This is a genomic window from Nocardia violaceofusca NBRC 14427 (assembly GCF_963869435.1).
Taxonomy (GTDB): domain Bacteria; phylum Actinomycetota; class Actinomycetes; order Mycobacteriales; family Mycobacteriaceae; genus Nocardia; species Nocardia aobensis.
Map to the genome: position 1 here is coordinate 57,672 of NZ_CAWMPM010000007.1, position 57,671 is coordinate 115,342.

General features: G+C 68.1%; 42 protein-coding genes (2 of these 42 cut by a window edge). 38 read left to right on the top strand and 4 right to left on the bottom strand.

Annotated elements, in window-relative coordinates; translation table 11 throughout:
* Window positions 1–157, bottom strand: partial view of an MTB12 C-terminal domain-containing protein gene (locus AC5592_RS07715; protein WP_063063807.1) — the 5' end (the start) only. It extends 308 nt beyond the left edge of the window; 157 of the gene's 465 nt are visible here — the first part of the coding sequence; the start codon lies at window positions 155–157; its stop codon lies beyond the left edge, outside the window.
* Between the two features lie 216 nt (window positions 158–373).
* On the opposite strand from AC5592_RS07715, the gene AC5592_RS07720 reads away from it, so the two are divergent.
* From AC5592_RS07720 to AC5592_RS07755, 8 genes are all read left to right on the top strand, one after another.
* Window positions 374–1,663 (top strand): SidA/IucD/PvdA family monooxygenase, encoded by a 1,290-nt coding sequence (locus AC5592_RS07720; protein ID WP_063063808.1) that lies wholly within the window; start codon window positions 374–376, stop codon window positions 1,661–1,663.
* 56 nt (window positions 1,664–1,719) lie between these two features.
* A complete protein-coding gene (locus AC5592_RS07725; protein WP_063063809.1) occupies window positions 1,720–2,661 on the top strand; it encodes a methionyl-tRNA formyltransferase in 942 nt (313 codons plus the stop codon).
* Entirely contained in the window at window positions 2,658–5,789 is a 3,132-nt protein-coding gene (locus AC5592_RS07730; protein WP_063063810.1) for a non-ribosomal peptide synthetase, read from the top strand. The genes AC5592_RS07725 and AC5592_RS07730 overlap by 4 nt, the downstream gene beginning before the upstream one ends.
* 66 nt (window positions 5,790–5,855) lie before the next feature.
* The gene (locus AC5592_RS07735; protein WP_063063811.1) at window positions 5,856–6,857 is read left to right on the top strand and encodes an ABC transporter substrate-binding protein; all 1,002 of its coding nucleotides are present in this window, start codon (window positions 5,856–5,858) and stop codon (window positions 6,855–6,857) included.
* 13 nt (window positions 6,858–6,870) lie between these two features.
* Window positions 6,871–8,568, top strand: coding sequence for a condensation domain-containing protein (locus tag AC5592_RS07740; RefSeq protein WP_063920268.1), 1,698 nt, complete (start codon window positions 6,871–6,873; stop codon window positions 8,566–8,568).
* Window positions 8,565–12,959 carry an AMP-binding protein gene (locus tag AC5592_RS07745; protein WP_232329251.1) on the top strand — a complete coding sequence of 1,465 codons (4,395 nt, stop codon included), beginning with the start codon at window positions 8,565–8,567 and terminating at the stop codon, window positions 12,957–12,959. Before AC5592_RS07740 ends, AC5592_RS07745 begins: the two co-directional genes overlap by 4 nt.
* A 22-nt stretch (window positions 12,960–12,981) precedes the next feature.
* Entirely contained in the window at window positions 12,982–14,889 is a 1,908-nt protein-coding gene (locus tag AC5592_RS07750) for an ABC transporter ATP-binding protein (RefSeq protein WP_084506458.1), read from the top strand.
* Entirely contained in the window at window positions 14,886–16,616 is a 1,731-nt protein-coding gene (locus AC5592_RS07755; protein ID WP_063063812.1) for an ABC transporter ATP-binding protein, read from the top strand. The genes AC5592_RS07750 and AC5592_RS07755 overlap by 4 nt, the downstream gene beginning before the upstream one ends.
* A gap of 19 nt (window positions 16,617–16,635) precedes the next feature.
* Here AC5592_RS07755 and AC5592_RS07760 read toward each other — a convergent pair whose 3' ends face one another.
* Entirely contained in the window at window positions 16,636–17,334 is a 699-nt protein-coding gene (locus AC5592_RS07760) for a siderophore-interacting protein (protein WP_036498189.1), read from the bottom strand.
* 146 nt (window positions 17,335–17,480) lie between these two features.
* Here AC5592_RS07760 and AC5592_RS07765 point away from each other — a divergent pair, with 146 nt between their 5' ends.
* The 12 genes from AC5592_RS07765 to AC5592_RS07820 all read left to right on the top strand — a co-directional run bounded on the left by AC5592_RS07765 (window position 17,481) and on the right by AC5592_RS07820 (window position 41,547).
* On the top strand, window positions 17,481–20,936 hold the full coding sequence (locus tag AC5592_RS07765; protein ID WP_063063813.1) for a non-ribosomal peptide synthetase: 3,456 nt from the start codon (window positions 17,481–17,483) through the stop codon (window positions 20,934–20,936).
* A gap of 49 nt (window positions 20,937–20,985) precedes the next feature.
* Window positions 20,986–27,159, top strand: a complete 6,174-nt coding sequence (locus AC5592_RS07770; protein WP_063063814.1) for a non-ribosomal peptide synthetase — start codon at window positions 20,986–20,988, stop codon at window positions 27,157–27,159.
* Between the two features lie 23 nt (window positions 27,160–27,182).
* Entirely contained in the window at window positions 27,183–27,935 is a 753-nt protein-coding gene (locus tag AC5592_RS07775; protein ID WP_036498193.1) for a thioesterase II family protein, read from the top strand.
* Window positions 27,932–29,230 carry a beta-ketoacyl [acyl carrier protein] synthase domain-containing protein gene (locus AC5592_RS07780; protein WP_063063815.1) on the top strand — a complete coding sequence of 433 codons (1,299 nt, stop codon included), beginning with the start codon at window positions 27,932–27,934 and terminating at the stop codon, window positions 29,228–29,230. The genes AC5592_RS07775 and AC5592_RS07780 overlap by 4 nt, the downstream gene beginning before the upstream one ends.
* Window positions 29,223–32,267 carry a nocobactin polyketide synthase NbtC gene (gene nbtC / locus AC5592_RS07785; protein WP_063920269.1) on the top strand — a complete coding sequence of 1,015 codons (3,045 nt, stop codon included), beginning with the start codon at window positions 29,223–29,225 and terminating at the stop codon, window positions 32,265–32,267. The genes AC5592_RS07780 and nbtC overlap by 8 nt, the downstream gene beginning before the upstream one ends.
* A 76-nt stretch (window positions 32,268–32,343) precedes the next feature.
* A complete protein-coding gene (locus tag AC5592_RS07790) occupies window positions 32,344–33,321 on the top strand; it encodes an ATP-binding cassette domain-containing protein (RefSeq protein ID WP_232329252.1) in 978 nt (325 codons plus the stop codon).
* Window positions 33,318–34,103: an ABC transporter permease gene (locus AC5592_RS07795; RefSeq protein WP_063063817.1), complete on the top strand. Its 786-nt coding sequence runs from the start codon at window positions 33,318–33,320 to the stop codon at window positions 34,101–34,103. Before AC5592_RS07790 ends, AC5592_RS07795 begins: the two co-directional genes overlap by 4 nt.
* Window positions 34,100–34,909, top strand: coding sequence for an ABC transporter permease (locus tag AC5592_RS07800; RefSeq protein ID WP_232329253.1), 810 nt, complete (start codon window positions 34,100–34,102; stop codon window positions 34,907–34,909). Before AC5592_RS07795 ends, AC5592_RS07800 begins: the two co-directional genes overlap by 4 nt.
* A gap of 326 nt (window positions 34,910–35,235) precedes the next feature.
* The gene (locus tag AC5592_RS07805) at window positions 35,236–36,384 is read left to right on the top strand and encodes a lipase family protein (protein WP_198163784.1); all 1,149 of its coding nucleotides are present in this window, start codon (window positions 35,236–35,238) and stop codon (window positions 36,382–36,384) included.
* Window positions 36,385–36,434: 50 nt separating this feature from the next.
* Window positions 36,435–37,751 (top strand): lipase family protein, encoded by a 1,317-nt coding sequence (locus AC5592_RS07810; RefSeq protein ID WP_157121661.1) that lies wholly within the window; start codon window positions 36,435–36,437, stop codon window positions 37,749–37,751.
* Window positions 37,752–38,014: 263 nt separating this feature from the next.
* A complete protein-coding gene (locus tag AC5592_RS07815; protein ID WP_442789559.1) occupies window positions 38,015–39,169 on the top strand; it encodes an alkane 1-monooxygenase in 1,155 nt (384 codons plus the stop codon).
* A 269-nt stretch (window positions 39,170–39,438) separates the two neighbouring features.
* Complete coding sequence (locus AC5592_RS07820; protein ID WP_036498201.1) at window positions 39,439–41,547, top strand: amylo-alpha-1,6-glucosidase; 2,109 nt, start codon at window positions 39,439–39,441, stop codon at window positions 41,545–41,547.
* A 15-nt stretch (window positions 41,548–41,562) separates the two neighbouring features.
* Here the strand turns inward: AC5592_RS07820 and AC5592_RS07825 are convergent, their stop codons facing one another.
* Window positions 41,563–43,605, bottom strand: a complete 2,043-nt coding sequence (locus tag AC5592_RS07825) for a M13 family metallopeptidase (protein ID WP_371507143.1) — start codon at window positions 43,603–43,605, stop codon at window positions 41,563–41,565.
* A 403-nt stretch (window positions 43,606–44,008) separates the two neighbouring features.
* Here AC5592_RS07825 and rplN point away from each other — a divergent pair, with 403 nt between their 5' ends.
* From rplN to map, 13 genes are all read left to right on the top strand, one after another.
* On the top strand, window positions 44,009–44,377 hold the full coding sequence (gene rplN / locus AC5592_RS07830; RefSeq protein WP_030513395.1) for a 50S ribosomal protein L14: 369 nt from the start codon (window positions 44,009–44,011) through the stop codon (window positions 44,375–44,377).
* A 1-nt stretch (window position 44,378) separates the two neighbouring features.
* The gene (gene rplX, locus AC5592_RS07835; protein WP_036498213.1) at window positions 44,379–44,693 is read left to right on the top strand and encodes a 50S ribosomal protein L24; all 315 of its coding nucleotides are present in this window, start codon (window positions 44,379–44,381) and stop codon (window positions 44,691–44,693) included.
* Between the two features lie 2 nt (window positions 44,694–44,695).
* Window positions 44,696–45,259: a 50S ribosomal protein L5 gene (gene rplE, locus AC5592_RS07840; RefSeq protein ID WP_036498214.1), complete on the top strand. Its 564-nt coding sequence runs from the start codon at window positions 44,696–44,698 to the stop codon at window positions 45,257–45,259.
* A gap of 4 nt (window positions 45,260–45,263) precedes the next feature.
* On the top strand, window positions 45,264–45,449 hold the full coding sequence (locus AC5592_RS07845) for a type Z 30S ribosomal protein S14 (protein ID WP_025347225.1): 186 nt from the start codon (window positions 45,264–45,266) through the stop codon (window positions 45,447–45,449).
* A gap of 529 nt (window positions 45,450–45,978) precedes the next feature.
* Window positions 45,979–46,377 carry a 30S ribosomal protein S8 gene (rpsH, locus tag AC5592_RS07850; protein WP_030513400.1) on the top strand — a complete coding sequence of 133 codons (399 nt, stop codon included), beginning with the start codon at window positions 45,979–45,981 and terminating at the stop codon, window positions 46,375–46,377.
* Window positions 46,378–46,391: 14 nt separating this feature from the next.
* Window positions 46,392–46,931 (top strand): 50S ribosomal protein L6, encoded by a 540-nt coding sequence (rplF, locus tag AC5592_RS07855; RefSeq protein WP_036498215.1) that lies wholly within the window; start codon window positions 46,392–46,394, stop codon window positions 46,929–46,931.
* 3 nt (window positions 46,932–46,934) lie between these two features.
* Window positions 46,935–47,342: a 50S ribosomal protein L18 gene (rplR, locus tag AC5592_RS07860; protein ID WP_036498216.1), complete on the top strand. Its 408-nt coding sequence runs from the start codon at window positions 46,935–46,937 to the stop codon at window positions 47,340–47,342.
* Window positions 47,343–47,391: 49 nt separating this feature from the next.
* Entirely contained in the window at window positions 47,392–48,030 is a 639-nt protein-coding gene (rpsE, locus tag AC5592_RS07865) for a 30S ribosomal protein S5 (protein WP_030513403.1), read from the top strand.
* Between the two features lies 1 nt (window position 48,031).
* On the top strand, window positions 48,032–48,217 hold the full coding sequence (gene rpmD / locus AC5592_RS07870; RefSeq protein WP_030513404.1) for a 50S ribosomal protein L30: 186 nt from the start codon (window positions 48,032–48,034) through the stop codon (window positions 48,215–48,217).
* A complete protein-coding gene (rplO, locus tag AC5592_RS07875) occupies window positions 48,214–48,660 on the top strand; it encodes a 50S ribosomal protein L15 (protein WP_063063820.1) in 447 nt (148 codons plus the stop codon). Before rpmD ends, rplO begins: the two co-directional genes overlap by 4 nt.
* 194 nt (window positions 48,661–48,854) lie before the next feature.
* Entirely contained in the window at window positions 48,855–50,174 is a 1,320-nt protein-coding gene (secY, locus tag AC5592_RS07880) for a preprotein translocase subunit SecY (protein WP_036498217.1), read from the top strand.
* A complete protein-coding gene (locus tag AC5592_RS07885; RefSeq protein WP_036498218.1) occupies window positions 50,171–50,728 on the top strand; it encodes an adenylate kinase in 558 nt (185 codons plus the stop codon). The genes secY and AC5592_RS07885 overlap by 4 nt, the downstream gene beginning before the upstream one ends.
* Before the next feature lie 5 nt (window positions 50,729–50,733).
* Window positions 50,734–51,534: a type I methionyl aminopeptidase gene (map, locus tag AC5592_RS07890; protein ID WP_036498219.1), complete on the top strand. Its 801-nt coding sequence runs from the start codon at window positions 50,734–50,736 to the stop codon at window positions 51,532–51,534.
* Window positions 51,535–51,595: 61 nt separating this feature from the next.
* On the opposite strand, the gene AC5592_RS07895 is transcribed toward map, so the two are convergent.
* Entirely contained in the window at window positions 51,596–51,793 is a 198-nt protein-coding gene (locus AC5592_RS07895; protein ID WP_063063821.1) for a hypothetical protein, read from the bottom strand.
* 201 nt (window positions 51,794–51,994) lie between these two features.
* Here AC5592_RS07895 and AC5592_RS07900 point away from each other — a divergent pair, with 201 nt between their 5' ends.
* The 5 genes in view from AC5592_RS07900 to AC5592_RS07920 are tightly spaced (at most 34 nt apart) and all read left to right on the top strand, a layout consistent with a single transcriptional unit that may run on beyond the window.
* Window positions 51,995–52,405, top strand: coding sequence for a DUF6585 family protein (locus AC5592_RS07900; protein WP_063063822.1), 411 nt, complete (start codon window positions 51,995–51,997; stop codon window positions 52,403–52,405).
* 34 nt (window positions 52,406–52,439) lie between these two features.
* Window positions 52,440–52,955 carry a YbaB/EbfC family nucleoid-associated protein gene (locus AC5592_RS07905; RefSeq protein ID WP_063063823.1) on the top strand — a complete coding sequence of 172 codons (516 nt, stop codon included), beginning with the start codon at window positions 52,440–52,442 and terminating at the stop codon, window positions 52,953–52,955.
* 6 nt (window positions 52,956–52,961) lie between these two features.
* The gene (locus AC5592_RS07910) at window positions 52,962–55,688 is read left to right on the top strand and encodes a WXG100-like domain-containing protein (RefSeq protein WP_063063824.1); all 2,727 of its coding nucleotides are present in this window, start codon (window positions 52,962–52,964) and stop codon (window positions 55,686–55,688) included.
* Between the two features lie 21 nt (window positions 55,689–55,709).
* On the top strand, window positions 55,710–56,042 hold the full coding sequence (locus AC5592_RS07915) for a hypothetical protein (protein WP_036498223.1): 333 nt from the start codon (window positions 55,710–55,712) through the stop codon (window positions 56,040–56,042).
* A gap of 2 nt (window positions 56,043–56,044) precedes the next feature.
* Window positions 56,045–57,671 carry the 5' portion of a PPE domain-containing protein gene (locus tag AC5592_RS07920; protein WP_063063825.1) on the top strand. The gene runs 1,232 nt beyond the window's last position, so only the first 1,627 of its 2,859 coding nucleotides appear in the window; the start codon lies at window positions 56,045–56,047; its stop codon lies beyond the right edge, outside the window.

Here is a 57,671-nt window from a genome sequence, read left to right on the forward strand (position 1 = left end):
GCAGCTTGCTCTGCAGCTCGCCGACGCCCGGAGCGGCGGCGTGCACAGGGGCGGCGATCGGCGCGGCGACGGCCGGGGTCACGGAGGCGACGCCGCCGGCGAAGACCACGGCGGCCAGCGAAAACGCCGCAACGGCACGGGATTTGATCTTGATCATGGTCGTATCCGATCAGTTGGGGGACAGGAGTGCCGTGCCTCGCAATCGTTCCGCGAGGGCTGGCACCACCTAGCAATATAAGGTAAGCCTATGCAAAGGTAGGTAATACTCAGTCGACTTCGGGTGGATCCGCTCTTCCCGATATGTCGGATCTGCGCAGCTGAACGCCCCGGCGACCGGCTGGGTGGTGGCTGGAATCACAGAACGGGAGTACCAGTGAAGACGCTTCTCGTGGTCGGAGCCGGGCCGAAAGCGATGGCAGTGGCGGCGAAGGCTCGGGTGCTGCGGGACCTGGGGTTACCCGCTCCGCGCGTGGTCGTGGTGGAACCGCATGCGGTGGGCGGCAATTGGCTGCCCAGCGGCGGATGGACCGACGGCCAGCACCGGCTCGGCACCAGCCCCGAAAAGGACATCGGCTTCCCGTATCACTCCACCTGGGCGCGCGGCCACAACCGCGCGATCGACCGGGCGATGATCGCCTACAGCTGGACGTCGTTCCTGGTCGAGAACGGCACCTATGCCGAATGGGTCGACCGGGGCCGGCCCAGTCCGCACCACCACGTCTGGGCCAACTATCTGCAGTGGGTCGCCCGCAAGGCCGAGGTCGAGATGGTGCTGGGCGCGGTGCGCCGGATTCGACCGGCCGCCGACGGCTGGCTGGTCGCGGTAGCCGACAGCTCCGGCGTGGAGACCGAAATCGACTGCGACGGGCTGATGATCACCGGCCCCGGCGACAGCCGGCGCGCGCTGGCCGAACATCCGAAGGTGCTGAGCATCGCGGACTTCTGGGATCTCGCCGGTAAGCGCCGGCTGCCGGTCTCCTCGCGGGCGGCGGTGATCGGCGGCGGCGAGACCGCGGGGTCGGCGGTGGACGAACTGGTCCGCCACGACGTTCTCACCGTATCGGTGATCTCGCCCGCGGCCACCATCTACACCCGCGGCGAAAGCTATTTCGAGAATGCGCTGTTCAGCGATCCGGCGAAGTGGCGGGCGCTGAGCCTGCAGGAGCGCCGCGACGTCATCCGCCGCACCGATCGCGGGGTGTTCTCGGTGCGGGTGCAGGAGAACGTGCTGGGGGACAATCGCGTTCATCATCTCCAGGGACGCGTGGTGCGGGTGGCCGAACGCGGCGAGGGGGTGGCGCTCACCTTGCGCAACGAATTGCGCCCCGATCAGATGCACGCCTTCGATCTGGTGGTCGACGCGACCGGTGGCCAGCCGCTGTGGTTCCTGGATCTGTTCGATGCCGATGCCTCGGATCTGGTGGAGCTCGCCGTGGGCGGTCCGATCACCCATGCCCGGCTGGAGGCGGCCATCGGCCACGATCTGGCGGTGTCCGGCCTCGACGCCAAGCTCTACCTGCCGAATCTCGCGGGGATGGCGCAGGGGCCAGGCTTCCCCAATCTCAGCTGCCTGGGCGAACTTTCGGATCGGGTGCTGGGTGAGGTGCCGGTTCGCCGGGCCACCGCGGTGGCCCGGATCGGAGCCGGGCAGCGCCCGGAATGATCACCCGGCAAACTGTAGGCTAGGCTACCCTTAGTTCGAGGGAAGAGGTTCGGTTCATGCGTATCGTGTCGTTCGGTTATCAGACCTGGGGTCGTAAAACGCTGCAGGCCCTGATCGATTCGGAACACGAGGTGGTACTCGCGGTCACTCACCCCGCGAGTGAACACGCCTACAAGGGCATCTGGTCCGATTCGGTCGAGGAACTGGCGCGCGAACACCGCATTCCGGTCCACCTGACCGAGCGCGCCGATGCGGAGACCATCGATCTGGTCAAACGCGCCGAACCCGACATCATCGTGGTCAACAGCTGGTACACCTGGATGCCGCCGGAGCTGTATCTGATGCCGCCGCACGGCACGCTGAATCTGCACGATTCGCTGCTGCCGAAGTTCACCGGATTCTCGCCCGTGCTGTGGGCGCTGATCAGCGGCGAATCCGAATTCGGCCTGACCGTGCACCGGATGGACGAACAGCTCGACACCGGCGACATCCTCGTGCAGCGCTCGCTGCCGATCGGCCCGACCGCCACCGGAACCGAACTCGTCCTCGCCGGAATGGAATTGATTCCGGGCGCGCTCCAGGAGGCACTGAGCGCGATCGAATCCGGCACCGCGGTCTGGCGGCCGCAGGACAAGACCGAGCGCACCTATTTCCACAAGCGGTCCGAGCGCGACAGCCGCATCGACTGGCATTGGGACGCGGTGGATCTCGAGCGTTTCGTGCGCGCGCTGTCCGAGCCGTATCCGCGGTCGTTCTCCTACTATCGCGGCGAGAAGGTGGAGATCACCGCCGCCACCCTGTCGCAGGCCCGCTACGGCGGAACCCCCGGCCGCGTCGTCGTGCAGGAGGGTGGTGGCGTGGTGATCTGCGGGCCGGACGCACATCGCGGCGGCAATCTCGGCCTGGTCGTCACCCGGGTACGCACCGCCGACGGCGCCGAGCACGACGGTGCCGAATTCTTCGCTCGCGGTGGTTATCTCACCGACGCCCCGCGATGACCGCGCTGTCGGCGCAGCAGCCGGCGGGGCAGCTGTCGGCGGGGCAGCGCCGGATCTGGTTCCTGCAGAACCGCGATCCGGAGGACACCACACTCAACTGCTGTGCGGTCCACCGGCTCGAGGGGGCGGTGGACGCCTCCCGGCTGCGGGACGCGATCACCGAAACCGTTGCGCGGCACCAGGTTCTGCGCACGCTGTACACCCTCGACGAGGACGACGAGCCGCGGGCGGTGGTGCGTACGGACGCGACGCCGTCCTGGCAGGAGGTCGATCTGCGCGATCTCGCCGCCGCCAGTCGGGAGCGCCGAGCCGAGGTGCTGATCCGCCGCGAGGCGGGGCGCCCCTTCGATCCGTCGTCCGAGACACCCTTGCGCTGCCTGCTGATTCGCACGGGCGAGCGGCGGTATGTCCTCACCCTCGTGGTGCACACGATCGCGTGGGACGACGACTCCTGGCAGATCTTCCTCGACGAGGTCGGTCAGCGCTACGACGCGGTGGCGACCGCGCAGGCGTCCCGCGAAGACCGCGGAATGCGCAGCCGACGCGACCGCGCACCCGTCCCGGTGCCCGAGGCCGATCGCACGTATTGGCGAAACGCGTTGTCACCCTTGCCACAACCGCTGGAACTGCCCGGCCGCGTCGTCGCGACCGTGCCCTCGCTGCGCACCGGCCACGTCCGCGCCGGGCTCCCGGCCGACGTGGCCGCGCGGATAGCGGAGTTCGCGCACCGGCAGGGCACCACACCGTTCGTCGTACTTCTCACCGCCTTCGACGCGCTGATCCACCGCTACACCGCCGCAACCGATTTCCTCGTCTGCGTACCGGCCACCGTGCGGCACGCCGAGGACACCGGTATCGGCTACTTCGGCAATACGCTGCTCCTGCGTACGACGGTCGACCCGGCGGACAGCTTCCTCGACTGCCTGCGCGCGGTGAACGACCGCGCCGCAGCGGCTTTCGAGCACCGCGGCACGCCGATCGACCAGGTCGTGGCCGACCTCAACCCCGAGCGAGGCAGTGGTCGCGACGGCCTGGAGCAGCTGGCCCGCATCGAATTCGGCGTCCGCCGTACCGTGACGCTCTCTCTCGCCGGCATCGCGACCGCGGCCATCGATGTCGGCAGCCCGACGACGCGGATGCCGCTGTCGCTCACCGTGTTCACCGCCGGCGACGTACCCGAGCGCATCGACATCGCCTATCAGGCAGACGAATTCGACGCCCGCATCGTCGAACAGTTCCTCACCCACTATGTGCGGGTGCTCGCGGTGGCGATCGCCGAACCCGAGCGTCGCGTCGGCGAGCTGGATATCTTCGGAGCCCGCGACCGCGAGGGAATTCTGGAGCAGTCGCACGGCGAACTCGTCGCCGTCGCTCCCACCACGCTGGTCGATCTGTTCGAGCGGCAGGTGGCGGCGAATCCCGAGGCGGTCGCACTCGTCGACGCCCGCGACGGAGATCGCGAACTGAGCTACGACCACCTCGACCGGCGCGCGAATCGCCTGGCGCATCACCTGATTCGGCAGGGAATCGGCACCGACGACGTGGTGGCGCTGCGGCTGAATACCTCGGTGGAGTTCGTGGTCGCCGTCGTCGCGGTGTTGAAGGCCGGCGCGGCCTATCTGCCGATCGATCCGGCCTATCCGGCGGATCGGGTGGAATTCCTGCTCGCCGATGCGCGGCCGGCGCTGGTTCTGGATGCCGGTGATCTGGGCGCCGCCGAAGCGGCCGCCCGCACATCGCCGCAGCACGATCCGCGCGACAGCGACCGAGTACGCCCGCTGCGGCCCGGCAATCTCGCCTACGTCATCTACACCTCCGGCTCCACCGGAACGCCGAAGGGGGTCGCCGTCTCCCACGCCGCGATCGCCGAACACGTCGTGGGATTCTGTGCGCAGTGGGGTGTGGGTGCGCAGGATCGGCTGCTGCAATCCTCGTCGATCGGTTTCGACGCCTCGCTGCTCGACATCTTCGTGACGCTCACCCTCGGCGCCGGCCTGGTGATTCCTGAGGTGGACGCCTTCGACGACATACCCCATGTGGCGGAACTGATTTCGCGCTGCGGCGTGACCGTGCTGCATATGGTGCCGTCCATGCTCAGCACCCTGCTGATGCTGCCGGAGGTGAGCCAGTGGCGCGCGCTGCGCCATGTGCCGGTCGGCGGTGAGGCGCTCTACGGTGAGGTGGCCGACCGGTTCGCCGGCATCTTCGAGGCCGAACTCCGCAACCATTACGGGCCCACCGAGGCGGTCGTCTCGGCCACCCACCTCACCGTGGAGGGCCCGCAGGGAACCGGGATCGTGCCCATCGGCCGCCCCAACCGCAATGTCCATCTCTATCTGCTGGACGAGCGGCTGCAACTGGTGCCGACCGGCGTGGTGGGCGAAATCTACCTCGGGGGAGCGCAATTGGCGCGCGGCTATCTCGGGCGGGCCGCCGCCACGGCCGAACGTTTCGTGGCCGACCCGTTCGCGCCCGGGCAGCGGCTCTATCGCACCGGAGATCTGGCGCGCCGCAACGGCCACGGTGAGCTCGAATTCCTGGGCCGCGCCGACGAACAGGTCAAGGTGCGCGGCTACCGCATCGAACTCGCCGAGGTGCAGGCCGCCGTCGCCGCTCATCCGGACGTCGCGCACTGCGTGGCCGCCGCGGTGGCCGACGAGACGCTCGGCACGGTACTCGCCGCCTACCTCGTGCCCGTGCGCCGCGAGAACGCCGGCGCCGCAGTGGATGTGGAGGCGGTGCGCGCACACGCCGCGGCGGTCCTGCCGCCGTACATGGTTCCGGGCGCCTTCGCGATCATCGACGAGATTCCGCTGACCGAACACGGAAAACTCGACCGCCGCGCCCTGCCGCCGCCACAGCGGTCGCCGGTGGAGTTGTATCGGGAGCCCAATACCGCGGTGGAGACGCGGATCGCGGAGTTGTTCGGGCGGATGTTCGGCCGTGAGCGGATCGGCGCCGAGGATTCGTTCTTCGAACTCGGTGGTCATTCCCTGCTGGCGGTGCGGCTGCTGGCCTGGATCCGAGCCGAATTCGGCGTGCGGATCGGTGTGCGCGCACTGTTCGACACTCCGACCGTGGCCGGATTGGCGGCCCGGGTCGAGGCATCGACGACAGTGTTAGCTTAGCCTAAGCTACGATTTCGAGAGGCCGGGATCGCGAGTCGCCCGGAGCGAAGTACAAGGAGCTGTGCAATGAACCCAGGTCGAACATCCGCGCGCCGCGGCATGCGCGCACGCGGCGCGGTGCTGCGAACCACGATGCTGGCGCTGATCCTGGGTCTGGTGACGGCCGTGGCCGCCTGTGGATCCGGTTCAAACGACGCCGATTCCGGTGGGGCCGTGACGATCGAGCACAGCATGGGCACCACCACCGTCGACGGCACGCCCAAGCGTGTGGTGACCCTCGGCCCGGCCTGGCTGGACGCGGCCGTCTCGCTCGGAGTCACCCCGGTCGGCTATCTGGTGCCCGGCGCCGGGGCCGGGATGACCGTGCCATGGCTGCCGCCGTCGCTGCCGCAACAGTCCAAGGCCCTGAACATGGGCGGCGATGTCGTCGAGCAGATCGCGGCGCTCGAGCCCGATCTCATCGTGGCGCCGGGTTACATGATGGACAAGGCCATGTACGACAAGCTGTCCAAGCTGGCCCCGACCATCGGGCCGCTGTCCTCGGCGCAGATCGACCCGTGGGAGGACCAGGTTCAGGCCCTCGGCAAGGCATTGCACAAGCAGGACCAGGCCGAGAAGGTGGTCGCCGATGTGCACGGCAGGATCGACGCGGTCGCCGCGAAACATCCGGGCCTGAAGGGCAAGACCTTCCTCACCTGCATGCTCACCACCCCCACCCAGCTGATGGTGCTGGCGGATCCGAAAGACGGTTCCGCGCAGGTGTTCACGCGGCTGGGGATGACGATGCCGGCGAAGCTGGTCGCCGAGGCCCCCTCGGGCGGACGGCTGGCGCTCTCGCCGGAACGGCTCGGCGATCTCACCTCCGATCTGCTGGTGTGCGGCGCGGCGCCGGGCCTGCAGGAGAAGTTCACCCAGCTGCCCGGCTACGCGGATCTGCCGTCGGTGCGCCAGGGCGGCATCTCGTTCGTCGACATGATCACGATCAACGCCATCAACCAGCCGACCGCACTGTCGGTGCCGTATCTGCTCGACAAGCTCGAACCGACATTCGCGACCGTCGGCAAGTAAGGACTGATTACCTATGTCTGATTCGCCCGTGCCGATTACGACCGCGCCGGCCACGTCTGCTCCGAAAACCGCTGCGGCCGGGGCGGAGTCGCGAACGGGCGGGCGGGGCATCCCGTTGTCCCCGGCCCAGCAGGCCGCCCTGCTGCCGGAACGACTACGCGGCGTCGCGGCGACGAATCTCTTTCTCGCCCTGGAGATCACCGGTGACCTCGGTCCGGCCGATCTGGACCGGGCCGCGGTCGCTGCGGTGAGCCGGCACGACATCCTGCGCACGGTCTTTCCCGATGATCGCCGGATTCCCTACCAGCGTGTCATCGACGCGCCCGACACGGTGGTCGAGACGGTCGAGACCGCCTCCGCGGACCTCGACGCCGCGCTGCGCTCCGACGCCGCGCACCGCATCGATCCGGTGCGCGAGCTGCCGATCCGGATCAGACTGCACCGCACGCCCGATCGAGACATCCTGTCCCTCACCGCTCATCCGGTGGCCGCCGACGATCGCAGTCTCGAACTGCTGGTCGCGGAACTGGTCGAGGGGACGGTCGCCGAGCCCGTGACGCAGTACCGGGGCTACGCGATGGCACAGATGAAGTCGCTGGTCGGCGATGCCGCCGCCGATCCCCACCTCGGATACTGGCTGGATCGGCTGGCCGATCTGCCGGAGCGGGCGACCGTGGCGGTGGCCGCTGACTCCGGTGCGAAATCGGGACCGGCCGCCGCGACGCGCACCCTGCGGATCCCGGCGGCTGCCTTCGGCGACCACGACGTCGAACTGGCGGTGGTCGCCGCGCTGGCCGCGGTGCTGGGCGCGGCGGGTCTCGGGGATGACGTGCCGATCGGCATCGCCGACGCGGGACGCACCGGCGCACAGCAGGATTCGGCGCTCGGCGCCTACGCCAACCATCTGGTGCTGCGCGTCGACACCGCCGCGGCGGCCACCCCACGAGCACTGCTGGCGCAGGTCGCGGAGCTCGCGGTGCCCGCCCGCGCCCATGCCGCGGCCCGGATCGAGCGGATCACGCATCAGCTGCGCGGCGCCGCCGCCGTCGCCGCCGGTGCGCCCTTCCAGGCCCTGGTCATCAACCGAACCGAGGTGACCGGCGCGAATGCGCGCGAGATCGCCCGGCGGGTGGCGCGGCCGCACGGCGTGGATGTCGTCGCCGATGTCGTCACCGGAGCCGAGGAGGTGGTGGTGACCCTCGAATTCCCGGCGGCATTCGCCGGGAGTGCCGAATTCGACGCGATCGCAGGCGGAATCGAGCGATGGCTGCTGAATTGTGCTGCGGCCTCGGAGAATCCGCTGCACGATGTGGAGCTTCCGGTGGTGTTCGAACGGAACGCGGCGTATTCCGGTGGCACCGGCCTCGGTGGAGAGCCCGGTACCGATGCCGAACGGTTGATCGCCGACACCATTCGCGAGGTGCTCGAACTGGACGCGGACGACGAGGTCGGCCGCGCCGACACCTTCTTCTCCCTGGGCGGTGACAGCATCGCCGCGCTGCGCATGGTCACCCTGCTCGGTGAGCGAGGCTATGCGCTGGACGTGCAGAAGGTGTTCGAATTCCCGGCTGTGCACGAAATGGCCGCACAGCTGACCGAGGCCGAGGCGGCCCCGGCCGCCGAACAGACCGCCCCCGTCGCGCCGATGAGCGCTTCCGGTCTGGATCCGGCCGCCCTGGCCGCACTCGGCAAGAAGTTCGCCGCACGGTGAGCGAGGTGGAGATTCTCGACGTCGTCGCGCTGTCGCCACTGCAACGCGGGCTGTATTCGGTCAGTTCGATGGCGCAGGGCATCGACCCCTATCTCGTCACCTTCGCGGTGCGCGTGGAGAATCTGGCCGATCCGGCGGCACTGCGCGCGGCCTTCGACGGCGTCCTGCGGCGCTATCCGCATCTGGGCGCGGCGGTACTGGCCGAGGATGTGCCGCATCCGGTGCTGGTCATCACCTCGGAAGGCCGGATCGGCTGGCGCGAGGTGGATCTGCGCTCGGCCCCCGACCCCGAGGCGGCGGCGCGGGAGCTCTACTGGCAGGAAGCGCGCCGGCGGCTCGACCTGGACCGCGGCCCGCTGTTCCGGGTCGTCGCGGCGCGGGTCGGCGAGCGCGAGTACGAAGTGGTGTGCACCGCGCACCATATCGTCGTCGACGGCTGGTCGATTCCGCTGCTGTTCTCCGATCTGATCGCCCTGCACCGTGGGGAGGGCGCGGCGCTGCCCCCCGCTCCGCCGTTGCGGGGACACGCGGCCTGGCTGGCGAGCCGCGACACCGAGGCCTCGGCGCGGGCGTGGGCCGCGGCACTGGCGGATCTGGCGCCGATGCCGATGCTCGGGCCGCCGGCTCCGGCGGATCTCGACCTGCCCGTCGTGGGCGAGGCGCGCGTGGACGCGGCGGGCACCGACCTGCTCCTCACCTGGGCACGGAGCAACGGCCTCACGCTGAACACCGTGCTCCAAATGGCCTGGGCGCGTATTCTTTCCGGGCTGACCGGCCGCGACGACGTGGTCTTCGGCCAGACCACCTCGGGTCGCGACGCCTCGCTGCCGAATGCGGAGCGCCTGGTCGGCGCGCTGGTCACCACCATTCCGGTGCGGGTGCGGATGGACGAACGCGCGCCCGCCCAGGTCGGCGCCGAACTGCAGCGCTCGGTGGCGCAGTTGCGGGCGCACGAATATCTGGGCATCGCGGAGATCACCCGCCACGCCGGCGCCGGGCAGTTGTTCGACAGCCTGCTCGTCTTCGAGAACTCACCGGTCGGCGCGGTCGCACCGCGAATGCCGATGGGCGGCGGCGCCACCATGACCGCCCGCCGCGTCGATTCACCGAGCCACTATCCGATCGCCGTCGTGCCGGTACTGGAACACGGCGAGCTGATCTGCCGCGTCGAAACCCGCCCCGACCTGCTCACCACCTTCGACCCCGACCGAATGGCCCGCCGGTTGCTCGCCGTCGCCACCCGGATCGTCAGCGCGCGGCAGTGTAGTGCGGTCGACGTGCTGCTCGACGACGAGCCCGCCGCGTTGACAGCCGGTTGTGCGAGTGGCGCAACGGTTTCCGAGGTTTCCACCGCACCTGCCAGGACGGTTCCGGAGGTGTTGCTCGACGCCGCCGCTGCGGCCGCCGATCGGATCGCGGTCGTCGACGCGGCGGGCGAGCACAGCTTCACCGAATTCGGTTCGGCGGTACGCACATTGGCCGCCGAGCTGGGTGCGGCGGGGATCGGTTCCGGTGACGCGGTGGCGGTCATGCTGCCCCGCGACCGCCGGGTCCTGCACGCCCCCTTCGCCGTCGGTCTGGCCGGTGCCACCTGCGTGCACGTCGATCCGGCCACACCGGCGGACCGCGTGGCCTATCTGCTGAGCACCAGCGGTGCACGCATCGTGCTCGCCGACGCGGACCGCGCCGACGTCCTGGCCGAGGTCCGCGGCCAGGGCGTGGACTGCCGCCACGGCATCACCGACGGCGACGGCCGCCTCCGGTTCCCGGTCGCCGATGTGGTCGATCCCGCGGCAAACGCTGTGGCGCAACGGTATTCGGACGCACCGTGCTACGTGGTGTTCACCTCGGGCACGACCGGCAGGCCCAAGGGCGTCGCGGTATCGCATCGCGCGCTGCTCAACCACTGGGGCAATCACGAGCGGCGGATCTTCGCGCCGATCGCCGCCGCCACCGGGCGCACGCTGCGCATCGGGCACGGCTGGTCCACCGGATTCGATGCCGCGTGGCAGCCCACGGTCGCCCTGCTGAGCGGCCATACCGTGGTCCTGCTGGGTGACGAGGTGCGCACCGATGCCGAGCGCATCGTCGGCGCCATCGGCGAATTCGGGATCGACATCTTCGACACGTCGCCCTCCATGCTGAACCGGCTGATCGCCGCCGGACTGTTCCGCACCGATCCCGCGTCCGGCGCCGAGCGCTGTCCGCTGGCCGTGCTCGCGCTCGGCGGCGAGGCGATCAGCCCGGACACCTGGCGGCGCCTGCAGGGCTTGGCGACCACCCGGGTCATCAACTTCTACGGCCCGACCGAGGCGACCGTCGAGGCGCTGATGGCCGATGTGCACGACCATGCCGCGCCCACCATCGGCCGTCCGTTCGACGCGATGACCGCCGAAGTGCTCGATCACCGGTTGCGACCGGTGCCGGCTGGCGGGCAGGGCGAGCTCTACCTTTCCGGGCCGCAACTCGCGCTCGGCTATCTGGGGCGGCCCGCCACCACCGCGGCCGCCTTCGTCGCGGGCGAGGACGGCGAAAGGCGGTATCGCACCGGTGATCTCGTGCGCCGAGCCGACGACGGGACCGTCGTCTACGAGGGGCGCGTCGACCGGCAGGTGAAGATCAACGGGTACCGCGTCGAACCTGACGAGGTCAGTGTGGTGTTGCGGGAACTCGACGGCGTCCGCCACGCGGCGGCACTGGCCTTCACCGAGAACGGACGGACCCGGCTGGGCGCGCTGGTGGTCGGTGACGGCACCGTCGCACGGCTGCGTTCCGATCTGGCCCGGCGGCTGCCGCAGTTCCTGGTCCCCACCCGCATCGTGTTCGTCGACGAGATTCCGTTGAACCGCAACGACAAACTCGATGTGCACGTCGCGACCGAACTGCTGGCCCGCCCGGACGGCACCGGCGCCCGCGCCGAACCGCGCACCGAGACCGAACGCACCCTGCTGGCGCTGATCGAGGCGATGGGCGCAGGGGCGCGGATCGGCATCCTGGACAGCCTGGTGGACCTGGGGATCGACAGTATCGGCGTGATCGATCTGGTGTCGCGGCTGCGCGGCGCCGGCTATCGCGTCTCGGCGCGAGAAGTGCTGGCGGCGGCCGATCTTCGCGATCTCGCCGAGCGTCTGGACGAACCATCCGAAGACGCCCAGGCCGATGCCGAGGTGACACCGGCGGGAACCGTACTACCGCTCACCGCCCTTGCGCACGAGATCCTCGGCTACGGCGACTATCGCTTCCTCGCCCAAACCCAGGTGATCTCGCTCGATCCGGAGATCACGCCCGAGGCGATCGTGCGACGGCTCGAGGACTTGGCCACCGCCCATCCCACCCTCCGGTCTCGCCTGGAGTTCGGTGACGACGGGCGGCCGGTCCTGATCGCGCAGGACCGCTCGAGCGCGGCCGCATCGTTCGCCGTCGCGGCGCCGGACGAAAGCCGGAGTGCGGCAGATCATCTGGCGGCGACCGTGCAACGGCTGGATCCGGACGCCGGCCGGATGGTGGCCGCGACCTTGTTGCCCGGCGACCGGCCGCGACTGGTGCTGTCGATCCACCATCTGGCGGTGGACGTGGTGTCCTGGCTGATTCTCGTGGACGATCTGCGCCGACTCGAACAGGGCGATGGCGCGGTGAACGAGACCGGGGCCGAACGGGTTTCGGATTCCGGCCCCGACGGCGCCCGGTCCGGCATTTCGCCGACGCTGGGCACACCGCTCGGCGGCCGCTACACCGATCCGCGCAGCGATCGGGCCGGTAAGGCCATCCGGCGAATCGTCGAACTGGGCCCCGACGACACCGAGGCGCTGCTCACCCGGTGCGCGGACACCGATGTGCCCCTGGACGATCTGTTGCTGGCCGCGTGCGCGCGACTGGTCGCCGACACCGCCGACGCCACCGGTCGCATCGCGGTGACCCGCGAATCGCACGGCCGCGACCCCGGAGACGAGACCCGCCGCGTCGGCTGGTTCACCGTCGAGGAGACGGCATTGGTGCCGGCGGCCGAACTCGAGACCTGGACGCCGGCGACCGGCCGGGCACCGGTCCACGATCGAACCCCGCACGCGCGCGGGCAGATTCGCCTCAACCACCTGGGCCGCTTCGACGTGCTGCAGTTCGGCAGCGGCCCGTGGACGCCGGTGCCGTTGCCGGAACTCACCACCGAATTCGGTGCGGCCGGACATCCGGATCTGCCGCTGCGCTTCACCATCGACCTCAACACCGCGGTGGTGTCGAAGGAGGCGCGTCCGGTTCTGGTCGCGCACATCGACGTGAACTCGGCGGTCCTGGACGAGGCCGAGGCCGATGCGCGAGCCGAGCGCTGGCGCACCATACTGTGTGATTTCGCCGCCGGAATGTCCGAATTCGGTGCACAGCGACAGGCAGGGTGACAGCTATGGGAGGGAAGGACTGATGACGGTTCAGACCGTGGATCCGGCCGAGCCGGAGGCGGCGCGGCAGGTGCCGCCGAGCACGCCCGACGCACCGCTGGAACCCGACCGGGTCGCGCTGAAACAGCAGCGCCGCGCCGACGGCCTGGCCCGCAAACAGGTGCTCGCGCCGGTGAACGGCGCGCTCTCGCTGGCGAGTCTGGTCGTCGTGGTCTCCTCGATCTGCGCGGTGGTGCCGTTCATCCTGATCGTCGAGGCCTGCCGGGAACTGCTGTCCGCGCCGATCGACAAGGATCGGGTGTGGACGCTGGTGATCGCCGCGGTCGTGGTGCTGGTGCTGCGCGGACTGCTGCAGGCCGCGGCGCTGGTCTGGACCCACATGGTCGACGCGAAATTCCAGCTCACCCTGCGACAACTGCTGGCGGCCAAGCTGGCCCGGGTGCCGCTGGGGTGGTTCACCGACCGCAGCTCCGGCGAGGTGAAGAAGTTCCTGCAGGACGATGTCGAGGCCCTGCACTATCTGGTCGCACACGCGCGGTTGGAATTCGTCGGTGCGGTGACGGTGCAACTGGTGGCGCTGATCTACCTGTTCACCGTCGACTGGCGGCTGACGCTGATCCTGCTGGTGCCGCTGGTGCTCTACACCCGCGGCCTGGCGGCCATGATGGGTAAGGCGCATCAGGAGCGCTTCGCCGTCTTCGACGCCAACGAACGCGCCATCGAACAGTCCATCATCGAATTCGTCGACGGCATCCAGGTGGTGCGGGCGTTCGGCCGGGCCCGCAAGGCGCACAGCACCTTCCAGCGCGCGGTCGACAACACCGCCGAGAGCCTGCTGGCGTGGAAGACGCCGATGACCAAACTGCAGTCGGCCGCAGAGATCCTGCTGACCCCGGCGCTGCTCATGCTGGTCGTGGTGGTGGCCGGCGTGGGCTTCGCCGACCTGGGCTGGACCGATCCGGTCGACATCCTGCCGTTCCTGCTGCTCGGCATCGGCCTGGGCAGTGCGCTGCTGGGCATCGGCTTCGGCGGACAGGCGCTGCGCGAGGGCGGTGCCGCGGCGTTGCGCCTGCACCAGTTGCAGCAGACACCCGAACTCGAGGTGCGGGCCGACGGCGACGAGGCCGCCGATGCGGACGCGGACGGTGACGCTGCCGCCACGGGACTCGCGGTCCGGTTCGAACAGGTGAGTTTCGGCTATCGCGCCGACCGCACCGTCCTGCGCGAGCTCGACTTCGAACTCGCGCCCGGGACCATCACCGCCCTGGTCGGCCCGAGCGGTTCCGGCAAGTCGACCCTGGCCCGGCTGCTGCCGCGCTTCTACGACGTGACCGCGGGCCGGATCACGATCGGCGGCAAGGATGTTCGGCAGTACTCGACCGCCGAGCTCTACCGCACCGTGGGCTTCGTCCTGCAGGACGTGCGGATGATTCGCGGCACGATCCGCGACAACATCGCGCTCGCCCGGCCCGACGCGGATGCGGCCGCTGTCGAGCGAGCCGCACGCGCGGCCCAGATCCACGATCGGATTCTGGAACTGCCGCGCGGCTACGACTCCGAAATCGGTGCCGACGCGGTGCTGTCCGGTGGTGAGGCGCAACGCCTGTCGATCGCCCGCACCCTGCTGGCCGATACCCCGGTGCTGGTGCTGGACGAGGCCACGGCCTTCGCCGACCCGGAATCCGAGGCCGCGGTGCAGGACGCGCTCGCCGTCCTGGTCGCCGGGCGCACGGTACTGGTGATCGCGCATCGGCTGCACACCATCACGGGCGTCGACCGAATTCTGGTGCTGGACAACGGCGAACTCGCCGAAACGGGTGACCACGCGACGCTGTCGGTGGCCGGCGGGCTCTATCAGCGTCTCTGGGAACAGAATCAAGCGTCGGTGGTCGTGCTGGGCGTTTCCGACTCCGAAGGAGAACTGCGGTGATCAGGAAGATCTTCGCCCTCATTCCGCCGGAACTGCGCCGCTACGTGCCGCGCCATCTGGCCCTCATCGGCGCGGGCGCGCTGGGCCAGATCGCGGCCTATCTGCTGCTGATTCCGGTGCTGCAGGCGCTGTTCGACGGTGATTTCGGACGCGCCTGGCGCTGGACCGCCTGGCTGGCGCTCGCGGTGGTCGTCGCCTCGGTCTGTTCGTATCAGCAGTTGCTGGTGGGTCTGCGGATCGGCGTGGGCATGCTGCGCGGCGTGCAGACGCGGCTGGGCGACCACCTGAGCACGCTGCCGCTGGGCTGGTTCGCCACCGCCGACGCCGGATCCCTCTCCCGCATGGTGGTCGGCGGCGTGCGCGAAATCCTCAGCGTCGTCAACTATCTGCTCGCACCGGTACTGACCGCGGTCCTGGTTCCGGTGGGCGTCGCGATCGGGGTCGCCTTCATCGACTGGCGGATCGCGCTGGTCATGCTGGTCAGCCTGCCGGTGCTGCTGCTGGTCAGCAGCTGGGCCAACAACAGTTACACCCGGGCCGACCGCAGGCTCGATGCCGCTGCGGCAGAAGCCAATTCGCGGGTCGTGGAGTTCGCGCAGGCGCAGCCGGTACTGCGGGCCTTCGGTGCGGTGGGCGCGGGCAACCGGGCACTCACCCGGGCACTGCGCGACCAGGAGGCAGCGTCCAAGCGCATGATCGTGGCCAGTGTGCCGGGGCTGATGGTGTTCGCACTGTGCGTGCAGATCGTCTTCCTGATCGTGGTGTCGGTGGTGGTGGCCCGCGGGACCGGCGGCGACCTCTCCATTCCGGCCACGATCGCGTTGATCGCGGTGACCTCCCGGTTCATCGAACCGATCAACCGCGCCGCGCAGCTGAGCACCGCGATCCGCAGCGCCGGCGACGCCGCCGACCGGATCACGGCCTTCCTCGCCGAGCACGATCTGGCCGAGGCCACCGAACCGGTGACCCCCGGTGCGCCCGAGATCGTCTTCGACAATGTCGAATTCGGCTACCGTCCGGGTGAAAAGGTCGTCGACGGTGTGTCTTTCACCGTGCCGAGCGGCACCACCACGGCGATCGTGGGCCCCTCCGGCGGCGGTAAGACCACGCTGCTCAAACTGGCCTCCCGGTTCTACGACGTCGAATCCGGCAGCATCACCGTCGGCGGCCACGATGTGCGCCGGCAGCCCTCGGAAACCCTGTTGCGCCAGGTGTCGCTGGTCTTCCAGGACGTCTACCTGTTCGACGAGACCATCTCCGACAACATCCGCATCGGAAATCCGGACGCCACTGCCGAGCAGGTGCGCCGGGCCGCGGAGATCGCCCGGGTGGACGAGATCGTCGGCCAACTGCCCGACGGCTGGGATTCGGCGGTGGGCGAGGGCGGCGCGGCGCTGTCCGGTGGTGAGCGCCAACGGGTCTCGATCGCCCGCGCGCTGCTCAAGGACGCACCGATCGTGCTGCTCGACGAGGCGACCAGCGCGCTCGACCCGCACAGCGAGGCGGCGGTGGTGCGCGGCATCCACGAACTGACGCGGGACAAAACCGTCGTCGTGGTGGCGCATCGCCTCGACACCATCGCCCATGCCGATCAGATTCTGTTCGTGGAGGCGGGCCGGATCGTCGAACGGGGCACGCACGCCGAACTTCTCGAACTCGGCGGCCGCTATGCCGGGTTCTGGTCGGAGCGGTCCCGCGCGACCGGCTGGCATCTGGTGTCGGCCTGAGGTTTTCGCACCGGACGGGTCACCGCCAGTAGCCGCGGGTGGCGATATTGTGTTTCGGCAGTTTGGCTTTCAGCGATTTGGTGATCGCGCGCGTGGTGGCGGCATCGCAGGCGGCCCAGCCGAACGCGTCAGGGGAGCAGGTCACCGAGTCGGCCGCCTGCCGCAGCAACTGGCCGTAGTTCACCCGCTGCACCCACGTCACCTCGGTTTTCGGTCCGGTGCGCACCGGCAGCGACTGTTCGGACTCTTCCTGCCATTCCAGCCACACCCGGGCCGGCGTCTCACCGATCGCATCCAGCAGCGAATTGATCGCCGGCAGCGAGGCGCTGTCGCCGAAGATCAGGAATTCCGACGGAACCGGTTCGGGCACCGCGAATTTCGAGCCCATGACGGTGGCGTCGATCTCGTCGCCGACCGCGGCGCGCGCGGCCCACTGCGAGGCCGGACCGCCGTGCAGTGCGAATTCGATATCGAATGCGTCGTTGCCGGGATCGGGGTCGACGAGGGTGTATCCGCGCTGTTGCAGAGTGCCGCTCTCATCGGGGAACCAGATGCGGATCCACTGCGTGGGGTGCACGGGATGGTCGGCCAGCAGGCCGCCACCGGTGAAGCCGAGCCGCAGGTACTTGTCGCCGATCTGCCGCACCGAGGTGACGGTCAGCCGGTAGTCGTCCGCGCGCAGCGCCTTGAGGATGACGCCGTTGATGCCTTTGCCCATGAGGCTAGGGTAGCTGGGTTAGGTTAGCCAAACCACATCCCTACGGCAGTCGGGGTCGGGTGGGCTACTATGCTTGGAGGTTAGGCAAGCCTAGCCTTTGAAGTAGGTGGTGAGGCCCGATTTCCGGCCGGTGAGGAGTTTGTCTGATGCTCGGCAAGGCTGACGTTCGTGACATCGTGGCGGCGGAGCTGGGGATCCGACCCGAGGCGATCGGATACGACGACGATCTGGTCGGTCTGGGCATGCATTCGATGAAGCTGATGCGCCTCGCCGGTCGCTGGCGCAAACAGGGCCACGAGGTCCGCAGTTCCGAACTCGCGCTCGCGCCCACGATCTCCGCCTGGGCCGAATTGCTCGGCGCCACTCCCGAACCCGCGCCCGCCGCCACCCCTGCCTCGCCCGAAGCCGGTGCCACATTCGCCGACGGCGAGGAATTTCCGCTCGCCACCATGCAGCACGCCTACTGGGTGGGCCGCCGCCAGGATCAGCGGCTCGGCGGCGTCGCCGCCCATCTCTACGTCGAATTCGACGGCCGCGGCCTGGATGCCGAGCGCATGGGCCGGGCGGTCGAACGCCTGGTCCGGCGCCATCCCCAGTTGCGCGTGCAGTTCACCGATGCCGGCACGCAGCGCGTGCTGCCCGAGCCGCTGCTCCCGGTGTTCCGGGTGGAGGATCTGCGCGCGGCCGCCGATCCGGACACGGAACTGGAACGCCTGCGCCAGGCCAAGAGTCATCAGCGGATGGATGTCGAGGCCGGCCAGGTCGTCGACATCACCCTCACCCTGCTGCCCGACGACGCCCACCGCGTGCACGTCGACGTGGACATGCTCGCCGGAGATGCGTTGAGCTACCGGAGAATTCTCGACGATCTGGCCTCGCTCTACGACAGCGACGCCGATCCGGCCGATACCGTCGGCTACACCTTCCGCGAATATCTCGACGCCAGAGCGCGCCAGATGCCGGACAATTCGGCGGCCCAGGCCTGGTGGGAGCAGCGACTCGCCGACCTGCCCGATATCCCGTCGTTGCCGGTCCTGGCCGAGGACGAGCGCGCCGACCCGAGCCGCAGCATCCGGCTGCACCACTGGTTCGAACCCGAGGCCAAGGCCGGATTCGACAAGCTCGCCCACAGCCACGGTGTCACTCCGGCGGTGGCGTTGGCCACGGTGTTCGCCGAGGCCATCGCGCGCTGGTCCGCGCGGCAGCACTTCCTGCTGAACGTCCCGCTGTTCGACCGGGAGCCGTTGCACGACGACATCGATCGTGTGGTCGGCGACTTCACCAATTCGGTCCTGGTCGACGTCGACGCCCGCGCGCCGGAATCGATGGTCGCCCGCGCCAAGCGCCTGCAACGCGAATTGCACACCTGCGCTGTGCATTCGGTGTACGAGGGCCTGGATGTGCTGCGTGATCTCGGCCGCCTGCGCGGCGCTCCGGTGACGCCGTCGGTGGTCTTCACCTCGGGCCTGGACCTGGGTGAGCTCTTCTCCGACCGGGTCACCGCGCTGTTCGGCGAGCCGGTGTGGATTCTGTCGCAGGGCCCGCAGGTCGATCTCGACGCGCAGGTCGCCGAACTGGGCGGCGGTCTGCTGGTCAACTGGGATGTGCGCCGCGACGCCATGCCCGCGGGTGTGGTCGCGGCGATGTTCGCCGAATTCCGCCGCCTGCTGCTGGCTCTCGCCGAGCCGGGTGCGGACTGGAACGCACCGCTGTCGATCGAGCTGCCGGCACAGCAGCGTGCGGTGCGCGAGCGGGTGAACGACACCTTCACCGACTGGCAGGCCCGCACGCTGCACGGTGAGTTTTTCTGCCGGGCCCGGCGCAAGCCGGAGGCCGAGGCCCTGCGCTGGCGCGGCGGTGCCTGCGACTACGGTGATCTGGCCGATCAGGCGCTCGCGGTGGCCGCCGCGCTCACCGATGCCGGCGTGCGGCCGGGCGATACCGTCGCGGTGGTGATTTCCAAGGGCCACCGGCAGATTCCGGCCGTCCTCGGTGTGCTGGCCGCGGGTGCGGCCTATGTGCCGATCGGCACCGGTCAGCCGCCGGCGCGACGCGACCGCATTCTGGCACGCGCGGGCGCCCGGGTCGCGCTCACCGATGCGGCCCTCGAGCTCCCGGCCGGCGTCACCGCCGTCGAATTGACCACCGCGCTGGCCGGCCGTCGCCTCGAGCGCGCCTACGCCAGTGATCCGGACGCCGTCGCCTACGTGCTGTTCACGTCCGGCTCCACCGGTGAGCCCAAGGGGGTGGAGGTCAGCCATCGCGCCGCCGCCAACACCATCGACGCCCTCGCCGCCTCCTTCGGCCTGGATGCGAGCGCTCGGCTGCTGGGCCTGTCGTCGCTGGAATTCGATCTGTCGGTCTTCGACATCTTCGCTCCGCTCGCTCTGGGCGGTGTGCTGGTGTGCGTGGACGCCGAGATCGAGCGGGACGCCCAGGCGTGGGCCCGGCTGATCGCCGAAGACGAAGTGAGCGTGCTCAATTGCGCGCCGGGCTTGATCGGGATGCTGCTGGACGCCGCCGACGCGGCGGCATTGCGCACACTCCGGGTGGTCGTCACCGGCGGCGACCGGGTCGACGCCGAACTCGCGCATCGCCTGCGCGCCTCGGTGCCCGGCCTGCGTTTCGCCGGACTCGGCGGAGCCACCGAGGCCGCGATCCACTCGACCGTCTGCGAAGTGACCGACGACTTCCCGGCCGACCGTGCCACCGTGCCCTACGGCACGCCGCTGGCGAATGTGGCGATGCGGGTGGTGAACGAGCGCGGCGAGGACTGCCCCGATTGGGTCGTCGGCGAATTGTGGATCGGCGGAACCAGTGTGGCCGACGGCTACCGCGGCGACCCGGAACGCACCGCGCAGCGCTTCGTCGAATACGGCGGCCTGCGCTGGTACCGCACCGGCGACCTGGCCCGCTATCTGCCCGACGGCACCGTCGACTTCCTCGGTCGCGCCGACCATCAGGTCAAGATCCGCGGCTACCGCGTGGAACTCGGCGAGGTCGAAACCGCGCTGACCACACTGCCGTCCGTCCAGCAGGCCGTCGCCCTGGTGACCGATTCCGGCCGGTTGGCCGCCGCGGTGCGGGCCGGCGGTGTCACCACCGACGAGTTGCGGGCAGCGCTGCGGGATCTGCTTCCCGCCCACATGATCCCGGACCTGATCGAGATCGTGACCGAGATCCCGCTGACTCCCAACGGGAAACTGGACCGGGCCGCGATCCGGCGGCTGGTCGAGGCGGGCGCCCCCGATGCCGGCGCGTCCGCGGTGCCGCCCGCGAACGAGATCGAGGCGGCGCTGGCCTATATCGCGGCGCAGATCCTCGGTGTCGAGACGGTCGGTGTGGAAACCGATTTCTTCGAGATCGGCGGCAACTCGATCCTGGCCACCACGCTCACCGCCAAGGTGCGCGGACTGCTGGCGGTCGAGAAATTCGGAGTCACCGCGGTGTTCGGCGGACGGACCGTGCGCCGCATCGCCGCGCAGCTGCAGGCAGACGAGACCACCCCGGGGCGGTTGGCGCAGGTGTCGCGAATTCTGCTGGAACTGGCCGAAGTGCCTGTGCCCCACACTGATTCGGCTCTGGCCCCATCGGGGAACTGACCGCAGCGCCGGGCCCCGAGTTTTCGTTGTAGACAGATTGGTTCGTCAGATGCGTTCGCTGGAAGACCTGCAGGTAGCGATGGCGGCTCGGCTCGCCGAGGAAGGTTTGGCCACCGCCGCGGCCGTGCCGGTACGCCGGAATCCGCAGCGGGCGCCGTTGTCGTTCGGTCAGCGTTACGTGTGGGCGCATCAGCAGATTTCGCCCGGCAGCTCCGCCTACAACCTGTGCCTGGCGCTGACCTTCGAGGGCGCGGTGGACGCCGAGCCGATCGATGTGGCGGCGCTGCGCACGGCCTTCGCCGCGCTCGTCGAGCGGCACGAGGTGCTGCGCACCACCTATCACACCGATGAGGACGGTGAGCCCTATCAGCGGATCCACGCCGACCTGCCGCCCCGGCTGCTGGAGGAGGATCTGTCCGGTCTCGCCGAGGAGCAGGCCCGGCGGCGGTTGCGCGAGCTGACCGAGTCCGCGGCCCGCGAAACCTTCGATCTGACAGCGGAATCCTCGCTGCGGGTGACCTTCGTCCGGATATCCGCCGCCGAACTGGTCGCGGTGGTCGTGATTCAACACATCGCATGGGACGGGATGACGCTGCCCGCGCTCTCCCGGGATGTGGAGAACTTCTACCGGCAGGCACTGACCGGCCCGGTCACGGTGGAGCCGCTGCGGTTGCAGGTCGCCGATTTCGCCGAATGGGAGGCCGACCGGTTCGCCGCCGAGGACCATGCCGAGGATATTCGCTTCTGGCAGAACCGCTTCGACGGTGAGCTGCCGGAACTGCAACTGCCCTACGATCGCCGTCCGGTGGCGGCCACCGAACGTGGTGCCCGCTGCGATCGCCCGCTGAGCGCGGCCGCCGACACCGCGCTGCGCCGCCTCACCGCCGAACTGCGCACCACCCCGTTCTCGGTATTCCTCGCCGCCTACTACGTCGCGCTGCGCGAGATGACCGGGCGCGGCGACATGGTCATCGGCACCACCGTGGCCAACCGCGAAGAGTCCGGGATGGAGCTGCTGATCGGCAATCTCAGCAATATGCTCCCGCTGCACATCGCCGGCCGTGACGATCAGCGCTTCGCCGAACTGGTCGAACAGGTGCGCGGCGTGATCACCGACGCGTTCGGGCACAAGCATTTCCCGCAGGAAGGCATCGTCCGCGCGGTGAACGCCGCGACCGGCAACGTCGGCTCGAATCTGTTCGACACGATGGTGCTGTTCCTGCACCAGAAGATCGACGGCCCCCAGTTGCCGGGGGTCACCACCAGCTGGGAGCTGATGGACAACGGCGCCGCCCTGCTGCCGCTGGTGGTGGAGACGTTCATGCACGGTGATCGGACCGACGTCCAGATCACGTATCGCACCGACCTTTTCGACGCCGTGACGATCGATCGCCTGCACGAGTACATCGATCTGGTGCTCGCCACCGCGACCGCCGATCGGCGGGTATCGGAGCTGGCCACCCTGTCAGCGACCGATCGCGCGGCGCTGGCGCAGTGGTCGCACGGCGCCTCGGTGCCGATCGAGGCGGAGACCGCCGACGCGATGATCCGTGCCTCCGCGCGCACCCACCCGGACCGCACGGCCGTGGTGTTCGGCGATATCGAACTGACCTACCGCGAATTCGATACCCGGGTGAACCGGCTCGCGCGACTGCTGCTGGAAGACGGGGTGCGGCCCGGTGATCGCGTCGGTGTCTACGCCGAGCGCAGTGAACGGCTGCCGATCGCGTTCGCGGCGGTGCTGCGCGTCGGCGCGGTGTACTTCCCGATCGACCCCAGCTACCCGATCGACCGCATCGAGTACATGCTCGGCGATGCCGAACCGGCGCTGCTGCTGACATCGGCCGACAAGGCGTTGAGCGTCGAAACCGTTGTCCCCGCAATCGATCTCACCGACACGAAGGTGATCGAACGCCTGTCCGCCCTCGACGGCTCGGAGCTGCCGCAGGCCGCGCTGCCGCGGCCTCTGCATCCGCTCGACCCCGCCTATCTGCTCTACACCTCCGGCACCACCGGCCGCCCCAAAGGCGTCGTGATCCACCACCGCGGCATCGCCAACCACGTGCAGTGGATGCGCGACTATCTCGGCTTCGGCGAGGAGCGCATCCTGCAGAAGGCGCCGATCGGCTTCGACGTCTCGGTCTTCGAACTGGTGAACGCGCTGTGCACCGGATCGGCGACGGTGCTGCCGCCGCCGCAGTGGTGGCAGGCCGACGTGGAGGCACTCGCCGAGATCATCCACCGGCATCGCATCACACAGATCTCGTTGGTACCCAGCGTGGTTCGCGCCTTCATCGACGCCGGGCCGGATCCGGCGCGGCTGCAGTCCATGCGCTATGTGTACCTGGGCGGCGAGGCGGTACCGCCGGCGCTGGTCGAGGAATCGAGCCGTTTCTTCGGCGGCACGGTGCTCGGCCTCTACGGCCCGACCGAGGGCTCGATGGACCTCATGCACGAGGACTTCGCCGGCCGCACGACCACGCAAGCCACGGCCGGCGCTGCGCTCGAACCGGCGCTCATCGGCCTGCCCGAATGGAATTCGTCGGTCTACGTGCTGGACGAGCGGTTGCGGCAGGTCCCGCCCGGCGTGATCGGTGAGCTCTACCTCGGCGGCGTGCAACTCGCGCAGGGCTACCATCGCCGCCCCGATCTGACCGCCGGAGCCTTCGTGGCGTGCCCGTTCGCCGGTGAGCTCGGGGCCCGGATGTATCGCACCGGCGATATCGTGCGCTGGAATTCGCAGGGCCGCATGGAATATCTGGGCCGGGTCGACGATCAGGTGAAGGTGCGCGGGCATCGCATCGAACTCGGTGAGATCGGCACCGTGCTGCGTCGCGTACCCGGGATCGCCTCGGCCGTGGCGATCACCGTGCCGCAGAATGCGCAGAGCCATGACCTGGCGCTGGTGGCCTACTATGTGCCCGAAGCGAATTCGCAATTCGCCACCGGCGGTGACGCCGAGAACACCGAGCGCATCAAAGCCGCACTGGCACAACGCCTGCCGGAATACATGATCCCCACGGCACTGGTGAAACTGGCGGCACTGCCGCTGACCGCCAACGGCAAACTCGACCGCCGGGCACTGCCGCAGCCGGATCTCGGTGGCAGCACCGGCCACGGCCGGGAACTGCGCGCGGGCGCCGAAGCCGCGGTCGCGGAGGTGGTGCGCGCGGTGCTGCACCTCGGCGATACCACCGCGCTGGCGGCCGACGACGACTTCCTGGCGCTGGGCGGCGATTCCATCAGCGCGATCCGGATGGCGTCGGCGTTGAAGAAGTACGGATTGCTGATCACCACCAGCGCCCTGTTCGACGCGCGCACGATCGCCCGCATCGCCGCGGCGTGCGAGCCGATCGTCGAGAGCAGCGGCCCGGCACTGGTCGAGGCGGACAGCCCGGCCGGCTGGATCCCGCTCAACCCCATCGCGGCCCTGCTCACCGAACAATCCGGCGACTACCACGCCTACACCCAGGCCACCGCGGTCGTAGCCCCCGCACACAGCACACGTGAGCAGATCGCCGAGGTGGTCTCGGCGCTGGCCGCACGTCATCCGATGCTGCGTGCCCGGCTCGGCACCGATCCACAGGGCGCCACGGCCTATTACGTCCCGGAACCGGACGAGCCGGCCGCCGCGCCCACCGTCGCGGAGATCGTGATCGGCGACGAGAACTGGGATCGCACCGCGGGTGCGCGCCTGAACGAGCAGCTGGCCGAATTGAGCGCGCAGCTGGACCCCGCCGCGGGCCGCATGCTCGCCGCCGCCTGGGTGCACTCCGCCGACGGAACGCAGGGGCGGCTGCTGCTGGTCGTCCACCACCTGGTGGTCGACGGTGTGTCCTGGCGGGTTCTGCACGACGATCTGCGCGGCCTGTGGGGTGTCGCGGCCGCGACGGTCGAACCGCAGCCGGGAACCTCGGTCAAGACCTGGAACACCAGCCTGGTGCACGTGGCGAACAGCGACGCCGTACTCGCGACGCTGCCGTACTGGCGCGCGGCCGCCGAGGCGGTGGATCCGCTGCTCGGCAGCCGCGCCCTGGACCCCGCCGTCGACACCGTCGCGACCGTCCGCGAGGTCACCGCCACCCTCGACGCGGACGACACCGCGTTCCTGATGAGCACGGCCACCACGGCTTTCGGCTGCGACTTCCTCGACATCCAGGTCGCCTCGCTGGCCGTGGCGATTCATCGCTTCCGCCGCCGCCGCGACCGGGACGCGCAGGCGGTGGCGGTGACGATGGAACGGCACGGCCGGGTCGAAACCCTGTTCAGCGGAGTCGATCTGGCCAACACCGTCGGCTGGTTCACCACGACCTATCCGGTGTCGCTGTGTATCCCGGATGCGGGCGAGCAGGTGGAATCCGCGGTGAAAGCGGTCAAGGAGCAACTGCTCGCGGTGCCCGAATCGGGAATCGGCTGGGGACTGCTGAGCCGGCTCAACCCCGGCACCCGCGCCGAGCTGGCGGGTTCGCCCTCGCCGCAGGTGAGTTTCAACTACATGGGCCGCTTCGCCGCCTCCGGCGCCGCCGACCGCGAATCGGTCCGAACCTGGGATGCCGCACCGGAATTCGGCTATATGGGCGGTCACGCGGATCCGGCGATGCCGGCCCCCGCCCTGCTGGACATCAACACGGTGGCACTGGCCGACGGCGGCAGCGTGCGATTGCATGCCTCCTTCCGCTTCCCGGCGGGACCGCTGTCCGACGACGACGCCGGCGAACTGGCCCAGCTGTGGACCGAGGGCCTCGGTGAACTCGTGAAGACGGTGCGCGACAACCCTGTTCGCCGCCTCACGCCCAGCGACGTGGTCGCCGACGAGGTGTCCCAGCTGGACCTGGATCGCTGGCAGGCGCTGTATCGCGGCTGTGTGGACATCTATCCGCTGGCGCCGCTGCAGGCCGGCTTGTACTTCACCGCGCTCGGCTCCGCGGGCAACGACGTCTACAACGTGCAGACGCTGATCGGCGTGCGCGGCGCACTCGACCTGCCGCGGCTGGCCGCATCCTTCGACACCGTCCTGAACCGCTATCCCAATCTGCGCGTATCGATTTCGGTGTCCCATGCCGGACAGCCGTACGCGGTGGTCGCCGACTACATGCGGATCCCGGTGCGCGAGATCGACTTCGCGGACCTGCCCGACGCGCAGCAGCGGTTGCGGGAGTTCTTCCGCGCCGATCAGGCCGAGCATTTCGACCTCACGCACGGACCGCTCCTGCGGGTGACGGTGGTGCATCTTCCCGACGACCACCACATGGTCGTACTGACCTCGCACCATCTGCTCACCGACGGCTGGTCGGGTCAGCTGCTGCCGCGCGAGATCTTCGCCGAATACGCCGGTCGCGGCGGGCAGCCGCTCGGCGATCCGGAAACCTTCGCGCGCTTCCTGCGCCTCACCCGGGATCGGGAGCAGGCCACCGAGGCGGCCTGGCAGAGCTATCTCGAGGATGTGCGACCGTGCCTCGTCGCCCCGGCCCGCACGCCCGGCAGTGGCGGTGTCCCGGAGGGGCGCACATTCGTCCTCGACGACGACACGGTCGCGCGCGCCACCGAACTGGCCGCGGAGCAGGGCGCCACCTTCAGCCTGGTCTGCCAGCTCGCCTGGGCGAACGCGCTGCGGTACGTCACCGGCGAGCAGGCAACGGTGTTCGGTGAGGTGGTGTCGGGCCGGCCCGCCGATCTCGACGGCGTCGACCATGCCGTCGGCTGTTTCGCCAACACCATCCCGGTCGCGATCGACCTGGCCGGCGACCGCACCTGGCGCGACCATCTCGCCGAGATGCAACGTCATCGCGTGGAGCTGATGGAGTACCACCAGTACCGGCTCACCTCGGCGATGCGGGCGGCGGGACGATCCGGCCCGGCGGCGCGCAAGCTGTTCGACAGCATGTTCGTCTTCCAGTCCTATCCGCCGGGGCGCGACGAGCTGGAAACCTCGTTGCGCGAGGGCGGTTTGGAGCTGGTGTCGTTCGAGGGCGGCGGCGCCACCGACAACGCCCTGCTGCTGATGATCTTCCCGGCGAATTCCCTGCTGCCCGGCGACGCCGTGCAGGCCGTGGTGTTCTACGCCGAGGACAGCTTCGAAGCCGACGATGCCCGCATCGTCGAGACCGCCTTCCGGAATACGTTGCGCGCCATCGCCGAACAGCCCGACCACGCCGTCGCCGACACCACCGTGATCGACGACGAGGATCAGGGCCTGCTGGTGATGCGGCGGATGTGGCAGTGACAGACATGAGGAGTCAGACGAGCATGGCAGCAGCACCCGGTTGGATCCGGCAGTTCCACGCACCGCGCGGCGCGAGCGCACCGCTGATCATCTGCCCGCACGCGGGCGGCGGCGCATCGACCTACCGGCCCTTCTCGAAGCAGTTGCGCGAATATTTCGATGTCGGTGTGCTGCAGTATCCCGGCCGTCAGGACCGGGCTCGCGAGGCCGCGTTGCAGACGTTGCCCGAGATCGCCGAGGGCGCCTTCGACGAATTCGCGCTCTCGCCGTGGAATCGCGACGAGCCGATCACGGTGCTGGGCCACAGCATGGGGTCGATCGTGGCCTTCGAATTCGTGCGCATCGCCGAATCCGAAGGAGTTCCGGTGCGATTGCTCGCGGTTTCGGGTGCGGTTCCCCCGGGCCGGGTCGCCGAGATGCCGAACCATCCGACCGAGGACGAACAGTTGCTCGACCATATGGCCGGGCTGGAGGGCACCGGATCGGATCTGCTCGGCAATCGTGAGCTGATGCGGATGGCGCTCCCGGCGCTGAAGGCCGACTACGCCGCCTTCGACCGCTATTCCTGCCCGGCGGACGTGCGCGTGCAGGCCCCCGTCCAGGCGATGGGCGGCAGCGACGACGACTACGTCACCATGGGCGACCTCTACGGCTGGCAGCAGCACACCGAATCGGACCTGCGGGTGTCGATGTTCGACGGTGGCCACTTCTATCTGCACGACCACGTCGAGGGCATCGCGGAGCTGCTGGTCGCGGAAATGGAGACCACATCATGAGCGACGCGGATCCGATCGTCGTCAGCGGCTTCGCCGTCGAGGCGCCCGGTGGCATCGAGACGCCCGGACAGTACTGGGCGGCGCTGTCGCAGGCGCGCGATCTGACCGGGCCGTTCCCGCGCGACCGCGGCTGGCCGCTGGCCGAACTGCTGAACCTGGCGCGCCACGAAGGCTGGGCGGCGGTCTGCGACGCCGGCGGATTCCTCGCTCGCGCAGCGGAGTTCGATCCGATGTTCTTCGGCATCACCCCGCGCGAGGCCGTCGCGATGGATCCGCAGCAGCGGGTGGCGCTGCGGGTGGCCTGGCGGGCGCTGGAGAACGCCGGCATCGATCCCGCGGCTGTCGACGGTGACGAGGTGGGCTGCTATATGGGCGCCTCACCGACCGAATACGGTCCGCACGGCGCCGAGGTCAACGACTACTCCGGCTATCGCGCGGCCGGTGCCGCGCTCGGGGCGGTGGCGGGGCGGATCTCCAACTGTCTCGGTCTCGGCGGCCCGTCGATCGTGGTCGACACCGCCTGTGCCTCGTCGCTGTCGGCGGTGCATATGGCGGCGGCGGCGATCCGCGCCGGGGAATGTGACTGGGCGCTGGCCGGGGCCGTGTGCGTGATGGGTTCGCCCGCCGCGTTCTTCGAATTCTCCAAGAACAACGCGCTGGCCGCGGACGGGCAGTGCAAACCGTATTCCGATGCCGCCGACGGCACGCTGTGGGGCGAGGGCGCGGGCGTTCTCGTACTGGAACGCGAATCGCGGGCCCGTGCGGCCGGTCGCCGGATCTACGCCCGGGTGCTCGCCACCCGGGTCAATCACAACGGCGCGGGGGCGCCGATCGCCGTGCCGAGCAGCCGCGCGCAGGAGCGGCTGATCCGCGCGACCGTGGCGGCAGCGGGTATTGCGCCCGAGGTCGTCGGCATGATCGAGGGACACGGCACCGCGACCGCGGTCGGGGACCCACTGGAACTCCAGGCGCTGGACCGCGTCTACGGTTCGGGCTCCGCGCGCCTGGGCTCGGTGAAATCGAATCTGGGCCACGCCCAGGCGGCGGCGGGCATGCTCGGCCTGATCAAGGTGCTGCTCAGCGGTCTGCACGGTCAGATCGCGCCGACCCGCTTCGCCGACAATCCGACCGGCAAGGTGGATTGGGACGCGACCGGCCTGCGGCTGGCCGCGAAGCTCGAGGACTGGCAGCCGCACGACGGTGTGCGCTACGCGGCGGTGTCGTCGTTCGGCGTCTCGGGCACGAATGCCCATGCGCTGCTGGCCGTTCCGGCCGAAGAGGAGAGTCATGTCTAGCTACCGCCTGCCCGACGGCAGCGTTCCGATCCTGCTGTCCAGCGACAACCCGGATCTGCTCGGATCGGAGGCGGCCGCGATCGCGGACTACCTCGTCGGCCATCCCGGGGTGTCGCCGGATCGCGTGGCCGACATGCTGTTTCGTACCCGATCGCCGCGCCGCCACCGCGCCCTGGTCATGGCCGATGCGCAGACCGACGTGATCGCCGCGCTGCGCGCCGTGGCCGACGGCCGCCCGCATGCGGCGGTGGTGCGATCGGAGCGCGCCGCGACCGCGCAGCGCGTGGCATACGTCTTTCCCGGTCAGGGCAGCCAGCGCCCGGGCATGGGCGCGATGCTCTACGAGCACTCATCGGCCTACCGTGACGCAGTCGACGAGTGCGACAAGGTCTTTCACGATCTCTACGGCTGGTCGCCGCGCGCCTATCTGCTCGAGGCCGACCGGCAGGCCGACGACAAGGCGCTGACCGTGCAACCGGCACTGTTCATGCAGATGATCGGTGTGGCCGCGATGTGGCAGGCCGCCGGGGTCGCCCCGGGAGTGACGGTGGGGCATTCGCAGGGGGAGATCGCCGCAGCCTGTGTGAGCGGGGCCCAGACCCTGCGGGACGCGGTGCGGATCGTCACCACCCGGGCGCAGATCGTCGACGATCGCGAGCTCAGCGGCTATTCCATGGCGGTGCTCGGCATCGATCGCGACGAGTGCGAGGACCTGATCGCGCGGCAGGCCGACTTCGTGGAGCTGTCGGTGGTCAACTCCCGCCACATCATCGCGATCTCCGGCGAACGCGACGCGGTCGTGGGCATCGTCGAAACACTGAACGCCGCAGGGAAATTCGCGAAGGAAATTCGCGTCCAGTATCCGGCGCACACCTCCTACGTGAGTACGGCGCGCGAATTGCTGTCTGCCACGGTCGGTCCGGAGATGGACAACCATGCCTTCGCCGACACCGAAATCGACTGTATCGGCGCCACCATGGGCGACCGCATCCATTCGGGTCTGTCGATCGTCGACTACTGGTACCTGAATCTGCGCAACCGGGTGCGCTTCGACCTGGCGATCCGGAAAGCCGCGGACGCCGGGGCGACCACCTTCCTCGAGATCTCCGAACATCCGACGCTGATGTTGGCGATGCAAGAGAATCTGGGAGAGATTTCGGGGCAGCGGGAATTCCAGGCGCTGGGCACCTCGCGCCGCACCGCCGAGGATCTGCGGGAATTCACCCGCAATCTGGCGACCGTCGCGGTGCACGACGCGAATTATCGATGGGAGGCGCTGCGCGAACCAGGCGAGCGTGGTGTGCCCGCACTGCCGCTGCTCGACTTCCCCAATACGCAGATGAGCGCCAAATCGCTGTGGGCGCCGTTCGATTACGCACGCGCCGCGCACAAGCCGCTCGCCGACAGCGATTCCGGCGGCTCGACGGTCGCCCCGCAACGGGTGGTGGAGACCTGGACCCGGTTGCAGCGGCGAACGATGGTGCCGCCGCGGACCTTCGTGGTGATCGACCCGGCCGGCGCGAACGAAGATCTCGCGGCGGCCGTCCGCGCGGCCGCGCCGCGCCAGGGCGCCACGGTCGTCGAGCCGGGTTCCGGCACCAGGCCGGACACCGTGGTGGTGCTGGTCCCGCCGTCGTCGGCGAACGGACCCGTGCACGACGTCGCCGAATTCCTCGGCGTCCGAACCTGGTTGGACGAGCTGGACGGTATCGGCGATATCTGGTTGGTGACCAGCGGCGGCGAACAGGTCGTCGAATCCGATCTGCCGGATCCGTTCCATGCCGCCGTGCAAGCCGGATTTCGTTGTCTGGCAGCCGAACACGTGGGCGTCGCCTTCCGGCATGCCGATCTGGGCGCCGGGGTCGACGCCACCGTGGCGGCCAAAGCGCTGCTCGGGGCGATCCACATCGCCGCGGAACCCGAACTGGCCGTGCGCGACGGCGGCTTCTACGCCAAACGGCTGATTCTCGACGACACCGCGGGCGACGCCCCGTTGCGTGCGGAAGAGTTGCGCGAGGTCGTGATCGTGGGCGGCACCGGCAAACTGGGCCTGGATTTCTGTGCGCAGTTCGCCGCCGCGGGCGCGGGCCGGATCACGCTGATCAGCAGATCCGGCGGTACGGCGGCCGCCGGGGCGCGCATCGCCGAGATCGGAGCCCGGTACGACACCGAGGTCGTCGTGCGGCGCTGCGACGCCGGCGATGGGGAGGCGCTCGGCGCCCTGGCGGCGGAATACGCCGCGAGTCCGGCGACCCTGATCGTGCACGCCGCCGTGGACTACGAGGCGGCGGCCGCCGATCCGGACCCGGCCGCCATCCGCGCGGCGGCGACCGCCAAATTCGTTGTGCTGCACAATCTCACGCGCATCTTCCCGCGCGCCGACGACGCCCGCATCGTGGTGTGCTCCTCGCTGTCGGCCACGCTGGGCGGGCGCGGGCACATGGTCTATTCGGCGGTCAACCGCATGCTGGACGCGCAGGCCGCGCACTACCGGGCCGAGGGCATCCGATGCTCGTCGGTGCAGTGGGGTCTGTGGCGGGCGGTCGGCGCCGACCACGCCGAAGCGCTGGCCCGCATCAGCGGCACCGGACTGCTGCCGATGGACCCGGCGGTGGCGGTCGCCGCCGGTTTCGCGCCGCGCGCGGCCAACGTTCTGGTCGCCGCCGCGCAGTGGGGACGGATCCGAGACCTGTTCTCGGTCTTCGGTTTCGCGCCGCTGTTCGCCGAACTACCCGACGACGAGCCGGAACCTGCGCCGTCGGCCGCCGAACCCGCCGCCGAACCCGAGCCGGCCGCCGAAGATCCGGCCGTGCCACCCGACGTCGCCGACTCCGTGCGCGATGCGCTGCGCGTGGTGATGGGGCTGGAGCCGGACGAAGCCGTCGACGGCTCGGTTCCGCTGGTGGCGCTGGGCCTGGATTCGCTGCAGGCGCTCGATCTGCGCAAGCGGGTCGAGGCCGAGTTGCGGCGGGACCTCCCCGTCACCGCCATCCTCGGCGGCGCCTCCCTGGACGAGGTGGTGGCGCTGCTCGGCTGATGTCGAAGCGGTGGAGTTCGTCGAAAAATCAAGTTAGCCTTACCAAAGTAAACGGGTGGGCGCTCGGACGGAGAGCATGGTGTCGAATTCAATGGGTGGTCCGGCGGATACGGACGACGCGATCGTCGTCGACGGCGTGGAGAAGACCTTCGGCGCGGTGCGCGCGCTGAGAGGTATCAGCTTCAGCGCCCCCGCGGGCAGTGTGCTGGGCGTGCTCGGGCCCAACGGTGCGGGGAAGACCACCACGGTGTCGGTGTTGTCGACGCTGATCCGGCCCGATGCCGGCAGTGCGCTGGTGGCCGGCTTCGACGTGGTGACCCAGGCCGCGCAGGTGCGGTCGTCGATCATGCTGACCGGGCAGTACGCGGCGCTCGACGAAATGCTCACCGGCCGGGAGAATCTGGTGCTCTTCGCCCGGCTGATGGGATTGCGGCGCAAGGCCGCCGCGCGGCGCGCCGAGGAACTGCTGGAACAGTTCGCGCTCACCGAGGCCGCGGAACGACGGGTCGGCCAGTACTCCGGCGGTATGCGCCGGCGCATCGACATCGCCTGCGGACTGGTCCGCCCGCCACGCGTCGTATTCCTCGACGAACCGACCACCGGCCTGGACCCCGTCAGCCGCCAGAGCCTGTGGGCGCTGGTGCGCTCGCTCAAGGCACAGGGCGTGACGATCCTGCTCACCACCCAGTACCTCGAGGAGGCGGATGCGTTGAGCGACAACATCATCGTCGTCGACAAGGGCACCGTGATCGCCGAGGGAACCGCCGATCAGCTCAAGGCCCGCTCCGGCGACAGCTACTGCGAGGTCGTTCCGGTCGACGCCGCGGATGTGCCGGCCGTGGCCACCGCGCTGGCGAACCTGGGCGAGGTCACGATCGCCGAATCGCAGGACCGGGTGTCGGTGCCGGCGCCCGGCGGCGCGGTGACGCTGTCGGAGGCGCTCGACCGGATCAACACCGCGGGAATCGAATTGATCGACATCGCGCTGCGCCGCCCCTCCCTCGACGAGGTCTTCATCCAGCTGACCAAACCGGCCGAAGAGGTATCGGCATGACCGCGGCGACCACCGAAACGGCGGAACTGTTCCGGGTTCCGGCCGGTCTGCAGTGGTCCGCCCTGAGCGGGCGCATGATTCGCAGCGCCCTGCGCGAAGGCGATCTCGTGCTGGCCTTCGCGGCGCCCGTGGTGTTCTTCGTCTGCTTCTATGTGCCGCTGCGGCATTCGATGGAAGCGGGCGGTATCGACTACGCCCAGTACCTGCTTCCGCTGATCGCGGTCTTCGCCATGTTCTTCACCTCCATGTTCGCCGGTGACCGGGCGGCGCGAGAGGTCGTCGGCGGCATGGCCACGCGGCTGCGGGCGATGCCGGTGCCGCCGTGGATTCCGGTGACCGCGCGGATGTCGGCGAATCTGGTGCGTGCCGTCGCCGCCTTCGCCGGGGCGCTGGTCATCGGCACGAGTTTCGGATTCCGATTCCACAGCGCGGATTCCGCGCTGGTCTTCGTGCTGGTGGTCCTGGCCTTCGGCGCCACCCTGGTGATCGCCACCGATGCGCTCGGCACCATCACCCGCAACAGCGAACTCAGCGGCACCGTCTTGTTCGGCCCCCAGCTGCTGCTGGTGATGACCTCCACCGGATTCGTTCCGGTCCAGGGCTTTCCGGGCTGGATCCAGCCGTACGTGCGCAATCAGCCGGTCTCCCGGATCACCGACGCGCTGCGCGGACTGGCCGCGGGGGAGTACACCTCCGAACTCGGCGTGGCCGCGATCTGGATCGCGGGGCTGTTCGTGGTGGCCGCGGTTCTCGCGGTGCGAGCGGAAGGGCGCCGGGGATGAGCGAGGTGGTGATGGGCGATTCTCCCGTGCTGGGCAACCGGATCGGCGATCTGGGATCGCAGACCCTGGTCGAGACCGGTCGCCTGCTGCGGCGCTGGTCGCGACAGCCGGAGGTGATCACCAGCACCCTGGTGCTGCCGATTCTGCTGCTGCTCATGTACGACCTGGTGCTGGACAAATCCCTCGGCGCCACCGGCGGGGCCGACCCGATCTACGGTTTCGTGCCGATGATCGCCGTCGCCGGAGCCATGTACGGCGCGATGGGGACCGGCATGTCGTTGTACGCCGAGCGGGAAAGCGGTCTGCTGCGCCGGTTCTGGGTGCTCCCGACGCATCGCTGGGCCGGACTGTCCGGCCGGCTCGCCGCCGAATGCGCCCGCGCGCTCGCGGCGACCATCGTGGTCGTCGCCGTCGGTATGGCGTTGGGCCTGCGTTTCCAGCAGGGCTGGGCCGGTGCGATCGGCGTCCTGCTGGTGCCGGTGATCGTGATCGCCGGATTCACGCCACTGGTCGTCGCGGTCGGGGTGAGCAGCGCCGGCGACAAAGTCGTGCAGTTGTTCGCGATCGTCGTGCTGGTCGGCATGTTCTTCAATTCCGGATTCGTGCCGGTGCAGAACTATCCGGGCTGGTTGCAGCCGGTCGTGCGGGCCCAGCCGATGAGCTGCGCCATCGAGGCGATGCGCAACTTCATCCTCGGTGGTCCGCTCCTGGTGCCGTTGTTGCAGACCGTCGCATGGTCGGCAGGGCTGATCGTGGTTTTCGGCGCCATGGCCATTCGCGGTTATCGGCGGGCCGTTCAGAGTTGACCGGTCCGCGCCTCCGGACAACTCGTTAGCCAGTCGTTAGCGAGACACGCCCACCGTCATTCTGATTCCCCGAAGATCGATACGTCTTTTTCGGTACTGTCGAGATCCGTTTGTTCGTTCCGATAGGCATCCCGAAGCTCAGGAAAGGACGAATCGTGCGGAGCCGGATTCGCAGTTGTACCGCTGTCTTGTTCGGAGCTCTCATCGCAGTCGCGGGCGGAATGGTTTCGGCGCCGCATGCCTGGACGCAGCCGCCGGCGCAGGCCGCCGCCGATGATTTCTACGTTCCCCCGGCGCCGTTGCCCCCGGGGCCTCCGGGTGCCATCGTGCGGGCTCAGCCTGCGTCGTTGCTGTTCTCGGCGCCGGGGCAACCCGGCGTCGTCCCGGCGAGCTCGACACGCATGATGTATCTCAGCAGCGACACGCACGACGCGCCGACCGCGGTGACGGGCACCTATCTGCAGCCGATGCTGCCGTGGACCGGACCCGGTGAACGCCCACTGGTCGCGTACGCGGTCGGCACGCAGGGGCAGGGCGATCAATGCGCGCCCTCGAAATTGCTCCCGCAGCTCGCCCAATACCTGCCGCCGTTCGACGTCATCGCCGAATACGATGTGTTGGCGCTGTATTCGCTGCTGTCGCGTGGGATGGCCGTTGTGGTCACCGATTACCACGGGCTGGGCACACCGGAAATGCACGACTTCCTGAACCGGAAAGCGCAATCCTATGCGGTACTCGATTCGGCGCGGGCCGCAGAGCAGTTGCCGAACAACGGCCTGGGGCCGCGGCCGCCGATCATCGTGTACGGCTACTCCCAGGGTGGTATGGCGTCGGCCGGTGCGGCCGAACTGCAACCGAGCTATGCGCCCGAGCTGAATATGCGTGGCGCGTACATCGGCGGGCCGGTGGTGGATCCCGAATACTTCATCGGCTTCAACGAGGGGCAGCCGAGTCTTTCCGGTGCGGTCGGCTTCACGCTCAACGGCATCGCCGCCGACTATCCCGACACTCGCCCGGAAATCGACGCCGAACTCAACGACGCGGGTAAGGCGCTGCTGCGCGATGCCGAGAGCAAATGCGCCATCGCGGTATCGATCGACAATCCGCAGCGGCAGACGGCCCAGTTCACCTCCAGCGGACAGCCACTCACCGCGGTGATCGACCGGTCCCCGGCGTTGAGCCAGGCCTTCGCCGATCAGCGCGTCGGTGGCGGCACGCCGTCGGCGCCGGTGCTCATCGCCTCGGCGAGGAACGACGAGGGTGCGCCGTACGCGCCCATCCGAGATGTGGCCGCCGCGTGGTGCAGTCGTGGCGTGCCGGTGCAGATGGACACGAACTCCCAGCTGCCACCGATTTCCGGTGTCATCGGCACCCACGATCTCGCGTTCTTCCCGTCGCTGGCGGCGTCGCAGATGTGGCTGACCGATCGGCTCGCGGGCGCGCCCGCGGCCGGCAATTGCGCCGCGCTGCCGTAGCGGCCCGACGCTCGACAACTATCCGCTGATAACGCAGGGAAGGATCGATCGTGAGGGGCTTGATCCGCAGATGGAACGCAGTTCTGTTCGGCTCGCTCGTCGTCATCGCGGGCGCGGCGATCTCCGCGCCACCCGCGTCGCCGCAACCGGCCGCGGAGGTCGCCGCCGATGATTTCTACATGCCGCCGCCGGTACCGCCGATGCCCCCGGGCGCGATCCTTCGCGCCCAACCGGCAGCGCTGGTGATGTCGGCGCCCGGTCAGCCGGGTGTCGTGCCGGCGGCGTCGACGCGAATGATGTACATCAGCAGCGACACTCACGACGCTCCGACCGCGGTGGTGGCGACCTATCTGCAGCCGACGCTGCCGTGGACAGGCCCGGGTGAACGTCCGCTGGTCGCCTACGGAGTCGGCTCGCAGGGGCAAGGCGATCAGTGCGCGCCGTCGAAGGTGCTGCCGCAGCTGGCCCAGTTCCAGCCGCCGTACGACCTCATCGCCGAATACGACGTCATCGCGCTGACGTCGCTGCTCGCGCGCGGTATGGCCGTGGTGCTGACCGATTATCACGGGCTGGGCACACCCGATGTGCACGACTTCCTGAACCGGAAAGCGCAGGCGTATGCCGTACTCGACTCCGCGCGTGCCGCATTGCAGCTTCCGGGCACCGGGCTGAATCCGAACTCGCCGGTCATTCTGTTCGGCTATTCCCAGGGCGGCATGGCCTCGGCCGGCGCCGCCGAACTGCAATCGAAGTACGCGCCCGAACTGAACGTGCGCGGCGCCTACATCGGCGGGCCCATCGTCGACCCGGAGAGTTTCATCGGCTACAACTACGGCCAGCACGGTGTCGGATCCTCCGCGCCGTTCACCCTCAACGGTATCGCCGCCGACTATCCCGAAACGCGTCCGATTCTCGATGCCGAAATCAACGATGCCGGTAAAGGACTGATGAACGACGCTCTGGGCAAGTGCGCCATTGCGGCGTCATTGGACATTCAAATACGGCGAATCACCCAAATCACCAATAGCGGAGAACCTCTCACCGCGGTCATCGACCGGTCGCCGGCGCTGAAAGCGGCATTCGACGAGCAGCGCATCGGAACCATCGCGCCCTCGATGCCGGTGCTCATCGCCTCGGCCGCGAACGACGAGGGCACGCCGTATCCGCCGGTTCGCGCAGTGGCCGCCGGCTGGTGCGCCGGTGGCACTGCGGTTCAGCTGGACGCGAATCCGCAGCTGCCCGCTGTCACCGGCGTCGTGGGCACCCACGACCTGGCCTATTTCCCGTCACTGATGACCGCGAATTCATGGATGACCGATCGGCTGGCGGGTCTGCCCGCGCCGAGTAATTGCGCCGCCCTGCCGTAGCGAGCCCGACAGACGCCGCCCGCCGACCGGGGTGGGCGGCGTCGTGTCGTCTCGGATCGGAAAACGCCTCGAAAAATGCTGTCATACCCTGGCGATTTCGGGGTATCTGCACGTCGATAGGTCTTTTTCGGTGATCTCTGGACAGCCTGGCACGAACGGCTACTCTGAATGTTTCAGGCCTACGCCGCTTCATGTTTCAGGCCGGCGCCGCTTCGCGCGGCCGCATTCTCGATCTGGTGTCACTCCTGGACAGCGAGAAGTACATGGCGATCTTCGAACAATCCCGAGCCCGCGACCCCAAGCGCTACCTATGGATGCTGGGGTTGATAGCGCCGGCCTGTGCCCTGCTCCCCGGCCCGCTGGTGGTCCTCACCGGATCGCCGGTGTTCTGGTGGATCGGGCCGATCATCGTATTCGTGGTCATTCCGTTGCTGGACTGGACGATCGGGAACGACGGCAGTAACCCGCACGACGAGGACTACGAAGCGCTCTCCAACGACCGCTACTACCGTTGGTGCACTTACCTGTTCCTGCCGATGCAATTCTTCGGCCTGCTCGTCGCGGGTTTTCTGTGGGCGGACACCGCGCTCTCGTTCGTCGACAAACTCGGTCTCACCGTCACCCTCGGGGTGGTGTCCGGCATCGGGATCAACGCCGCCCACGAACTCGGCCACCGGTCCGAGCATCTGGAACGATGGCTGTCGAAGATCGCGCTCGCGCAATCCGCGTACGGGCACTTCTTCGTCGAGCACAACCGCGGCCACCACGCCCGCGTCGCGACCCCGGATGACCCGGCCAGCGCCCGTTTCGGCGAGTCCCTGTGGGTGTTTCTGCCGCGCAGCATGTTCGGCGGGCTCCGCTCGGCGTTCCGGCTCGAACGGGACCGGCTGGCACGCAGGAACAAGCGGTGGTTCAGCTACGAGAATCATCTGCTGCAGGCCTGGTCGATGAGCGTCGTGCTGTTCGGCGCCATGATCCTGTGCTTCGGCCCGCGGGTGATCCCGTGGCTGGCCCTGCAGGCGTTGATCGGCGCCCTTCTGCTCGAGACGGTGAACTATGTCGAGCACTACGGCCTGCTGCGCGTGCGGCGCGCCGACGGCACATTCGGGCGCTGCTCGCCGCGCGACAGCTGGAACAGCGACAGCCTGGTCACCAACATCTTCCTGTTCCATCTGCAGCGCCACAGCGACCACCACGCGAATCCGGGCCGCCGCTACCAGACCCTGCGCAGCGTCGAGCAGGCGCCACAGCTTCCGATGGGTTATGCCGGGATGGTCCTGCTGGCCGCGGTGCCGCCGCTGTGGCGCGCGGTGATCGATCCCCGGGTGCTGGACCACTACGGAGGTGACCGCAGCCTGGTCAACGTCAAACCGCCGCGCAAACGGCCCGTCGAGGGAGCCGGCGATCGCGCGCGCTGAGTCCCGTCCGCGATCCACCCTGCTGGGCCGCAGCACGGATTTGTGACGTGGTCGAGGGATCGGCCGTGCCGAACACCGTCCAGCGGTTACTCTCGATGATCGAGACGTTCTCGCACGAACGTTGTCGGATAGGCCCACGCACACCTCGAGCCGGATCGGTTGTCGCCGGTGATCAGGGAGGAGCCGTTCGCGATGGTGATGTTCGAGTCGACGAAACGATCTACCGCGCCCGCCGCGGCGCCGCGACACCCCCGAGGGGGTGATGCGCGATGACCGGGCCCTCACCTCTCAACGGCGGCGAACCCGCCCTGCTCAACGGTTCGGTGACGCTGGTCGAGGGCAGCACCTTCTGCCTGTCCGACCGGGTCGGCGATGTGGAATCGGGAACGTCGCAGGGCCTGTTCTATCGCGATGCTCGCGTGGTGTCGCGGTGGGAGTTGCGGGTGGACGGACAGCGGCTCGAACCGCTGTCGGTGCTCAGTCCGGAGGCCTTCACCGCGCGGTTCATCCTGCGGCGGCCGCCGCGGTCGGGCGCCGCCGATTCCAGTCTGCTGGTGGTGCGCGAACGCCTCGTCGCCGACGGTATGCGGGAGACGGTCATCCTGGAGAATCTCGGCCGCGAACCCACCGCCGTGGTGCTGGAACTGCGCGCCGACGCCGACTTCGTGGATCTGTTCGCCGTCAAGGAGGGCCGCGCCGGGCACGGCCGGGCCGAGATACTGGTCACCGACAACGAACTGCTGCTCAACGACCGCTCCGATCGCGCACGCGGCCTGGCGGTCTCGTCCTCGGAACTGCCGATTGTGCTGCCCGGCTCGCTGACCTGGCGCATCGTCGTGCCCGCCACCGGGCGCTGGCAGACCGAGATCCTGGCCCAGCCGACGGTGGCCAATCAGCGGGTGCATGTCGCGTTACGCCCCGGCGAGCACTACCGCAGCAGCGAACCGGGCCGCAAGATGGCCGCGTGGCGTGACACCGCCACCAAACTCACCACCGGAGATCCGCAGCTCACCGCCATTCTGCAGCGCACCGAAAGCGACCTGGGGGCGTTGCAGATTCGCGAGGAACGCCGCCATCGCACCTTCGTCGCCGCCGGCGCCCCGTGGTTCATGACGCTGTTCGGCCGCGACTCGCTGCTCACCGCGTGGATGGCGCTGCCGCTGGACTCCTCGCTAGCCCTGGGCACCATGCAGCAATTGGCCGAAATGCAGGGTCAGCAGGTCGACGCCCTCACCGAGGAGGAACCGGGCCGGATCATGCACGAGATCCGGCGCGGTCCGGCGGGTGGACTGGCCCTGGGCGGTGAGGTGTACTACGGAACCGTCGACGCCACACCGCTTTTCGTGATGCTGCTGGCCGAGACCCGGCGGTGGGGTGCCTCGCCGGAGGCGGTGCAGACGCTGCTGCCGGCGGCCGACGCGGCCCTCGACTGGATGTCGCATTTCGGCGACCGCGACGGCGACGGCTTCGTCGAATATCAGCGCGCGACCGACCGTGGCCTGATCAATCAGGGCTGGAAGGACAGCTTCGACGGCATCAACGACGCGGCCGGACATCTCGCCCAGGCGCCGATCGCGCTGTGCGAGGTGCAGAGCTACGTCTACGCGGCGATCCTGGCCCGCGCCGAACTGGCCGAGGAATTCGGGCAGTCGGACAAGGCCGAGAAGCTGCGCGAACACGCCGCCGAACTGCGGACGAAATTCTCCGAAGCGTTCTGGATTCCCGAAAAGGGCTGGTACGCCGTCGCTTTGGACGGCAACAAACGCCGCGTCGACGCGCTCACCAGCAATGTCGGGCATTGCCTGTGGTCGGGCATCGTGACCGACGAACATGCCGAACAGCTGGTGCATCATCTGGCGACCGCCGAGATGGACTCCGGATTCGGTTTGCGCACACTGTCTTCCGGGATGGGCGCGTTCAACCCGATGAGCTATCACAACGGTTCGGTCTGGCCGCACGACACCGCCATCGCCGTCGCCGGTCTGCTGCGTTACCGTCACATCCCGGGTGCGGTCGGACTGGCCACCCGGCTGTCCAACGGATTGCTCGACGCCGCAACCGCTTTCGGTGGCCGCCTGCCCGAGCTGTTCTGCGGCTTCCAACGTTCTCGGTTCTCGGCGCCGGTGCCGTACCCGACCTCGTGTTCCCCGCAGGCCTGGGCCAGTGCCGCGCCGTTGCTGCTGGTCCGTTCGTTCCTCGGACTCGAACCCGATGTGCCGCACCGCACGGTGACCGTCCTGCCGCACGTCCCCGCGCGCTGGGGCAGGGTAGAGCTCACCGATCTGCGCCTCGGCGGTACAGCGGTGGATCTGGCGGTGGACGGCGAGCAGGTGACGGCCGCCAACCTTCCCGAGGATTGGCGACTGATCACCCACTGACCGGTCGCGCGAAGCTCACAGAGCGACGCGCTGATCCTCGGGAAGGAAGAGTTTGTCCGACGGCTGGACGCCGAAGCTCGCGTAGAACTCCGGCAGGTTGCGCACCACCTGGTTGCAGCGGAATTCGCCGGGGGAGTGCGGATCCGTCGCGACCTGCTGTTCCAGCGACTGCTGGGTCTGCTTCTCGCGCCAATTGCGGCCCCAGGACTGGAACATCGGGGTGTAGTCCGGGGCGTTGCGGCCGCTCTTGGCTTCCTCGATGCGGAAGGCGGCCAGCGCGATCATCAGTCCGCGCAGGTCGGCGAGGTTCTCGCCGACGGTCAGCTGACCGTTGACGTGATCGCTGGGCGGCAGTCCCTCGGGCACCAGCGCGTTGTACTGATCGATCAACTGTTTGGTCTTGGCCTCGAACGCGGCCCGGTCCTCCGGGGTCCACCAGTCCTCGCGATTGCCGTCGCCGTTGTACTTCGAACCCTGGTCGTCGAAGCCGTGGCCGATCTCGTGGCCGATGGTCGCGCCGATCGCGCCGTAGTTCACCGCCGGTTCGGCGCCGGTGTCGAAGAACGGGGCCTGCAGGATCGCGGCCGGGAAGTTGATGGAATTGGAGGTCGCCTCGTAGTAGGCGTTGACGGTCTGCGGCGACATGCCCCATTCGGCCTTGTCCACCGGCGTCCCCAGCTTGTCCATCGACCGCTTCGCCTCGAAAGCCTCGATGGCGAGCAGGGATTCGACCAGTTGGCCGCGGGTGACCTTCAGCTTCGAATAGTCCACCCACTTGTCCGGATAGCCGATCTTGACCGTGATCTTGTCCAGTTTCGCGATCGCGGCCTCGCGGGTTCGCGGCGACATCCACGAGGAGTTGCGGAAGTTCTCGCGGTAGGCGGCGAGCAGATTGTCGACCAGTTCCTTGGCCCGCGTCTTGGCCTGCGGCGGAAAGTATTTCGCCGCATACAGCTTGCCCAGCTGCTCACCGAGATTCGCGTCGACCACCGCGACCGCCGATTTCCACAGCTCCGGGCGCTGCTCGATTCCGCTGGTGGCCTTCAGGAAATCGAAATTCGCGTCCGAGAGTTCCTTGTTCATGTACTTGGCGTATTTGCGCAGCAGGCTGAGCTTCAGCCATTCCCGCCAGGTGTTGATATCCACCTCGGTCCACAGCTGACCCGCCGCGGTGACGAACGACGGTTCGCCGACGACCATCTTCGCGAACAGATCCTTGGGCCGGTCGGTGCTGCCGGCGAGCCAGGGCTCCCAGTCGAAACCCGGTGCGAGCGTGGTCATCTCGTTCCACGCCATGAGGTTGTAGGTGGCGTCGGCGTCGCGGGTGCGAACGTTGTCCCAGTAACCGGCGGCGATGCGCTTCTCCAGGTCCAGGGTGCGTTCGGCCGCACCATCCGGATCCGGGAGGCCGGCGCCGGTCGCCAATTTGTGCAGCAACGTCTGGTACGCCGAAAGGTATTGCGCGAATTCGGGTTTCCGGTAGTACTGCTCGCTCATGCCGAGGCCGGACTGTCCCACCGCCGGAATGTAGGCGTTCGAATTCTTGCGGTCGATGCTCACGCCGAGTCCGATCAGGCCGCCCAGCGGCAGCGCACCCATGACCTTCGCGAGATCGGCCCTGTTCTGCGCCCCGTCGATCCGGGCGAACAGCGGTCGCAGCGGGGCGGTGCCGAGCTTCTCGAGCGTGTCCAGATCCATCCGCGCGTCGTAGAGGTCGCGGATCTGCTGGCCCTCCGACCCGTCCTTCGGATCGTGGATCCCGTCGATGACCTCGCGCAGCTGTCCCTCGACCCGATCGGATACCTCGGCGAAGGTGCCGTAGGAAACCTTGTCCGGCGGCAGCTGGTAGGTGCGCAGCCAGGTGCCGTTGATATTGCGGTACAGATCGTCCTGCGGCCGCACCGCGGGGTCGACGCCCGACAGATCGGGGCCGGCGAGAGGTTTGGGCTTCGTGTCGTCGCTGTTGCACGCCACCAGGGCGGTGGCCACCGGCACCGCGCCGAGGGCGATCAGGAACGAGCGGCGACCCAGGCGGACCTGGCGACCGGACGATGTCACAGAAAATCCTCTCCCCGACTTCATCGTGCACCTGCGCGACGACACCGCGGTCCCACCCGGAGGCGGGGCCGGTCGCGTCGGTGAGAGGCTAACCGAACCTGCTGAGTATCGGCTGAGTTCGACCGCCACCCGTGGCGGCCGGCCTCGCCCGATGCCCCGCTCGCCCCTGATTTGGGCGCGACCTGCGGCTTCGCTACACTTGTCGGGTTGCCTGCGGGCATTGTGCCCGCACTTCGGCCGCGAACCCACAGTGGTTGATCTTCCCGATCGTGTAAAACCGCTGGCAGGCGCTGCCCCGCTACGGTGCGGGAGCGGGCCGTCAAGGTCCGTCGAAGGGCAACTGACCATGCCCGTCGGGTCGGCAATCCGGCGTGCATTACGTCCAGGTCTAGGAGGAGCTGAAGTGATTCAGCAGGAGTCGCGACTGCGCGTCGCCGACAACACGGGTGCCAAGGAGATTCTGTGCATCCGCGTGCTCGGCGGGTCGTCGCGTCGCTATGCCGGTATCGGCGACGTCATCGTCGCCACCGTCAAGGACGCCATCCCCGGCGGCAACGTCAAGAAGGGTGATGTCGTCAAGGCGGTCGTCGTGCGCACCGTCAAGGAGCGTCGTCGTCCGGATGGTTCGTACATCAAGTTCGACGAGAACGCCGCGGTGCTGATCAAGGCGGACAACGATCCGCGTGGCACCCGCATCTTCGGCCCCGTCGGCCGCGAGCTGCGTGACAAGCGGTTCATGAAGATCGTTTCGCTGGCCCCGGAGGTGCTCTGACATGAAGGTGCACAAGGGCGACACCGTGATCGTCGTCTCGGGTAAGGACAAGGGCGCCAAGGGCAAGGTCATCCAGGCCTACCCGGCGACCGACAAGGTCCTGGTCGAGGGCGTGAACCGGATCAAGAAGCACGTCGCGAACTCCGCGAACCAGCGCGGCGCCAGCTCCGGCGGCATCGTGACCCAGGAGGCGCCCATCCACGTGTCCAACGTGATGGTTGTCGACTCCGACGGCAAGCCGACCCGGGTGGGTTACCGCACCGACGAGAACGGCAAGCGGGTGCGCATCTCCCGTCGCAACGGGAAGGACATCTGAGCATGACCACCGCAGAGAACATTCAGCCTCGTCTCAAGCTGCGCTACCGCGCGGAGATCAAGGACGCGCTGAACAACGAGTTCAACTACGCCAACGTGATGCAGATCCCCGGCGTGGTGAAGGTCGTCGTCAACATGGGTGTCGGTGACGCCGCCCGCGACGCCAAGCTGATCAACGGCGCCGTCAACGACCTGGCCCTGATCACCGGTCAGAAGCCGGAGATCCGCAAGGCCCGCAAGTCCATCGCGCAGTTCAAGCTGCGTGAGGGTATGCCGATCGGTGCGCGCGTCACGCTGCGCGGCGACCGCATGTGGGAGTTCCTGGACCGCCTGGTGTCCATCGCGCTGCCCCGTATCCGCGACTTCCGCGGCCTGTCGCCGAAGCAGTTCGACGGCAACGGCAACTACACGTTCGGCCTGAGCGAGCAGTCGATGTTCCACGAGATCGACGTGGACTCCATCGACCGTCCGCGCGGTATGGACATCACGGTCGTGACCACCGCGACCAACGATGAGGAGGGCCGCGCCCTGCTCAAGCACCTCGGCTTCCCGTTCAAGGAGAACTGAGCACATGGCTAAGAAAGCTCTCGTCAACAAAGCCGCCGCGAAGCCGAAGTTCGCCGTTCGTGGCTACACCCGCTGCCAGCGTTGCGGCCGCCCCCGCGCGGTCTACCGCAAGTTCGGCCTGTGCCGCGTCTGCGTCCGTGAGATGGCGCACCGCGGCGAGCTGCCGGGCGTGCACAAGAGCTCCTGGTGAGCTCGCGCTGCTGAGGCAGCGCCCGCGCTGAGCGCGACAATCGAATCGAGAAAGGGTACGGACTCGGCCGAGTCCGTACCCTTTCTTGCGGCTGCTGTCGGAAGTCGCCACTGCCACGGCCGCAGTCCTGTGATCCCGAACTGATCGTGCAAACCTCGGACGAAATTCGGTTCCGGGGCGCGTTGCCACGCCCCATGGCCGGCCGCACGTCCAAAGGGCTGTTCCTGTATCTCGCCCTGGATCGCGGACGGGCGAATCTCGCCCTGGCCCGGCATCGGCTGAAGGCGATCGAAGCGGATCTCGAGGTCTGATCGCTACCCGATTTTGCCCGCTCATACCGCTCGCCTACACTAGACCGGTTGCTCGGGCACCCTCGTGCCCATATGCGTGCGCATTGCTCCGGGTGACAGCATTCCGAATCCGGTCGGCAAAGGTGTCGGCCGGACCAGCCGAAATTGTCGTAGGCCCACGACCGCCCCGCGTGACGGTGCTGTATGGGAACCGCGGCGAGAAAGGTAACGGTCAACACATGACCATGACTGATCCGATCGCAGACTTTCTGACCCGTCTGCGCAACGCCAACTCGGCGTACCACGATCAGGTGAAGGCTCCGCACTCGAAGCTCAAGGCGAACATCGCCGAGATCCTCAAGCGCGAGGGCTACATCGCCGACTACCGCACCGAGGATGCGCCCGTCGGCCAGACCCTGATCGTCGACCTGAAGTACGGCCAGAGCCGGGAGCGCAGCCTGCAGGGTGTGCGCCGCGTCTCGAAGCCGGGTCTGCGGGTGTACGCGAAATCCACCAACCTGCCCAAGGTGCTGGGCGGTCTGGGCGTGGCGATTATCTCCACGTCGAAGGGCCTGCTCACCGACCGTCAGGCCAAGCAGCAGGGCGTGGGCGGCGAAGTCCTCGCCTACGTCTGGTAAGGGAGGTAGGAACAATGTCGCGTATCGGTAAGAAGCCGATCTCGATTCCCGCCGGCGTCGAGGTGACCATCGACGGCCAGCAGGTGTCGGTGAAGGGTCCCAAGGGCACCCTGTCGCACACCGTCGCCGAGCCGATCACCGTCACCAAGGCCGAGAACGGTGAGCTGGAGGTGGGCCGTCCGGACGACGAGCGCCGCAACCGCTCGCTGCACGGCCTGAGCCGCACCCTGATCAACAACATGATCGTCGGCGTGACCCAGGGCTACGAGAAGAAGATGGAAATCTTCGGCGTCGGTTACCGCGTGCAGCAGAAGGGTTCGAACCTCGAGTTCGCCCTCGGCTACAGCCACCCGGTTCCGATCGAGGCCCCCGAGGGCATCACCTTCCAGGTCGAGGCCCCCACCAAGTTCTCGGTGTCCGGCATCGACAAGCAGAAGGTCGGCCAGATCGCCGCAGTGATCCACGGCCTGCGCAAGCCCGACCCGTACAAGGGCAAGGGCATCCGCTACGCCGGTGAGGTCGTTCGCCGCAAGGTCGGAAAGACGGGTAAGTAAGCCATGGCACAAACTGAAGCTCAGAAAGCCGCCCGCAAGCCGGTCGGCAAGGATGCGTCGACTCGTCGCCGGGTGTCGAAGACCCGTCGGCACTTCCGTCTGCGCAAGAAGGTCCTCGGCACCGCCGAGCGTCCGCGTCTGGTCGTGTTCCGCTCCTCGCGGCACCTGCACGCCCAGGTGATCGACGACTCCGTCGGTAAGACCGTCGCCTCGGCGTCCTCGATCGAGGCCGATGTGCGCGCGCTCGACGGTGACAAGTCCGCGAAGGGCAAGAAGGTCGGCGAGCTGCTGGCCGCCCGCGCGAAGGCTGCCGGTGTGGAGGCCGTGGTGTTCGACCGCGGTGGCCACGACTACCACGGCCGCATCGCCGCGCTCGCGGATGCCGCGCGCGAAGGTGGGTTGAAGTTCTGATGCAGATTCAACTCATGGACCGAATGACCCTGAACGGAAGGAACGTCTGATGCCGGGACGTCAGCGGCGTGACGGCGGCAGCGGACCCGCCGGACAGAACAGCAACGAGCGCGATCAGCGCGGCGGTGGCCGCGACCGTCGCGGCGGCGGTGACCGTCGCGACAATGCCGCCGAGAAGAACCAGCTCGAGCGTGTCGTCGCGATCAACCGCGTCTCCAAGGTCGTGAAGGGTGGTCGTCGCTTCAGCTTCACCGCCCTGGTGATCGTGGGCGACGGCAACGGCCTGGTCGGTGTCGGATACGGCAAGGCCAAGGAAGTTCCCGCGGCCATCCAGAAGGGTGTCGAGGAGGCTCGCAAGGGCTTCTTCCGCGTCCCGATGATCGGCAGCACCATCACGCACCCGGTGCAGGGTGAAGCTGCCGCCGGTGTCGTCATGCTGCGTCCGGCCTCGCCCGGTACCGGTGTGATCGCCGGTGGTGCGGCGCGTGCCGTGCTGGAGTGCGCCGGTATCCACGACATCCTGGCCAAGTCGCTCGGTAGCGACAACGCCATCAACGTCGTGCACGCGACCGTCGCTGCCCTGAAGATGCTGCAGCGTCCGGAGGAGGTGGCCGCTCGCCGCGGTCTGCCGATCGAGGACGTTGCCCCGGCGGGCATGCTGCGTGCGCGTGCCGGACAGGGAGTCTGACATGGCACAGCTCAAGGTGACCCAGATCAAGTCCACGATCGGCGCCAAGAAGAATCAGCGGGAGTCGCTTCGCACCCTCGGCCTGCGCGGTATCCGCCAGACCGTGGTCCGCGAGGACAACGCCCAGAACCGCGGGCTGATCAACGTCGTGCGCCACCTCGTTTCCGTTGAGGAGGAAACCGCATGACCCCCATCAAGCTCCACCACCTGCGGCCCGCCCCGGGCGCCAAGACCGAGAAGATCCGTGTGGGTCGCGGTGAAGGCTCCAAGGGTAAGACCGCCGGTCGCGGTACCAAGGGTACGAAGGCTCGCAAGAACGTGCCGGCCCGTTTCGAGGGCGGCCAGATGCCGATCCACATGCGCCTGCCGAAGCTGAAGGGGTTCACCAACCCGTTCCGCGTCGAGTACCAGGTCGTGAACGTCGGCGATATCGCGCGCCTGTTCCCGCAGGGCGGCACCATCGGCAAGGACGAGCTCGTCGCTGCCGGTGCCGTGCGTAAGAACCAGTTGGTGAAGGTGCTCGGCGAGGGCGAGATCGGTGTGGCCGTCACGGTCACCGCCGACAAGTTCTCCGGCTCCGCCAAGGAGAAGATCACCGCCGCCGGTGGTACCGCCACCGAACTGGGCTGACAGTTACTGGTAATACAGTCGGGGCGCCGGACGGGTGAGAGCCCGTCCGGCGTCGCTGTTAGAGTTCAAGTGTTGTCTGCCAACCAGTCTGCCCCGTTGTCGTGGCACAGGACCGGCTCTGCCCTGTAGGGCACCGGTATGTGCCGAGGTGACGGAAGTGGGCGTGACCCCCGTGTCGTCAGCCAGGAGGATCTGTGCTTTCCGCCTTCGTGTCGGCCTTCCGGACCCCGGACTTGCGGCGGAAGATTCTCTTCACGCTGGGCCTGATCGCGCTGTACCGCGTCGGCGCCTCGCTACCGTCGCCGGGCGTCGACTACAAGGCGATCCGCCATTGCATCGACGTCGTCTCCGGCGGTGACAATGCCGGTATCTACCAGCTGATCAATCTGTTCTCCGGCGGTGCGCTGCTGCAGCTGTCGGTGTTCGCGATCGGGATCATGCCCTACATCACCGCGAGCATCATCATCCAGCTGCTGACGGTGGTCATCCCGCGGTTCGAGGAACTGCGAAAAGAAGGCCAGTCCGGCCAGAACAAGATGACGCAGTACACGCGGTATCTGTCGATCGCGCTGGCGATTCTGCAGGCCACGGGTCTGGTCGCCCTGGCCGCGCGCGGTCAGCTGCTGCGCGGCTGCCCCCAGGACATCCTGGCCGACACCAGCGTCTTCGGCATGATCATCATCGTGCTGGTGATGACGGCCGGCGCGGCGTTGGTGATGTGGTTCGGCGAGCAGATCACCGAGCGCGGTGTCGGCAACGGTATGTCGCTGTTGATCTTCGCCGGTATCGCCGCCCGTATCCCGTCCGAGGGCAAGCAGATCCTCGACAGCAAGGGCGGCCTGATCTTCGGGCTGGTGTGTGTCGCCGCTTTCGTGGTGATCGTCGGCGTGATCTTCGTCGAACAGGGCCAGCGCCGAATACCGGTGCAGTACGCCAAGCGCGTGGTCGGCCGCAAGATGTACGGCGGATCGTCGACCTACCTACCCCTGAAGGTCAACCAGGCGGGTGTGATCCCGGTGATCTTCGCGTCCTCGCTGCTGTACCTGCCGAATCTGGTCGCCCAGCTGACCCAGTCGTCCAACTCCGACGGCTGGTGGCAGAAGATCATCCAGAAGTATCTGGTGAACCCGGGTAATCCGGTCTACGTCCTGATCTACTTCGCGTTGATCGTGTTCTTCACCTACTTCTACGTCGCGATCACCTTCAACCCGGAGGAACGCGCGGACGAGATGAAGAAGTTCGGTGGCTTCATCCCCGGTTACCGTCCGGGTAAGCCGACCGCCGACTATCTGAACTATGTACTGAGCCGAATCACCCTCCCCGGTTCGATCTACCTCGGTGCTGTTGCCGTACTGCCCAACCTGCTGTTGCACATCGGTGCCGGCGGTGGCGGTTCGAACTTCCTGCCGTTCGGCGGCACGTCGGTGCTGATCGTCGTGAGCGTCGGCCTCGATACGGTCAAACAGATCGAGAGCCAACTGATGAACAGAAATTACGAAGGGTTCCTCAAGTGAGACTCGTACTGCTCGGACCGCCGGGTGCCGGTAAAGGAACACAGGCCGAATTGCTGTCGGACAAGCTGGGTGTTCCGCACATCTCCACGGGGAATTTGTTCCGTGCGAACATCTCCCAGCAGACCCCGCTGGGTCGCGAGGCGCAGAAGTACCTCGACGCGGGCAATCTGGTGCCCAGTGATGTGACCAACCGCATGGTGGAGTCGCGCATCGCCGAGCCCGACGCCGTCAACGGTTTCGTGCTCGACGGTTACCCGCGCACCGTCGACCAGGCCGAGGCCCTGGAGAAGATGCTCAAGGAGTCCGGCCACGCGCTGGACGCGGTGCTGAGTTTCGAGGTCCCGGAGGAGACGCTCGTCGAGCGTCTGGTCGAGCGCGGCCGCACCAGCGGACGCAGCGACGACAACGAGACGATCATCCGGAACCGGATGAACGTGTACCGCGAGGAAACCGAGCCGCTGCTCGAGCACTACGACGGTCTCGTGGTGGCCGTCGACGGCGTCGGCGAGATCACCGAGGTCAACACGCGCGCCCTCCGAGCCCTGGGTCGCTGAGGCGAATGGTTTTCGGCCTCAAGCAGAAGAAGGTGGTGCCGTTCCGCACCGCCGGTGAGCTCGATGCCATGGCCGCGGCCGGCGCGATCGTCGGCCGCGCGCTGGTCGCCGTGCGCGCCGCCGCCAAGCCCGGGGTCTCGACCTTGGAATTGGACGAGGTCGCCGAGCAGACCATCCGGGAAGCGGGCGCCGTCCCGTCCTTCAAGGGCTATCACGGTTTCCCGGGATCGATCTGCTCCTCGGTGAACGACCGTGTGGTGCACGGGATTCCGTCGAAGGACGAGGTGCTCGCCGAGGGCGATCTGGTCTCCATCGACTGCGGTGCGATTCTCGAGGGCTGGCACGGCGATTCGGCGTGGACGTTCGGCATCGGCGAGGTCATCGAGGCCGACCGGCTGCTCAGCGAGGCCACTAGGCTGTCGATGGACGCCGGTATCGCGGCCATGCTGCCGGGCAACCGCCTGACCGACGTCTCGCACGCGATCGAGCTGGGCACGCGCGCCGCGGAGAAGGAACACGGCCGCGCCTACGGCATCGTCGACGGCTACGGCGGACACGGCATCGGCCGTCAGATGCATATGGATCCGTTCCTCGCCAACGAGGGTGCACCCGGACGCGGTCCGAAACTGGTGGTCGGTTCGGTGCTGGCCATCGAGCCGATGTTGACCCTCGGCACCACGGAAACCACTGTGCTGGAAGATGATTGGACCGTCGTCACCACCGACGGCAGTCGCGCCGCGCACTGGGAGCACACTGTGGCGGTCACCGAGGACGGTCCGCGGATCCTGACGGTTCGCCCCGAATAATTCGTTTCGCGACGCACCCGTGGCCTCGTCGGCGCGGGTGCGTCGTGCTGTCGGCGGACTGTTACGCCGTGCGCCCGGTCATGGTGGTGAGTGGTACCACGCCCGTCCAGCCACACGGGCGGTCGCAGCTGGCGACGACGGTGGGCGCCCCGGCGACATCGGCCGAAGCCCGTGCGGGATAACCGCATTCGGGACATTTGCCGAAGTAGTCGAGAACCTCGTGCATTCCGGGGTTCATGGCGATACTGCGTTCGGTCACGGGCCCTCCTCTCAGTCGGCGTACGGTGTCGTGACCGCACGTGTCGATGAATATCTGCTGGTCGTGAACCTAACTCGCGGGCCGGTGCGATCGATCGGTTCCGGTGTGCGCATTGGACATCTCACAAGCGGTGCGGCGAGGCGCTGCGGGTGTGCCACAGCGGTGCCGGTCGCGCCGGGTCGTTCGAGCTGATTCGGGCATATGCGCGACGGTCATCACATCGGCACCACCTACGCCTACACCCTCACCGATCTCGCCGGTACGAATTTCGTTGTCGGCGACGGCATATCGGATCCGCAGCAGTGGGGCCCGGCGATTCAGCGGGCCGTCACCGACGCTCAGCTGCCGCAGGCGCCGGCGGCCCTGCAGGCGGGACATCGGCTCGTGTTCGGCGAGCTGTGGATGACGTGGTACGAGGTCGGCTCGCCGCGCAAGTCTGCGCCGTGGACGCAGGTGAATCAGGTGTCGATCTCCGACGGCCGGCTCAGCGTCGACGTCGCCGGACGCTGGTTCGCGCTGACCTCGGCGCTGGTGAGCGATATTCCGAACTTCCTGATCTTCGAGGCGCCGGCCACCCATCTGTCCCGGGTGCACGGCGGTAGTCGACGCTGAATTTCCTTGGGCGCCACCGGATATTCAATCTGGTGTGCTGTTGTTGCTACTGCGCGCGTCGACGGTGGAGGTGGCAGTGGTCAACGAACGGCTCCATGCCGACATGATGACGGTGCTCGAGGGGCTCGACGAGCAACTGCGCGGGATCGCGGAGATCCAGTTGCGACGCTCCCGCCTGACGGCCACGGCGAGCACCTGTGAGCAGCGAATTCAGGTGACGGTCAATGCCGACGGACTGCTGATCGACACGAAGTTCGCCGACGATATCGCGGATCTGACCTACGACGAGATCGCCGCCGGGATGACCGCGGCGGTGCAGCAGGCCGCGGCCGAGGTGCTGCGCCTGGGTGCCGAACTGATGCAGCCGCTGCGTGAACGCAAACTGCAGTTGCCCAAACTGTCGGAATTCGTCGAGGGCGCACCGGATCTCGGGCAGATGATGCCCACCGCGCCACCGACGCCGACCAGGGTCGAGGATTATCGCGACGTCCCGCCCGCGCATCCGATGGACGGTAGCGCGCACCGCTCGATGGTGTCCGACGAGGACTGATCCGCCGTGAGCCTGTACCTGCCCCCGCCCGTACGTCCGATCGCCTGGGTTGCCGGTGCGAGCTGGCCCGACGGTGACGAAGACAAGATGTGGGCGGTGTCGCGGGCCTGGGAGCAGGCGTCCAAGGATCTCGCGGCGCAGGTCCCCGGCATCGAGAGCGCGAAAACCGCGGCGATGGCGGCCTTTCCGGCGGGTGATGCCGCCGATCAGATCGGCAAGCTGTTCGACGTCTTCCTGCAGGGGGACCAGTCGCTCGCGACGCTGGCCGAATCGTTCAAGACCATCGGCGATTCGACCTTCGACGTCGGTACCGAACTGCAGTCGGCGAAGATCAACATCATTGTCTCGCTGTGCATTCTGCTGGTCGAGATCGCCTGGGCATGGCTGTTCCCGCCGACCGCACCGGCGGTGGAGGCGGCCGCGATCGGCACCACCCGATCGATCGTGAAGTTCATCGCCGACGCACTGCAGAACGCACTCGAACGGGCCTGGGCCAAACTGGGATTCGCGACCCGCGGCGAACTCAACGGGGCCTCCCGGTACTGGTTCAAACACATACTCTCGGCCGATACCTGGAAGGGGATGAAGGGGCAGACCTGGAAGTACAAGGCCAAGACGATTCTGCCCACCGCCAAGGGCATGGGCGTCTACACGCTGAAATTCGGCGAGGGCGCGCTCTGGGCGCCGGTCACCAACGCGATCGTGCAGGGCGCGCAGATCGCGGACGGCAAACGGCACGGATTCAACTGGAAGGAATTCGGCGCCTCTTGGGCGGCGTCGGCGCTGAGCACCATTCCCAGTCGCGAACTCGGCCGCTACATGGGGTTCGGGATCGGAAATCTCGACAAGAAATTCGGCGGCGCGATCACCAATATGCCGTTCCGGTCGGGAATGTTCCTGCAAGGGGCGACCATCGGCGCCACGGCCGGTGTCTTCGGCAACATCTTCGGCAATATCGGCGCGGGCGCGGTGACCGGCGATATCGCGGGCGCCTTCGCGGGGCCGGAGGGGTGGGTCGGTAGCGCGGCCCGCGGTGGCATGGTCGGCGGTATGCGCGGCCTCGGTACGAAGACGACCACCAATACCGAGGGGGACCCGCGATTCAACCTGTGGATGAATGCGAAAGCGCCGTGGGCTCCGCCGAAGACACCACCCACCAACAATCCGCTGACGCCCCGGCCGGTGCCGGGACAGACCGAATCGACGTCGACGACGCACTCCGGCACCACGACGAATACGGGCGGAAATCATCAGCAGGGTGGTGGTTTCCGTGATCCGTCGGATCCGAATTACATGACACCGTCGCGCCCGGCTCCCGCCCCGCCGACCCAGGCGGCTGGGGCCGGTGGTGGTGGAAACCATTCGGGCTCAGCGGGGTTCGGTGGTCAACACCAGTGGACGTCCGGAGGGCACGGTGGTGGTTTCCGTGATCCGTCGGATCCGAACTATATGACGCCGTCGCGCCCGGCGCCCGCTCCGCCGGTGAACGGTGGGCACGGTGGAGGTGGCTTTCGCGATCCGTCGGACCCGAACTATATGGTGCCGTCGCGTCCGGCTCCGGCACCGCCGGTGAACGGTGGGCATAGTGGTGGTGGTTTCCGTGATCCGTCGGATCCGAATTACATGACGCCGTCGCGTCCGGCGCCCGCTCCGCCGGTGACTAGTGGTCAGGGCGGTGGTGGTTTCCGTGACCCGTCGGATCCGAATTACATGACGCCGTCGCGCCCGGCGCCGCAGCCGCCGGTGAACGGTGGCCAGGGCGGCGGTGGGTTCCGCTCACCGTCGGATCCGAACTATCTGACGCCCTCGCGACCGGCCCCCGCTCCGCCGGTGGGCGGTGGCGACGGATCGGCGCCGCATCCGGTCGGCAGCTCTGCGAACGCGGCCCCCGGCTCTCGCCCGGCGCCCTCGATCAACGCTGCGCCGACGGGGAATTCGAATAATCCGCCGAACTTCTCGCGGCCGTTCACGCAGCCGGGCGCGTCGGTGGGCGGGCCGGTGAGCTCGTCGTCGGCACCGATTCACGCTGCGCCGGTGGGGAATTCGACGGAACATCCGAGTGGCCCGCCGAACTTTTCCCGGCCGTTCACCCAACCGGGCCCGCCGTCTGCCCCCGTGCCGAATTCCTCCACCGGAGGGCAGGTCGGTGGTGGTTTCCGCGACCCGTCGGATCCGAATTACATGACTCCCTCGCGCCCCGCTCCTGCTCCGCCGGTGAATGGTGGTCAGGGTGGTTTCCGTGATCCGTCGGACCCGAATTACCTGACGCCGTCGCGTCCGGCCCCCGCCCCGCCGGTGAATGGTGGGCAAGGTGGCGGTGGTTTCCGCGATCCCTCGGACCCGAACTACATGATCCCGTCGCGACCCGCACCGCCGCCGCCGGTTGACGGTGGTCAGGGCGGCGGTGGGTTCCGCGATCCGTCCGATCCGAACTACATGACTCCGTCGCGTCCGGCTCCAGCTCCGCCCCCACCGTCCGATCCGGCCGAGCCGCAGGATCCGGGGAGACCGCTGGGGCCGGGTAAGGACTATCGCGCGAAGTCGCGGCCGAAGAAGGTGCCGGAGATCGGTCCGATGCCGGCGCATTACGACGCTCCGGATGCGCCGGGCGAGCAAGCGTGGCTGGAGGCGGCCGAACCTCCACCTGTACCGCGCGCGGCGGCCACAGACAGTCCGGGTGGCGACGATCCGGGCGGGGGCGATCCGAATGTCGACAAGCCGTTCCAGATGTAGGCACACAGGTAGGGACTGACAATGGCGGAGAAGATCGAGGTGGATGTCGACGCGCTGACCAGAGCCGCCGACCTGCCCGAGGACGTCTCACACAAAGTGCGGGGCGTGATCGATACCCTGCACAACACGCTCACCGGAATCGAGAACGACTCCACCAACCAGCCGTGGGGAAACGACAAGTCCGGCAAGAAGTTCGCCGACGGTGACAAGGGGTACAAGGCGACGCGGGCCAATATGGTCGACGGCGGCTACGGCATGGCCGATGCCCTGTTCCAGTTCGCCGAGGGTGAGCGTTCGGCCGCCGACCAGTTCAGAGCCGCCGAACAAGGTTCGACCGAAGGTCTCGGAGGCTGATCATGACGTTGCCGAATGCGGATACCACCGAGTGGACCCAGATTCTGGGTGCGGCTAATTCCGGTGTGCTGCAATTCGATACGAAGGACATCAAGGCCGCCACCGATGCCGCGGCGCAGCTGGTCGCCAATCTGGAGGCATTGGCGCAATCGGTCCACGACACTCGCGCGCACGAGGTCGGCGCCTTCAGTATTCTGCAGTCCAGCCGCGATCTCGCCGGTGTCTACAGCAATCACGGTGCGGCACTGTACAACTCGCTGATGACGCACGCGAATGTGGTTCGCGATCAGTTCGACACCTTCGTCGCCGCCGGTAAGACGTTCGCCGCGCACGAGCACAACTCGACGTTCAATTTCGACACGATCGCCAAACCCAAGAACGTCACCAGCAATGTGACGCCGCCCAAACTCTCCTCGAACGGGGGAAGCCTGGTCGCCGACCTCAATCAGGATTTCGTCGACGACAGCTGGTCGATGCCGAGTTTCCCCGAGGCGATTCAGGGCTACGGCGGTAAGACCGATTCGGTCACCATCAACATCGAGAATCCGGACAGCCTGGACTGGGACCAGATGATTCAGCTGGGCCAGACGATTCACGCGCAGCCGCCGATGGATCTGTCCGGTTTCTGGGATTCGATGTCGAAACTGATATCGAGCAATATGGCCACCTACGCGGACCAGATCGCGAAGTTGCAAGCCAGCTGGACCGGTGCCGCGTCGGCCGCGGCGGTGACCGCCGTGCGCAATTACAAGGACAGTACGCAGGATCTGATCGACGCCATCAAGGTGACCGGTGCGAGTTTGCGGTACACCAGCGACTGGCTCGAGGCGACCCGCAAGTCGATGCCCACTCCCGGACAACCGGAGAAGACGGGCTGCAAACATCACCACACCGACGAATACCGCGCCAATTACAAGAAGTACTACGCGGATCCGATGAAATCGACGATCTCGACGATTCCGACGATCGCCATTCCGGGTCAGACGGGCGGTGGCAGCACGTCGGGCAGTGGATCCGGTTCGGGCAGTGGTTCGGGATCGGGCAGCGGGTCCGGAAGTGGTTCCGGTAGCGGGTCCGGGAGTGGTTCGGGCTATGGAAGCGGTTCGGGTTACGGCAGCGGATCCGGCTACGGGAGCGGGTCCGGCTACGGAAGCGGTTCGGGTTACGGAAGTGGTTCCGGTTACGACAGCGGTTCCGGGTACGGGAGCGGGTCGGGCTACGACAGTGGGTCGGGTTACGGGAGCGGATCGGGTTACGGCAGTGGATCCGGGTACGGCAGTGGGTCGGGGTATGGCAGCGGTTCCGGTTTCGGCAGTGGGTCCGGCAGCGGCGCCACATCGCAGCAGCTCCAAGCGGCCTACGAGCAGGGCTACGAGGCCGGATACGAAGAGGGGTCCCACAGTTCGGGTTCGGGGAGTGGCTCCGGTTACGGGGGCGGCTACGACAATGGTTCGGGCTATGACAGTGGTTCCGGTTCGGGTTACGGCAGCGGCCAGGGCTATGGGAGTGGCCAGGGCTATGGCAGTGGCCAGGGCAATGGGAGTGGCCAGGGCTACGGCAGCGGCGCGGACTACGGCAGCGGTTCCGAGTACACCGGCTCGGGTTACGGAGGCGGCACGGGCGGCGGCT

Bases quoted from the DNA above. Each gene is read 5' to 3' on its own strand.
- rpmD (WP_030513404.1), top strand. From the start codon at position 48,032: ATGGCACAGCTCAAGGTGACCCAGATCAAGTCCACGATCGGCGCCAAG.
- rplO (WP_063063820.1), top strand. From the start codon at position 48,214: ATGACCCCCATCAAGCTCCACCACCTGCGGCCCGCCCCGGGCGCCAAG.
- AC5592_RS07750 (WP_084506458.1), top strand. From the start codon at position 12,982: ATGACGGTTCAGACCGTGGATCCGGCCGAGCCGGAGGCGGCGCGGCAG.
- AC5592_RS07735 (WP_063063811.1), top strand. From the start codon at position 5,856: ATGAACCCAGGTCGAACATCCGCGCGCCGCGGCATGCGCGCACGCGGC.
- rplR (WP_036498216.1), top strand. From the start codon at position 46,935: ATGGCACAAACTGAAGCTCAGAAAGCCGCCCGCAAGCCGGTCGGCAAG.
- rpsH (WP_030513400.1), top strand. From the start codon at position 45,979: ATGACCATGACTGATCCGATCGCAGACTTTCTGACCCGTCTGCGCAAC.
- AC5592_RS07845 (WP_025347225.1), top strand. From the start codon at position 45,264: ATGGCTAAGAAAGCTCTCGTCAACAAAGCCGCCGCGAAGCCGAAGTTC.
- AC5592_RS07815 (WP_442789559.1), top strand. From the start codon at position 38,015: ATGGCGATCTTCGAACAATCCCGAGCCCGCGACCCCAAGCGCTACCTA.
- AC5592_RS07900 (WP_063063822.1), top strand. From the start codon at position 51,995: ATGCGCGACGGTCATCACATCGGCACCACCTACGCCTACACCCTCACC.
- map (WP_036498219.1), top strand. From the start codon at position 50,734: ATGGTTTTCGGCCTCAAGCAGAAGAAGGTGGTGCCGTTCCGCACCGCC.
- AC5592_RS07730 (WP_063063810.1), top strand. From the start codon at position 2,658: ATGACCGCGCTGTCGGCGCAGCAGCCGGCGGGGCAGCTGTCGGCGGGG.
- AC5592_RS07775 (WP_036498193.1), top strand. From the start codon at position 27,183: ATGGCAGCAGCACCCGGTTGGATCCGGCAGTTCCACGCACCGCGCGGC.
- rplX (WP_036498213.1), top strand. From the start codon at position 44,379: ATGAAGGTGCACAAGGGCGACACCGTGATCGTCGTCTCGGGTAAGGAC.
- AC5592_RS07915 (WP_036498223.1), top strand. From the start codon at position 55,710: ATGGCGGAGAAGATCGAGGTGGATGTCGACGCGCTGACCAGAGCCGCC.
- nbtC (WP_063920269.1), top strand. From the start codon at position 29,223: ATGTCTAGCTACCGCCTGCCCGACGGCAGCGTTCCGATCCTGCTGTCC.
- AC5592_RS07795 (WP_063063817.1), top strand. From the start codon at position 33,318: ATGACCGCGGCGACCACCGAAACGGCGGAACTGTTCCGGGTTCCGGCC.
- rpsE (WP_030513403.1), top strand. From the start codon at position 47,392: ATGCCGGGACGTCAGCGGCGTGACGGCGGCAGCGGACCCGCCGGACAG.
- AC5592_RS07740 (WP_063920268.1), top strand. From the start codon at position 6,871: ATGTCTGATTCGCCCGTGCCGATTACGACCGCGCCGGCCACGTCTGCT.
- AC5592_RS07760 (WP_036498189.1), bottom strand. From the start codon at position 17,334: ATGGGCAAAGGCATCAACGGCGTCATCCTCAAGGCGCTGCGCGCGGAC.
- AC5592_RS07765 (WP_063063813.1), top strand. From the start codon at position 17,481: ATGCTCGGCAAGGCTGACGTTCGTGACATCGTGGCGGCGGAGCTGGGG.
- AC5592_RS07820 (WP_036498201.1), top strand. From the start codon at position 39,439: ATGACCGGGCCCTCACCTCTCAACGGCGGCGAACCCGCCCTGCTCAAC.
- AC5592_RS07790 (WP_232329252.1), top strand. From the start codon at position 32,344: ATGGTGTCGAATTCAATGGGTGGTCCGGCGGATACGGACGACGCGATC.
- AC5592_RS07770 (WP_063063814.1), top strand. From the start codon at position 20,986: ATGCGTTCGCTGGAAGACCTGCAGGTAGCGATGGCGGCTCGGCTCGCC.
- AC5592_RS07800 (WP_232329253.1), top strand. From the start codon at position 34,100: ATGAGCGAGGTGGTGATGGGCGATTCTCCCGTGCTGGGCAACCGGATC.
- rplE (WP_036498214.1), top strand. From the start codon at position 44,696: ATGACCACCGCAGAGAACATTCAGCCTCGTCTCAAGCTGCGCTACCGC.
- rplF (WP_036498215.1), top strand. From the start codon at position 46,392: ATGTCGCGTATCGGTAAGAAGCCGATCTCGATTCCCGCCGGCGTCGAG.
- AC5592_RS07725 (WP_063063809.1), top strand. From the start codon at position 1,720: ATGCGTATCGTGTCGTTCGGTTATCAGACCTGGGGTCGTAAAACGCTG.
- AC5592_RS07780 (WP_063063815.1), top strand. From the start codon at position 27,932: ATGAGCGACGCGGATCCGATCGTCGTCAGCGGCTTCGCCGTCGAGGCG.